Source organism: Halovivax asiaticus JCM 14624, assembly GCF_000337515.1.
Taxonomy (GTDB): Archaea; Halobacteriota; Halobacteria; order Halobacteriales; family Natrialbaceae; genus Halovivax; species Halovivax asiaticus.
In genome coordinates, this window is the sequence record NZ_AOIQ01000021.1 from 168,381 (window position 1) to 223,381 (window position 55,001).

A 55,001-nucleotide genomic window follows, 5' to 3' on the forward strand; every position below is an offset into this window, starting at 1 on the left:
GCCCGAGGTCGACGATCACCTGTTCGTGGTGGCCGACGTCGTCGGGGCCGAGGACCGGCTCGTCGCTCCCCGTCGCGGTCACGATGAGCGTCGCCTCGCACGCGTGTTCCGAAAGTGCCGAGAGCGGGACGGCCGTCCCCGGCGTCTCGATCGTTTCGCGCACTGACTCCGCGCGTTCGACCGTCCGGTTGGCGATCGTGAGACGGCCGACGGTACTCGATTCGAGCGCCCGGGCGGCGAGCTGTCCCATCTCGCCGGCGCCGACCACGAGCGCGTCGACGCCGTCGACGTCGATCGTCTCGCCGGCGAGTTCGACGGCAGCGGAGCCGAGCGAGACGATCCCCTCGTTGATCGTCGTTTCGGTCCGGGCCCGTTCGCCGACGTGGATCGCCTTCGTCACGGCCGGTTCGAGCAGGTCGCCAACGCCACCGACGGCAGCCGCGTCCTCGTAGGCCGTGCGTACCTGGCCGATGATCTGGTCCTCGCCGAGGACCACCGACTCCAGCCCGCTCGCGACGCGGAGCAGGTGGGTGAGGCTATCCTCGTGGGCGGCCGTTTCGACAACTCGTTCGGGGACGTCGTCGAAGAAGGTCGCGAGAATATCCCAGCCGTCGCGTGCCGTCTCGGTGACGACGTAGGCCTCGACGCGATTGCAGGTCGCGAGAACGTACGCTTCCCGACATTCCGGCGCCGACAGCAGCTGTGAGACGGCAGCGGGTTGGCTCTCGGGGGTCGCCGCTGCCAGCTCGTCGACGGCTGCCGTGTCGTGGGTCACGCGAGCACTGGAGACGACGCCGCTGATCGTCACGGCGACACCCCTCCATCGAGCACGGTTCCGTCGGGTCCGTCCGCGTTCACGTCGACTGATTTGGGCTCGCCGCTACGTAAAGGTGTCCAAACCGGCGCACCGTCGACAGCCGTTCTGCGCCGACTGCCGGCAGTTTCGGCCGAACCCGTTCGGATCGTTTCCAACCCAGCAGTCGGTTGAGCTATCGATGACCCGGCGCCCGCCCGAGCCACCCCTGGTCGTCGACGCCGAACGGTCGAGTGCCCACAGGCCAGGGCCACTCGACTCATTCCTCGGTGGTGGTGCCGTCGACACTCGTCACGCCGAATCCGAGGTCGCGAACGCCGTCTTCGATCGCCTGCTGGTCTGCGCTCGCCTCGTAGTAGAAGACGAGATCGAAACTGCCCTTTCGAAGGAGCTGTTGGCACTCCCAGACGAACTCGTCGCCGTCGATGGTCTTGCCCTGGTGTTGGTTCGAGGAGAAGTCCGTGTCGTCGTTCCCCGAGTAGACGTAACAGTCCGCGGGGTCGTAGCCGGCCGCCTCGGCGATGACGTCGCCGCTATCGATCGTCGCCTGCATCATCTGGACGTCTTCCTGGCCGTCGTACTCGGTGTGGACGATTGCGCCGTTCAACTCGATCTCGCCGGGTTCGAGCAGGGCCTTCGTCCGCCGGTAGAGATCCTCGTCGATAACGCCATCCATTTGCTCGCCTTTCGGGGTCACCACGGATAGCGGTCACGATTTCGTTGGCGAGACGCGCCCGTGAGTGCGCTCGATCGCCCCACTGCGGTGGCTCGCTTCGTTTTTCACAAATCCAATCACCTCGAAAGACACATGGACGTGGGTCTCGTTGGTTCGACCGATGCGTGGCTGGTTGCGCCGACAACTGGGTGAGAGTTACGAACGGCTCCTCCGTCGTGAACTTGGTGACGACGAGCGAGCGCCGGCCCACGTCGCGGTTATTCAGGACGGGAACCGTCGGTACGCACGTGAGGCCGGGGCGGACACCGCGACGGGCTACGAAGCCGGTGCCGACACCACCGAACGCGTCCTCGAGTGGTGCCAGGAAGTCGGCGTCGAGGAACTCACCCTGTACACGTTCTCGACGGAGAACTTCGATCGCCCGACCGACCAGCAGGAGGTGATCTTCGACCTCCTCTGTGAGAAGTTACGAGAGTTCGCCGACGCGGAGCGCGTCCACGAGGAAGGCGTCTGTATCCGGGCCATCGGCGACGTCGAACGACTGCCCGACCGCGTTCAGACGGCCATCGCGTACGCGGAGGACCGAACCGGTGACTACGACGATTTCGTCCTCAATATCGCACTCGCGTACGGTGGTCGGAACGAACTCCTCTCCGCAGCCCGTAGCGTCGCCAGGGAGGTCGAAGACGGTGACCTGACGCCCGACGACATCGACGTGGAGACGATCGAGGCGCGCCTGTACGGCCGCACCGTTCGTGACGTCGACCTCATCATCCGGACCGGCGGTGACGAACGCACCTCGAACTTCCTCCCCTGGCACGCGAACGGCAACGAAGCCGCCGTCTACTTCTGTACGCCGTACTGGCCAGCGTTCTCCCGCGCGGACTTCCTCCGGGCGGTCAGAACCTACGAACACCGCGAGCGCTCGTGGCGACGGACGCGCGCCAGGCGAGCCCTCGCCCTCTTGCGCGCGATGGGTGAGACCGAACTCGCGGATGCCCGTTCGATCCTCGGCCGATTTCGTGACTCACTCCCCTCGACCGAACGCGAATCGCTCGAGGAACTCGAGGTGGACTCACAGGAGACCGCCCCGGAATGAGCGGTCGCAGTCGCTCCCCGGTCGCGCCCGTTCCCGATCGATCTCGCAGGAATACGGAACGAGGATCGCCACACGGTGATCGGTTCCGATGAGTCACGATCCCCTCGCGAGTCACCGATCCGTCGGTGTCGGGCTGGTTGTGGCCGGTTGTACGGCGTTTCTGGCCCTCGTCGCGGTCGGCTCGATACGACACCCTCTCGCGGCAGCGGCACGGACGACGCCCGCCGAGTTCGTCGCGATCGGGGCGTCGTTCACTCTCGTCGTGCTGGGTCTGATCGTCTGGCTGGCAGCGTCGCTACCGGAGTAAGTACGTTGGAGAGCGTCGCTGCCAGCCTGACGCAGGTTACCGCCCGTAGCGCCTGGAGCGATTGCAGTACTCGAGGACGGCCCGGAGGAAGTCCCGTTTGCGGAAATCGCGCCAGTTGACGTCGGTGAAGTAGAGTTCGGAGTACACCGACTGCCAGATCATGAAATCGGAGAGCCGCTCGGCGCCGGTCTTGATGACCAGATCCGGTTCGCTCGGGAACACGAGATGTGATTCGACGTGTCGATCTTCGATCTCGTCGGCGGCGAGCTCCCCGGCGTCGACGGCCGTGGCGAGCGTCGTGACGGCGTTCGTGAACTCGTGTTTGCCGCCGAGGCCGATCCCGATCTGGACGGGTGCGTCGGCCGGCTGTCGGTCGTCGGGCCCGCGGACGGCGACGTCGACTGGCACCTCGAGAGCTGCGAGTTCCCGTCTGAGCGTCGGGATCGCCTCCTCGTCCAGGACGCTGACGTAGATGGTCACTCGCTCGGCCGGTCGCAGTGCCCATTCGACGAACGCGGAGAGCGTCTCGTAGGCACCCTGTTCCAGCAGATCGCGTTCGGTGATGACGAGCGCGACGTGATCGGGGACGTCGCACTCGTGACGGCCGATCCGAGCGGCGAGGTATCGTTCGTAAAGCCCCACACTCCACCGAACGGGTCGGTGGGGCCTTACAATTTCGGTCCCGTCGCACGCGAAGCAAACGACTCGATAGTAACCGAATCGTCTCAGTACGTGAGGGAGTTGGCAAATCGGTCAAGAACCGTTAAGTAACCCCCACAGAAAGGATCGGCCATCGTGTCATCGACCGTTCGGCGAGCGAGCGTCGTCGCGGCACTCGGCACGCTCTCGCTCGCGGTTCCGCTGTTCGGGCCACTCGTCGCGAGCGGATTCGCAACGCTCGTGGCTGTCGCCGGGTTCACCGTTCGTCGCGGACGCGTGTTCGACGTCCTGGCGCTCCCGGCCGATCGGGAGGACGGTCGACTCAATTCGCTGTTGGCCTTCGTCCTGGCGGTCGTCGTTCTCGGCTCGCTGGTCGGGGCCACGTCACTCCCCTGGTCCATCGTGATCGGCGTCGTCGTCCTCGTTGGGTACGGCGACCTTTCGGAAGCCGTCGCCGGGATCTACACGGCCGATCGGGCGGTCACGGCGGCGGCGTTTTGCGTTGGCGGGGGTGTCGCAGCGAGCGTCGGGCAACTCCTCACGCACGCTCTGAACGGCGGTCCGATCTCGACTGTCGCCCCGACCGCCGTGTTTCTGGGGGCCAGCGGTGCCCTCGCGGCAGCGATCCTCCGGGCCAGACTCCCGCGATACGACGATCCGCTGGTCGTCGTCGTGACCGGCGGGCTCTGCTGGCTCCTCTGGCGGCTCGACCCGTCGATTTCCGCGCCCGAACTCGCCCTCGCCCTCGGCGTGATGATCGCCCTCGGCTACCTGTCCTACGCGCTCGATACCGCGTCTGTCGCTGGCATGCTCGCCGGCATCCTCCTCGGCCTGTTGACGATCGTCCTCGGCGGCTGGAGCTGGTTCGCCGTGTTGATCTCGTTTTTCGGCATCGGCGGCCTCTCGACGAAGTTTCGCTATCAGGAGAAACGGGCACGCGGTGTCGCCGAGGGGAACGACGGCGCCCGGGGCAGCGCGAACGTCTTCAGCAACTCCGCGATCGCGCTCGTCGCGGTGCTTGGCTACGCAGCGAGCGACGCCGGACTCCTCGCCGTCGACTCACTACTCTTTCAGTACGCGTTCGCGGGGGCGGTCGCCACCGCACTTGGGGACACGCTGTCGAGTGAAATTGGTGGCGTCTTTCCGTCGCCACGCCTGATCACGACGCTCGAACCCGTGGCGCCGGGGACCGACGGCGCCGTCACCTGGCAGGGCCAGGTCGCCGGTATCGCCGGCATCACCGTCGTCGGTGCGATCTCGCTCTGGCTCGCCGCCCCGATCGGCCCGCTAGGCTTCGGCGTCATCGTCGTTGCCGGCACCGTCGGCATCCTCGCCGACAGCCTCTTCGGGGCGACGCTCGAAGGTAATACGCTCGATAACGGGAGCGTAAATTTCTGTGCGACGCTTACCGGGGCCGTCGTCGCGGCACTCCTGCTGGCGCCGCTGGGCATCGTCTAATTCGGTGTCAAAAGTGGCTCTCGTGGTCCACTCACTCCGCTGGCGGCTCGCTCGCGACCGAATCGGCCGCGAAGATCCGTACCGACGTCGGTCGTTTGACGAACTGGCCCAGTGACGTGGCGATAATCGTCGAGACGCCGCTTTTGGCCGCCCGATCGACCAGTTCCTGACTCAGAACGCCGTCGAGGAGTATCACCGATGGCGCCGCGTCGGTCTCGAGCCTGTCGGGGATCTCGTTCACGGGGTAGTCGTCGATGACCGTTCGGTCCTCGTCGAGGAACCGGGCCGTTCCGCTCTCTCCAGTGCCAAGTTCGGCGACGTGTTCGTACAGTGAGTGTGACGACTCGTCCGGGTCGACAGCGGGTTCGTCGACAGTCGTCTCGTCGGTGGGATCGACCGACTCGATGCCCGTATTCGTCGAGGTGTCCTGCGTCTCCGTGGTGTCGGCGCCGGCTGTCGCTGGCTCGACCGACGATGTGGCGGTGTCCGCAGTCGTCGGTTCGGCGGACGACGTGGCAGTGTCGGCTGTTGTCGATCTGGTGGACGAACTGTCGGTGTCGTCGTCCGCGTCTGGGGACCGCTCGTCTGTCTCGATAGCACTCGGAGGGCTCGAACGTGCCGTCCGTGCCGCCGTCTCGCCTGTCGTACTCGCCCGTCCCGGTGACGTCGTCTCGTCGGTACTGTCGTCGTGATCGATCGCGGTCTGGTCGGCGGGTGGTGGGTCGCGAGTCGACGCCCCGCCGTCGGTACTGGAAGGGACCTTAGACGAGTCATCTCGTTGCCTGTCCGTCTCCGGACCGAACTGCTCGCCCGCTTGCACTGTGGGTGCGGCGTCGGCCGAAACGGTCGGCTCGATCGGTTCTTTCTTTCTGAGTGCGGTGAACACTTCGTGGTGGTCCAGGTCCTCGACGGAGGCTCCGTCTGGGGGCCGAGCGACGTAGTCGACGTCGCCGACCTGGCGGAGCTCTTCGAGGATCAACTCGCCGCCACGATCGGCGTCGAGAAACGCCGTGGTCGTCCGGTCGCGTGTCAGCGACGCGATCTCGTCGGGAACGTCCGTCCCCTCGACGCCGACGGCGTTCTTGATGCCGTAGCGCAGTAACGTGAGGACATCCGCCCGTCCTTCGACGACGATGATCGCGTCACTCTCGCTGACGCGCGGTCCGGCCGGCAGTCCTTCGTACGTGTCGATATCTGCCACGCGGACGTGCTCTCTGACGGACGAGAGGATCTCCGCCGAGGACATCACGCTGTCGTCGAAGCCGGTCTGGAGCAACTCGGCGGCGCGATCGACCACCTCGCGGCGCTTGGCTGCCCGTACGTCTTCGATCTCGTCGACCTCGAACGCGGCGCGACAGGGGCCGACCCGATCGATCGTTTCGAGCGAGGCGGCAAGCGTCGCGGTCTCGACCTTGTCGAGGCTCGTCGAAATCGTCACCGTGCCGCGCGATTCGCCCCCCGAACTCGACACCGAGACGTCGATGTGTCCGAGCTTTCCCGTTCGTCGGAGCTCCGGGAGGTCGAGTTCGTCCCCCAGTAGCCCTTCGGTTTGGCCGAAAATTGCACCGACGACGTCGCTTCGCTCGACGACGCCAGCTGCCGTGACGGCCGCGTGAATCAGGTACTTCTCGGTTTCGTCCATAGGTGGGCTCTGTCGGGGACTGTCTGTGTCGTCCCTCCCTAGGGCTAGCACGACCTAATACCTGTTGACTGATGGGTTTTCAGCCACTGGATTGCCCCTGCGTCTGACAGCAGTGGATCGAGCGGTCCCCGTTCGATGCTGGTATCGGATTACTGGCGACCGATCCGCTGCGGTCGCTGGTAATTCTCGACGTACCACCAGGCGACGAGGGCGGTGAGAACGACGAGTCCACCGAGGAAGAACAGGAGTCCCGGCGAGTCGAGCGACGCGAACGCCTCGATCGTCGAGATAAAGCCGTCGATGGTACCGTCGAGGATACCATCTGACTCGCCTCCGCCACCATTTGCCCCGTCGCCGGCAGTTGTCGTGTTGTTTTGATCCGATGCGATCGAGATTGTGTCGTCTCCCCCGTCACTCCCGCCATCCGTATACTGTGTATCGAATTCGGGGCTGTCTCCGTCAGCTCCGGATTCCGTCGCGTCACCTCCTGCCGTGGACCCGGCGGCGCCGGTCGAACTGCCAAAGCGCATCGCGACGGCCTGGAGGGCGAAACTCCCGATCGCGAGGGCGCCGATCCCGCCGATGTAGCGGGAGACAGCCTGTTTCAGCTGCGTGGCACGCGATTCGTCGCTGGCGACGATGAGGGGTCCGTTGGCCGTCGCGTACACGCTCATCTCGTTCCCGCGTGAGGAGTACCAGGTGTCGACGACTTCGACCAGCCCGGCGTCTTCCAGCTTCTCCAGGTGGTATCTGACGTTCTGGATGGAGGAGTCGATCGCGTCGGCGACGTCGCTCGGCGTTCCGGGCTCCGCATCGAGCGTCGCGTAGATCTGTCGGGCGGTCGTCGAGGAGAGTGCACCGAAGACGTCGTCCGCATCCTCTCCGTCGAGGTCGACGACCCGGGGGGTACCGTCGGTCGTCGGCGTTTCTGAGCGCAGGGGGAACAACCGAGCCATTGGTCACTCGGCAGTACGGACTCGTCTGCCTATACACTTTCTATACCTGAAGCACGCATTTTACCTTTCGATTTATCCGGTATAGGAGGCTATATCGGCTATCTTCCTTGAAATGAAATACTGCTTAGTGGATAGGGGCCGTCGTATTTCGCCGGATAATCTCACCGGTTCTGGGGGTGCTTTCTTACCAATTACTCAACTAAAACGGTCGTTGTTCCATCCTTGCTGTCACTGGGAGTTGCTGATGGACATCGATTTCACCGTTCGGTCCGATGCACTGAGTATGAACAGGCTCGTTCGAGCGGGTGAGCAGCGCTGGCACTTGCCAAGACACGCCCACATCGTCGTCTACGACCGTGACGACGACGGACTGTTGACGATCTACGACTGTGGCGCCGCCCAGAAGCCGCCGTCGGCGCAGTTGCTGGGAACGCTGGGGCGGATCGAAGCGCGTCACGAGGTGATCGACAATCCGACCGGCCGCGTCGTCACGCTCCGTGAGGAGTCGACGCTCGTCGCCACCGGCGAGCGACGCTACCGGATCACGACCGGCGACACTCGCCGGGTTTGAGTAGCCCGACTTCGAAGGCCTCGTCATGCAAACGCACATCGTTCCGGTCGGGTTCGATTACGACCGGCTCATCGCGCCGCTCGTCCGCGACCAGCGCGACGTGGATCGCGTCGTCATGCTCGAAGGCGCGGTCGGGAGCCAGGCGAACGTCGAGTACTCTCGCAACCTAGCGCGAAAGCTCGAGACCGACTTCGAGAACCTCCTCGGGGCGACGACCGAGCGGGTCGTGCTGGCGGACGTCTACGACTACGACGGTGCGTTCGAACAGGGGTACGAACTCATCACGGACGAACTCGACCGCGGCAACGAGGTCTGGGTGAACGTCGCCGCGATGCCGCGAACCGTGAGCTTCGCCTTTGCCAACGCGGCGCACTCGTTGATGGTCGAACGCGAGGCCGACCGGGACGTGATCCACACCTACTACACCGCCCCCGAGAAGTACCTCGAGACGGAACTGGCCGAGGAACTCCGGGCCCAGCGCGATCTGCTGGACGACCTGACCACGACACTCGCAGACGATGACTCAGAGACGGCCGTGCGCGAGGATGAGAGGATGGATGCCGACGCGAGTGCGGATGCTGATTCTCAATCCGCCGAACCCGGAGTCACCGACGACCGCCACCGGACTTCGGGGACCGCCGCCACACCCGGCACCCGGATCGAGGTCGACCCAGCCCGGTTGCGAGAGCGACTGAACAACGCGACGGACCTCTTGGCGGAGTTCGACGAACGGGGCACGACCATCGGCGCGAAGGAAATCGGCGACAGCCACGTCGTCGAACTGCCCGTCGGCTCGTTCTCGCCCGTCAAACCCTTCGAGGAACTCATCCTCTTCAAACTCGGAGAAGACGGCGAATTCGACTCCGTCTCCGAGCTCGCGGAAGCGCTCGCACGCGAGCTAAACGAGGAGTACACCGACAGCTTCCGTTCGAAAGTCATCTACACCGTCGACCGGCTCGGCCCCGGCGGCAAGGGCTACGTCGAACGTGACGAACAGGGCAAGTCCTACCGAACCCGCCTCTCGCCGATCGGCGAACTCTGGGTCCGCACTCACGCGAACCAGGACCTCACGTGACCCTGTCTGCTCGCGTGGGCGCGTGACGTATTCGAGGTCGATGGGGACGATATCAGCCCGTTTTTGCAATCCCGACCGAGCGCCTTTAGGCAATCCGCCGAAGCATTCGCTCGCGGACGACAAGCAGGCTCGGCAACACCAGGATGCACGCCAGGAAGGCGAAGACGATCGCCAGCCCGGTCACGATCCCGAACCGTTGGAGGGGCGGTGCGAGTGCGAGCGCCAGGACCCCGAACCCTGCGGCCGTGGTCAGCGCACTGCCGAGTAACGCGCCGCCGGTGCCCGTCACGGTCGCCGACAGCACGTCCTCGATGTTCGTCAGATCCGGATTCGCTTCGCTCCCCGCTCGATTATTCGAGGCTCCTTCGGAGTCCCGCTTCTCACGGCTCACTTCGTTCGCCGTTCGACTTTCCGAGATTCCTCCGGAATCTCGCTTCTCACTCACAAACCGTTCTCCTAAATGGATGCTGTAGTCGACACCGAGCCCGATCGCGAGGCTCGTGATGACGGCCGTTTCGCTGTTGAACGGCAGGTCGAGCAGGGCCATCGCGCCGAGCAAACAGGCCAGGGCGGCGACGACGGGGGCCATCGTAATCGGGCCGAGGGAGGGGGCGCCGTGGCGGATCCAGTACAGCGCGGTGAGGAAGACGAGGATGACGACCAGGGTGATCGCGAGCGCCTGTACGAGCGTCTCCAGGAGGGCGTCCTGGACGACCGCGGTCTGGACCGGGCCGCCGGTCGGCGTCGCCGAGACGGGCGCGCTGGCTTCGATTGCCGCGGCAAACGCCTCGACGTCGGTCGCGACGTCCTGGGCGCTGGCGTCGCCGCGAACGCTCAGGACGAGTCGGATCGAGTCGTACTCGCCGTCGGTGCGTTCTACGACCGTCGCGGTCTGCTCCGCGTCGGTCTCGTAGAGTACGTCGTACAGCCCGGCAAGGTCTTCGTCGGGGACGTCGTCACCGTTGGTATCCCGCTCGTCGATCGCCTGGGCGACGGATTCGTTCGTCGCGGCGAGATCGCGGGCGAGCGTGAGCGGTCCGTCGACGGCGGCGCTCCCGTCCGGTCCGGCGTCGATCGTTCCCCACTCGCCACCACTCGTCCTCGTCTCCTCGATCGCGGCCAGGATGGCCGGATCCGTGAGGGCTCCCTCCGAATCGGACGGTCGTATCAGTATCTCTGCCTGCGATCCCTCACCACCCGCGCGGAAGTTCTCGCCCAGATACGTGGCGTCGTCGGCGATCGTATACGTCCCCGCGGCCAGCGGACCCGGGAGGGATTTCGCCCAGTCGGGCGCGTCACGCGGGAGGAAATCCGTCTGGTTGAACTCGGTGTCGATCGTCGTCGCCCCGTACGCGCCCGTCGAGGCGAGTACCACCGTGACGAGCACGACGGCGATGGGGGCGCGTCGGGCTAGCGTGACACCTGCCGACAGGAGTCGGTTCACCGGGCCGGGGGTCGACCCGAACGCCGGCTTCGCTCGATCCCGGCCGAATCGGTTCTCGAGCAGTCCGTCGACGACAATCTTCAGCGCGGGGACGAAGACGCCGAACGCGATCAGCGTCGCGAAGATGCCGCCGCCGGAGAGAATCGCGAAGTCCCTGACCGCGGCAAGCGGACTGACGACGTTCGAGAGGAACCCGACGCCGGTCGAGAACGTGGCCGCCGCGAGCGCGAGGATCACGCCCCCGAGGCCGATCGCCATGCCGGTTCGAACGTCGACGTCCGAATCGACGCCGGTGAGTTCACCCGTTCTGGCCTCCCGATAGCGCATGATGACGTGCAACGAGTAGTCGATCGCCAGCCCGATCAATAAGAACGGGACCGCGATCAGGAGCTGACTCGACGGGATCTGCAGCCAGCCCATGAGACCCGCGAGCCACGCCATCACGACTGCGATTCCGGCGATCGAGAGGAGGACGTCGACGACGTCCCGGTAGGTAACTCCGAGCGCGAATAACACGAGGACGAGCGCGACCGGCGTGATGATCGCGAAGCTGTCTCCGACGGCGTTCGTCGAGGCTTCGTCGGTGATCCCCTGGCCGAAGACGAAGCCGTCGTCGAAGCGCTCGTCGAACAGCGTCTCGAGTTCGACCTGCGCGTCGTAGGCCGCCTGGGGCTCCTCGTCGTCGGCCGTGCCGTCGCTCTGGAACGTGAGGATCAGTCGCGACTCGGCGTCCGTACTTCCGGGTTCGTAGTCGTTCGGCAGAAACGCGGTGGCGTCGGCGCCGGTGGCGCCTCCCGGGTGGCCTGTCTCCCCGGAGAGGACGTCGCCCACAAGCGACTCGACTTCTTCTGGTGAGCGCGCTTCGAGGGCCGCGATCTGCTCGTCGAGAGTTGGCTGGCTGGTGTCGGGTTGTCCGTTCGCCGTGGCGGCGCGATCCTCGAAGACGGCCGCGGTGGCGACGATGTTCTCGATGCCCCGGAAGCCGGGTTCGGCGAGCGTCGACTCGACCGACGCCCGCTCCCGTGCGTCAGCCTGCAATCGGAGTCCGTCGAGGAGCGATTCCTTCGTGAGCACGTCACCGCCCTCGTCGCGTACGACAAGTTGGGTGACGATGCGGTCGTCGGTCTCGTAGTTCGTGGCGACGTAGTCGCCGGCGCGAGTCTCTGGGGTGTCCACGTCGAATTCGCCGATACCAGCACTTCCGGCGTCACCCACTGCGGCGCCCGCTGCGACGACGGCCGTGAGCACGACGACCGCGATCAGCACGGCTCGGCTGTGTTCGGCGATCCACGCGGCGTAGCGGTCGGCCAGATCGGCCATCTTATCGCCGCCTCCGTTCGTACCAGTGCGTCCAATTCGGTCGTTCTCGCCCGGTCATTGCTCGCCTTTCGCTGCCGATCGGTCATATAGGTTGGTTCGTGTCCAACGGCGTGGGATTGGCCCCTGACGCGAAACACCTAACAGGAATGAAGGTGAGGTGCCCGTATGGACGAATCCGTCACCGAGCGCCGGTTCGGCGGGTCCTGCGGAACCGTCTTCGTAGGGGCCGTCTAGGCCCACCTTTCCTCCCCGTTTCGACGGATGTATTGTCGCCGACTGAAATACGACGAACAACGACCAGTACTACCGATGTTTGACGCTCAGACTGACACTTGGCTGCAACCGATGTATCGACGGCGCCCGATCCGGGCGGTGAGACTATGACCCGCGAGGGCGACCGAAGTGAGCGCTCGGACGAAGCGAGCGGTGAAACCGCGAGCCGCGAGGCCGAAGCGCACACGCCCGAACTCGCCGGGGAGTACGACGCCGAGGCCATCGAATCCCACTGGCAGCGCCGGTGGGTCGAGACCGACACTTACGCCTACGAGGGCGATCCCGAACAGGATCCCAACACCGTCTACTCGATCGACACGCCGCCGCCGACGGTCTCGGGAAGTCTGCACATGGGCCACCTCTACGGGCAGACACTGCAGGACTTCGCGGCCCGTTTCCAGCGGATGGTCGACGGCGACGTCCTCTTCCCGTTCGGCTACGACGACAACGGCATCGCGAGCGAGCGCCTCACGGAGGACGAACTCGATATCCGCCACCAGGACTACGAGCGCCAGGAATTCCAGGATCTCTGTCGTGACGTCTGTCAGACGTACGAGGCCGAGTTCACCGAGAAGATGCAGGGGCTCGGCACCTCGATCGACTGGAATCGTACCTACAAGACGATCGAGCCGCGCGTCCAGCGCATCTCCCAGCTCTCCTTTCTCGACCTCTACGAGAAGGGACGCGAGTACCGCAAGAAGGCGCCCGCGATCTGGTGTCCCGAGTGCGAGACGGCGATCTCTCAGGTCGAAGTCGAGGACGACGAGCGTGGCTCGCACTTCAACGACATCGCGTTCGGTATCGCCTCGGAGGGAACCAACCGCGAGGAGTTCGTCATCTCCACGACGCGTCCGGAACTCATCCCGGCCTGCGTCGCGGTCTTCGTCCATCCCGAAGACGACGACAACCAGGACCTGATCGGCGAGACAGCTCGCGTCCCCATCTTCGGCCACGAGGTGCCGATCATCGAAGACGAGCGCGTCGACATGGAGAAGGGCAGCGGGGTCGTCATGTGCTGTACCTTCGGCGACCAGAACGACATCGAGTGGTACCAGGCCCACGACCTCCCGCTGCGCGTCGCCATCGACGAGACCGCGACGATGACCGACCTCGCCGGGGAGTACGAGGGCCTCTCGACCGAGGAAGCGCGCAAGGCCATCGTCGAGGATCTGGACGAGGAGGGCGCACTCCGCGACCGGTGGGAGATCACGCACGCCGTCGGCGTCCACGAACGCTGTGAGACGCCCGTCGAGTACCGCGTCTCCAAGCAGTGGTACGTCGAGATCCTGGACCACAAGGAGGAGTACCTGGATGCCGGCCGGGAGATGGACTGGTACCCCGAGAAGATGTTCACCCGGTACAAGCACTGGATCGAGGGGCTGGAATGGGACTGGCTCATCTCCCGCCAGCGCGATTCGGGGATCCCGTTCCCGGTCTGGTACTGTGAAGAGTGCGACCACCCAATTATGGCCGACAAGGCGGACCTGCCGGTCGACCCGCTGAGCGACGAGCCACCGGTCGAGGCCTGTCCGGAGTGCGGCCACGCGGAATTCGAGGCCGAGGAGGACGTCTTCGATACGTGGGCAACGTCCTCGCTGACGCCGCTGATCAACGCCGGCTGGGACTGGGACGGCGAGGGCGCAAGCGAAGCGAGCGACCTCGGAGCGGAGAGCGGGGAGCGTCAGCGACCCGCGAACGGCGGAGACGGCGGGTTCACCATGGAGCACCCGGAACTCTATCCGTTCGATCTCCGCCCGCAGGGCCACGACATCATCTCCTTCTGGCTGTTCCACACGGTCATCAAGTGCTACGAGCACACCGGCGAGGTGCCGTTCGACGCGACGTTGATCAACGGTCACGTTCTGGACGAGAACCGCGAGAAGATGTCCAAGTCGCGGGGCAACGTCGTCGCCCCCGACGAAGTGATCGCGGAGTACCCCGTCGACGCGATCCGCTTCTGGGCGGCCAGCGCCGCGGTCGGCGACGACTTCCCGTATCAGGAGCAAGATCTTCGGGCCGGTGAGAAGCTGTTGCGAAAGCTCTGGAACGCCTCCAAGCTGGTCGACAGCCTCGCCCCGGCCGATCCGGCCGAACCCGACGAGCTCGCGCCGATCGACCGCTGGCTGCTGGCCGAGCTCGACGACGCCATCGCGGATCTGACGGCCCACTTCGAAGCTCACGAGTACGCGAAGGCACGCGACCGGCTTCGGACGTTCTTCTGGAACACCTTCTGCGACGACTACCTTGAGATCGCGAAGGAACGCGAGGGTGATCCGTCGACTGCCTACGCGCTGCGGACGGCCCATCGCACCTTCCTCGAACTGTGGGCCCCGTTCCTCCCGCACGTCACGGAGGAACTCTGGCAGGCGGTGTACGCTGAGAGCGAGACACAGGACGCGGGCGATGACGCTCTCGAGTCTGCGAGCATCCACGTTCGCGATTGGCCCGCTCCGGAGGGCTACGAGGCCGATCTCGATGCCGGTGAGACCACGATGGACGTCATCTCGGCGCTCCGGCGGTACAAGAGCGAGAACCAGCTCCCGCTGAACAGCGAACTCGACGCCGTCACCGTCTACGGTGCGATCGACGGATTCGAGGACGTCGTCCGAACCGTGATGCACGTCGAGGACCTCACGGTGAGCGACGACGACCCCGACGTGACGACCGAACTCTCCGATATCAGTCTCGACTACTCGACACTCGGACCCCGATACGGTGAAAAAGTGGGCGAGATCGACGACGCCATCGACGACGAGGCGTTCGAACTCGACGGGGACACACTGGTCGTCGCCGGCGAAGCACTCGAACCGGACCTGTTCGAGGTCTCCCACGAACGGACTTACTCGGGAGCCGGCGAGATGATCGAGACCGAGTCGGCGATCGTCGTCGTCGAGTGAGGCGATTCGGCCGTCGTCCTCGTCGGCTGTTTTCATGGTCTTCGTCGAGTGAATGTCCGCGTTGGTCGTTGTTGGCGTCGTTCGCTGCTGTCGGCCAACTACCGGACACGGCCGAAGAGAACATCCAATAGTAATAGTTATGTGCGTTCCGTGTATCTGCCCACCCGTGGCCGTGTGAGTGCAGGACACGGACGGCCAACGAGAGACCGACTCGATATGAACCCCCACATCACACACTCGCCCCGGAGATGCACCGACCCCAACCTTCCAGTGAGCGTCGTGCTCGAGACGCTCTCGAACGAGTGGCGACGTCGAACACTCTCCTTGCTGTCGGGGCACGAGACGATGACGGTCGACGACTTGGCCGAGACGCTCGCCGTCGAGGCAGGCGACCGTCCGGCCGACACGCTCCGCCTCGAACTACACCACTGTCACCTTCCGAAATTGGCCGACGCCGGACTGGTACGCTACGACGCGGAACGCGACCGCGTCCGCGTCCGGACAGACCTCGGCGAACTCGATCCGCTGCTCGAGGCCGTTCGAGCGAGTGATCGCGTCGCCTAACCGGCCGGACTTGCGTCACTTGTCTCTCGTTACGTAGACGTGTGTCGAGAACGCGAGAAAGAGCGCGAGCAGTGTGAGGACGGTCGCCCCCGCCCCGGCAACGCCCAGCGCGTCGGCACCGAGGGCGATCGGTTCGTCGGGGGCGACGGGAAGCGTCGTGTGGTGGGGCTCCCCGACCACCGGCACGAAGTAATCGACGACGAGATCGACCGTGTACCAGCCGAGCGCGACGGCGATCGCCCAGGGCGGAAAGTCACTGATCCGATAGAGGACCAGCGCCTGGAGCGCCATCGCCAGGTGGCTGCCGAAGAGGAAGGCGTACATGGCCGGCGCGATTCCCTGCGCGGCGAACTGGTCGGCGAAGACGACGAGCGTAAACGGCGTCCACAGCCCCAGTATCAGGTTTCCGAAGAAGGCCAGCGCGGTGAGCCAGGGTTGTTCGTACCCGAGCTTCCAGGCCGCGATCGCGAGTGCGATCAACAGCGTGGCGAGCGGGCTGTCGGGGACGAACGGCCACATGACGGTCGCCGTCTCGACGAACTGGTAGCGATAGTACCAGAAGCCGAAGGCGGTCCCCGCGAGGTTCACGGCGACGACGAGCCAGGCCAGCCGCAGACCCAGCTCCTCGAGTCGGTTCGGCACGGGTGCGAGCCATCGGGGAAGGGTGGGTCGGCGAGTCTCTTCGACGGCTACTGCCATCGGTCCGATACACTCAGTGAACCCGCAAAGAGGTAGCGGTTCGATTCACACAACCTCGATTACGGGAGTTCGTACCGACTCACCCCCGACCAATGGGCGACCAGAACGTGTTCGCCCACGATGGCGTGTGAACGCGGCGTGTTCGTGCCGGTCGAGCGCGCGAGTCGTGTTCTATCCCGGTCAAAGACGACGATCGCGTGCCCAGTCGACCCGGCGATGATTCGGTCGTCGACGAGTTGGGGGGACGTGTAGGTTGGCCCCCCGAACCCCGGCTCGTCGAACCGCCAGAGCCGATCGCCAGTCGTCCGATCGAACGCGTACAGGTTTCGTTCCCCTGCCACGTAAATTCGGTCGCCGTCTACGAGCGGTCGTGTCCAGCACGGAAACGCTTCCGTCTTCCACTCGATTCGACCCGAGGAGCGGTCGATCGCCCGGACACCGCGATCCGCGACGGGTGCATACACCAGTTCGTCACCGACTGCCGGTGTCGCGGTGATCGGGTCGTCGAGCGTGTGCCACTGTTCGGTCCCATCCTCGCGGTCGAAACAGCGAAGCCCGTCCTTGCACGGGACGAAGACTCGATCGTCCGTCATCGCCGGAGATCGGTCCGTCGCGTCTTCCGTCCGGGTGTCCGGTGCGAGGACCGACTTCGACCATCGGATGCGCCCATCGTTTCGACCGAGCACACTGATGGCATCTGTCGTCTGGATGGCGAGCCCGGCTCCGTCGATAGTGGGGGTGAACGCCAGGCCTCCGGACAGGGACTGCGTCCACTCGATGTCGTCGTCCGGGGTAACGGCGCAGAGGATGGCGGTCCCGTCGATCGCCAGTGGGACGACGAGTCGGGCCGCCCGTTCGTCGACAGCCGGTGTCGCGGCGATGGATGGCACTCGGCCAAATTGGGCCCGATCGTCCAACGGTCGCGTGCGGCCGTCTGATCCGTCGAGTGCAAGTCCCACCACGAACGTGTCCGTGCCGACGTACACCATGTCGTCGAGTACGCGCGGCGCCGTCGTCGGAACGGGCATCCCGAGATCGACGGTCCAGTCGGGACTGATTTCGGTGGGAGTGCTGTCAACCGTCGATTTGTTTGCGAACATAGAACATCCAGGTAGCAGACTCGCCCCGGCTACTGCAATCACGTTCCGACGCGTCTTGGGTATATTTTTCATCATCACTCCAAAAATCTGGGTAGTATTAGTGTGTACGATCGTTTTGCTCGTCAACTACGGGAGGTCGTACCGACTCACCGCCGTTCGCTCGGCGGCGACGATGCCATCGTCCGTCACAGCGTGGGCGAACTTCGTGTTCGTCCCTGTCGAGCGGGCGCGGAGCGTCCCTTCACGATCGAGAATCAGGACGGCGTATCCCGACGAGCCCACGACGATCCGGTCGTCGACGAGCGTCGGGTCCGTGTAGACGGCCCCGCCGAAGTCGCCACCGTCGGTGTGCCAGACGAGATCGCCGCTCGTCCGCTCGAACGCGTACATATCACGTACCGCCGCGACGTAGACCCGATCGTCGCCGACGACTGGCGTCGTCCAGGATTCGAACGGGTCGGTCTCCCAGTCGACTCGACCCGTTTCGAGGTCGAGAGCTTTGACACCGTGGCGAGAGACGGGAACGTACGCCCGGTCGCCGTCGACCGCGGGGCGCTCGGTGACGGCTCTGTCGAGGGAATTCCACAGTTCAGACCCATCTTCGCGGCTGAAACACTGGAGTCCGTCTTTGGTGGGGACGAGTACCCGGTCTTCGATCAGGGCTGGTGAGAGGTCCGCGTGCCGCTCGTGCCCGCTCAATCCGGCGGTCCGGATCGATTTCGACCACAGTATCTCCCCGATTTCGCGGTCGAGGAGGCTGACGGCTTCGTCCGTCTGAATCGCGATTTCGTCGCCGTCGACGATCGGCGCGAACCCGGAGCCGCCGGGGAGCTTCGTCTCCCATTCGATGCCCGTCTCGGGGTCGATGCTGTAGAGCGTTCCCGTGTTCGCGAGTTCTGTCGGCACGAGGAGGCGGCCGGCCGTTTCGTCGACGGCCGGATTCGCGGTGACGTCTCTCACGGCTGGTGAACCGAGGAAGGTGTCCAGTAGCTTCCGCCGATTTCCCGGACGCTCGAGGGGAATTTCGATGAAATCGAACCCGTTATCGACGTACACTGAACCATCGAGGACGCGGGGTGCCGCTTTTGGTGACTGCGCGTCTAAATCGGCGGTCCAACCGGGTTGGAGTTCGGTGACGTCGATCGATTCGCGGTCGCTCATCGAGCAGCCAGCGATCATCGACGATCCGATCGCGGTCAGCACGGCCCGCCGCGAGCGTTCGATCATCGTCGGCGAGGCGGTTGCTGTGTGCTGTACCGCACGATCGAAACCGGTATGGACGGTCGCTTGGTTCCGTCGACGGAGGGCATATACTCTGCCTATAATTTAAAAATTAAATATACTTTTCGATAGCTGGTTACCGACGCGAATCACCGTTCTCGCCGCCTGTTCGCCTGTGGTAGCACTGAACGTTCCTCCTGGCTGGGCAGCTACAGATCGAATTGACGGAAAGGATACGCGTAAGTAAGGCGGGGGCAAAGCCGGCAGTATGACCGAGACTGCGACCGATCTGGAGGATCTCCGACGGGGGACCGACCTCGTCAAGCGAGGCTTCGCACAGATGCAGAAGGGTGGCGTCATCATGGACGTCGTGAATCGCGAACAGGCGCGCATCGCCGAGGACGCGGGTGCCGTGGCCGTCATGTCTCTGGAGGCCGTCCCCGCGGACATTCGCAAGCGCGGCGGCGTCGCGCGGATGGCCGATCCTGCGGACGTTGCCGAGATCATCGACGAGGTCTCGATCCCGGTGATGGGGAAAGCCCGGATCGGCCACACGAAAGAGGCCCAGATCCTGGAGGCCACGGGCGTCGACATGATCGACGAGTCGGAGGTACTCACACCGGCCGACGACGCCTACCACATCGACAAGCGTGGCTTCACCGCGCCGTTCGTCTGCGGAGCGCGCGACCTCGGCGAGGCACTCCGTCGGATCGAGGAAGGTGCAGCGATGATCCGTACGAAGGGTGAGGCGGGGACCGGTGACGTCAACCAGGCCGTCCACCACCAACGCACGATCAAGGGCGCGATCCGCGAACTCGCGGGGATGACTCACGAGGAACGCGAAGCATACGCCCGCGAGATCGAGGCACCCGCCGAGCTCGTCCACGAGACCGCCGAGATGGGTCGCTTGCCGGTCGTCAACTTCGCCGCCGGCGGCATCGCGACGCCCGCCGACGCGGCGCTCATGATGCACCACGAGTGCGACGGGATCTTCGTCGGCAGCGGCATCTTCGGCGCGGAGAATCCGCGAGCCATGGGCGAAGCCATCGTCGAAGCCGTCAACAACTGGGACGACCCCGAGCGCCTCGCCGAGATCGCGACGAACGTTGGCAAGGGAATGAAAGGCGACGCGAACGTCGACCTGTCGGACGAAGAGAAACTGCAAGGTCGCGGCGTCTGAGACGAGGACGAGGGACGCGACCGGGACGAACGCACCTACACGAACACTTCTGCGCCCCGCCCGACGCTCGTCTGGTAGGCGCGGCTGTCGACACCGTGCTCGGCGAATGCGTCGATCATTGCCGACGCGACGGCCTCGCGCGTCCCGTCCTGACAGACGGCGAGGACGGTCGGGCCGGCGCCGCTCACTGTGACGCCCGTCGCCCCCGCCGCGGTCGCAGCCTTGCTGACCGCGTCGTAGCCGTCGATCAGGGCCGCTCGTGTCGGGGTGACGACGCCGTCGGCCATCCCGCGTCCGACGAGTTCGGGATCGTTCCGTGCGACTCCGGCGGTGAGCGTCGCCGCCGCACCGACAGTACCGACGAGATCATCGAGCGAGAGTTCCGACGGGACCACCGCCCGTGCGTCCCTGGTCGAGACGACGATGTCGGGCAGGCAGGCGACCAGCGACAGCGAGGTCTCCATCGACGTGATTCCCTCCGGTGTGGCGATGGTAAAGCCACCGAGGATCGCGGGCGCGACGTTGTCGGCGTGTGCCTCGCCGGAGACGACAGCTTCGCCTTTCGCCGCGATGCGAACGAGCTCCTCCGGATCTGTCTCGCGGCCGTAGAGCGCGTCCAGTGCGACGGCGGCGCCGGCTGCACTCGCCGCCGACGAGCCGAGCCCCGAGGACGGTCTGACACCTTTGTCGATCGTGATCGACGCCGGTGCGTCGAGCGCCTCGGCGACGGCTCCAACGGTGTTCTTTCGCGGATCCTCCGGGACGTACTGGCTGCCGATTCCCTCGACCGTGATCGTCGTCTCGGCGGCTTTCTCTACGTGAATGACGTCGGCCGGGCGAGCCAGCGCGAGGCCGAACACGTCGAACCCGCTCCCCAGATTCGCGCTCGTCGCCGGCGCCCGGACCGTGACCATGGTGACTCTCGTGCCAGCCTGCTCAAAAATGTAGCGGGCCGTTCGGTCGGGGTCGACGGGCCGACTGGGACGGCTCTCCGGACTGCTTGGTCCCAAGTAGCCAGTTACCCGAGCTGCGTTCGATACTGATTGAGCCCGGCGACGATGGCAACGGCGACGATCGCGTAGACGAGCACCACCGTAATCATCGCCAGTGCAGTTCCGACACGCCGCTCGATTCGGCCCGCCGACCCGCGTTGGTAGGTTCCAAATGCCGTTTGCCGAAACCGGAGACAGAGTGTGGTGTATCGCCGTCTGAGCGACTGATAGAATCCCGCGTGGGTGGCCGCGATGACACCGTAACAGTAGACGATCAACTGTGCGATCTCCCAGAGGGGATCGTACTCGTCGGGTTCGTCCAATGGCGCCTGCCGGCGTCGAGACACCGACCCACCGTCGGTCGTGCCACTCGCCTGTACCGAGGCGTCGGGTTGGGGCTCGCCGGCTTGCCCGTGGCTCGCCGGGGGTGTCCCCGCACCAGAATGCCCCTGGTCGGCTTGCGCCGGCGGTTTCGGTGTGGCAGTGCTCGGTTCGGCGGTCGCCGGTTCCGTCCTCGGGCCGCTACCTGCCTGTCGTCCGTCGACACTACCGGCCGGCGACGGTTGTTCGGCTGACGCTTCCTGGAGCGACGGCTGTGTGGGTTCGATGTCCACGTCGCTCAGGTCCCAGTTGCTCGTCCGATCCTGGGCCGAGCCGCCGTCGTCTTCGGGCCGTGGCTCCTCCGTGGCCGGCTCCGGGTCCTCGGTCGAACCGGTCGTGTCGCCGCTATCACCGTCGCCGTCGTCGGCCGTGTTCTCGGTCGCCTCGTCGTCCGCTTCCGCCGTTCCAGTGACGTGGTCTTCGCGGGCCGATGGCGGCCCGTAGGCGTCCTCGAGCGTCGGCGTCGATCCTCGATCGATCGTCTTCTTCCGGCGAAACTGGACGCGGGAGAGTTTCTCGTCCCAGTCGGTCATGACGAGCGCCTCCCCGTCGTCGAGCGACTGGACGCTCTCGGCCGCGTCCCCGCCGAGAATTCGACCCGCGACCTTCGTGTCATTCTCCCAGGTGAGGCGGTGCCAGACGAGCCAGTCACACTGCGTGATGTAGTCCTTCGCGACTGCGGCCGGTCGCTGGGACATCGCGACGACGCCGAGTCCGCGCTTTCGGCCACGTTTTGCCACGCGGACCAGCATCTTGTGGACGTCGTCGCCACCACCGCGTTCGGGAATGAATTCGTGGGCCTCCTCGACGAACAGCAAGAACGGTTTCTGGTGTTGTTTCTCCGCGACGAAGAGTTCGCGGACGACCGCGTGTATGACGTCGTCGGCCACCTCCTCGTCCATGTAGCCGGAGACGTCCAGGATGATCGGCACGTTCTCCTCCAGCGCGAGGTCGGCGATCAGCGGCGCGTCTTCGGCCGTAATCTCCCGATCACAAGCGTCGTCGCCGCCGACCTGGAGTAGTTCGTAGCGATCTTTCAGGGCGCTGTACTCGCCGTCCGTGTCGATGATCAACAGCCCCAGGCCTCGATCGAGCAGTTCCTCCGCGACGACGCTCGCCGTGTTGGACTTGCCACTGCCGGACTTGCCGGTGATGAACCCGCGTCCCGTAAGGACGTCGTTGATTGGCAGCGAGTAGCCCTTCTCCGAGACGGGGAAGCGCTCGATCGATTCGGCCATACCTTTCGGGTCTCGCTATGTAGTCCCCCCATATATGCTTCCCGTCCGATCCCCGACTGGTCACCTCGCCCGATGGTCACCAGTTCCTCAACGTTTTTGAGGGAGCACCCACGTGAGTAGGGCATGAATACGGATCGCATCGTCGATTTCCTGACTAGTCGGGTCGTCCTCACCGTCGTCCCGTCGACGATTCTCCTCACGCTGGCGTTCGTCGGCATCGCCGTCGTCGTCGAGGGCCTGGTCGTCACCAACCTCGTGACCCGACTTCCCGTCTACGTCCTCGTCTTCGCACTCGCCTTCATCGTCTCCCTGCTCAAACTCGACAACCGCAACCGCGACGGCATGCAGATCCTGATCGCCACCGCCGGCATCGGGTTGGCCGCCGCCCTACTCTTCGGCCTGGCTACCGAAGGCGCGTTCTACCTCGCCTACAATCCGACGGCGCTCCTCAGGCGCGGCCTGATCGTCGTGTTCCTCGCCGCCGGCATCATCTGCACCGGCCTCGGCATCTGGGGCATCCGCCACTGGCGCGAGTTCGTCACGGCGACTACTGCCTCCCCCTCGACGACCGCCAGCGACGGCGGCATGAACGACGCGTACAAGTGACGCTGTACCGGTTGCAACGGCCGGTCCTCGCTTTTCTTGCTCTGGCCCCGCTACTCGCGGGTCGCTGCGCTCACCGTTCGTCGGTCCGAGGATTCCGCTCACTACGTTCGCTCAATCCTCGCTACTCGCGGGTCACTCCGTTCCCCGCTCGTAAAACCGCGGTTTTCGGGCTGCCGCCCTCAAACCGCGCTACTCCTCCACGGCTCACTTCGTTCGCCGTTCCGGTACGAGGCCTTCGCTCCCGTTGGTCGCTCAGCCCTCGCTACTCTTGCGCATCGACGACCGCAACCCCGGCCAGGTTGACGATATCCTTGACCTCGTCACCCCGCTGCAACACGTGAACAGGCTCGTCCATCCCGACGAGCATCGGGCCGATCGCGTCGGCGCCGCCGAGACGCTGGAGGAGCTTGTAGCCGATGTTGCTCGCCTCCAGGTTGGGGAAGACGAGGACGTTCGCGGGCTCGTCCAGGTCCGAGAAGCCGTAGGTCCCTTCGAGGATGTCCTCGACGACGGCCGTGTCGGCCTGCATCTCGCCGTCGACGGGGAAGTCGACGTCGGGGTCGTTTCGGAGCATGTTGGCTGCGCGGCGGGGCTTTCGCGTTCCCTCGTTGTCCACGCTCCCGAAGTTGGAGTACGACAGCAGGGCGGCTCGCGGTTCGACGTTGAACCGGCGAGCGAGGTTCGCGGTCTGCTGGGTGACCTCGGCGAGCACTTCCTCGTCGGGGTCCATGTTCACCGTCGCGTCCGCGATGAAGATGACGCGGTTCTTGAACGCGAGGAGGTAGACGCCCGCGACGTGGTCGACGTCGTCGGCGGTCCCGATCACCTGCAGTGGCGGACGGAGTGCGGAGGGATAGTTGTGCATCAGCCCGGTGAGGAGCGCGTCGGCGTCACCCTCTTCGACCATCACGCTGCCGAAGTAGTTGGTGTCGCGGCGGATTCGATCTTTGGCTTCCGACTGTGAGAGTCCCTTGCGTTTTCTCAGTTCATAGAGCCGGTCGGCGTACGCGTCGTAATCGCCCGCCATCGGATCGGCGACGGTCGGCTCGAAGTCGAGACCGAGGTCGGCTGCCGTCTCGGTGATTCCCGCCTCTTCGCCGATCAGTATCGGCTCGGCGATCCCCTGTTCGGCGAGTTGGTAGGCCGCCCGGATCATCTTCTCGTCGTCGCCCTCCGCGAGCGCGACGCGTTTTGGATCGCTCTTGGCCTTGTTGAGGACGACCCGCATCATCTCGCGGGATTTGCCGAGGCGGGCCTCGAGTTCGGCTTCGTACTCGTCGAGATCGAGTTCGACGCGAGCGGCACCGGAGTCGATCGCGGCCTTCGCGACCGCCGGCGCGACGCGGAAGAGGACCCGCGGGTCGACGGGTTTCGGGATGATGTACTCGGGGCCGAACTGGAGGGGCTCGTCGCCGTAGGCCTTGACCACCGCGTCGGGGACGTCCTCGCGCGCCAGGTCGGCCAGCGCGCGGGCGGCGGCGACCTTCATCTTCTCGTTGATGTCCGTCGCGCGCACGTCGAGCGCGCCGCGGAAGATAAAGGGGAACCCGAGGACGTTGTTGACCTGATTGGGGTAATCGGAGCGCCCGGTCGCCATGATGACCGAGTCGTCGCGCGCCGCTTTCGCGTCGGGGTAGGTGATCTCCGGGTCTGGATTGGCCATCGCGAAGATGATCGGGTTCGTTCCCATCGAGCGGACCATCTCCTGGCTGACGATACCGCCGACCGAGAGGCCGACGAAGACGTCAGCGCCCTCCATGGCATCCGCGAGGTCGCCCTCCGGGATGTCGCGAGCGAACTGACGCTTGTACCCGTTGGCATCGCCGCTCTCTGCCCGTGCGGCGGTGATGATCCCCGAGGAATCACACATCGTGATGTTCTCTTTCTGACAGCCGAGCGAGACGTAGAAGCGGGCCGTCGCGATCGCACTCGCGCCGGCGCCGGAGAAGACGATCTCGAGATCTTCGAGATCCTTCCCGGCGACCTCGGCCGCGTTGAGCAACGCCGCGCCGGAGATGATCGCCGTCCCGTGCTGGTCGTCGTGGAAGACGGGGACGTCCATCTCCTCGCGGAGGCGTTCCTCGATCGTGAAACACTCGGGAGCGGCGATGTCTTCTAAGTTGATTCCGCCGAAGGTCGGTCCCATCATCGAGACGGCCTCGACGAACCGCTCGGGATCGTCGGTGTCGAGTTCGATGTCGAAGACGTCGATGTCGGCGAAGCGCTTGAAGAGCACGCCTTTCCCTTCCATCACGGGTTTGGATGCTCGAGCGCCGATATCGCCGAGTCCGAGCACTGCGGAGCCGTTCGAGACGACGCCGACGAGATTCCCCTTCGCGGTGTACGTGTAGGCGTCGGTTTCGTCGTCGTGGATCTCCATACACGGTGCCGCGACACCCGGTGAGTACGCGAGTGAGAGATCGCGCTGGGTGTTCGTCGGCTTCGTCGTCGAAATCTCGAGTTTTCCCGGGGGGTCCAGTCGGTGATAGTCGAGTGCGTCCTCGTCGAGTCCCATACCCCGACACTGACGTGCCCAGATACAAATGTTGTGAGGATCACGCGGGCCGAGCGGTCGCCGCCACACAGAGAGGGGGCGGCGATTGCCGGTACCGCCGCCCGTGGAACGGCAGTTTCGACTCTTTTATACTCGCGGGGTCGAAGAAGCGGGTATGCAGGTCGCGCTCGGTGGCACGTTCGACCCGGTTCACGACGGCCACCGTCGACTCTTCGAACGCGCGTTCGAACTCGGCGACGTCACCGTGGGGCTGACGAGTGACGAACTCGCGCCCGCGACACGCCACGTCGACCGCTACGTCCGCCCCTACAGCGAACGCGAACGCGATCTCCGTGCGGAACTCGAACGCCTCGCCGATCCGCGCGGACGAGACTTTGATATCCGCGAACTCGAGGAGTCGACCGGTATCGCGACCGAACCGCAGTTCGACGCCCTCGTCGTCTCGCCGGAGACGGTCGCCGGCGGCAAGCAGATCAACGAACTCCGTCGCGAGCGCGGTCACGACGCGCTCGAACTGATCGTCGTTCCCCACGCCCGCGCCGAAGACGGCGACATCATCTCGAGTACGCGCATCGTCAACGGCGAAATCGACGAGCACGGCGCGCTGACGCCGGATCGGGACGGACGCGACCGGAATTCCGATTCGCAATCGACCGAATAGGGCCAAGCGATCGCAGTCGTGCGTGTTGTCGTCGCGATCGTGCGTCTGCGTTTTTGCCCGTCTGTTTGAGCGTGTATGTGTCTGTGTCCGTTACCAGCCCGGTGCGTCCAGCCCGGCCGCTTCGAGCTGGTCCTTCCATCGTGACTGAATCGAGAGTCGCGAGACGTCCACGGCGTCGGCGACCGCACCCTGGGTTCGCCCATCACTGCCGATCAGCGCGGCGGCGTACAGACTCGAGGCCACGACGGCCCGTTTCGACCGATCGGTCTCCGGAACGTCCGAGAGAAAGAGGTCGACGGCCGTCGACCGGATGTCGTCCGACAGTTCGAGTTCGTCAGCTGCTCGCTCTAGCTCTTCGATCCACTTCTTCTGGGCGAGTCGTTCGCGCGCGCTGTACACACCGTTGGATTGCGCCCGGTGGGGCATAAATCCGCCCCCGGTGTCCGTCTCGCTCGATGAGTATCATGGAACCCTCGGTGTCCAAGAACTCGCTACTGATACCCGCTCGACCCGGTGAGTCACGAGTTCGTTGGCTACGAGGCTCTTACTTAGGAGGGTGGACCACGCACTCTTGCTGACGCGTCGCGGCCCCGGTGTCTCATGACCGAACCCACGTGTAAACTCGTCTGTACCGGCTGCGGCCTCGAGATGGGCTATCGAGAACGATCGCTGGCCGAACAGGCCGCCGAGCACCACCAGCGCCGCGACGACGAACACGTGACCTTCATCGTCCCCCCGGACTGGACGCCCGAAGAGCCGGTCACGCACCGATGATCGACAGGTTCCCATCTGGTGGCTAGAACGGAGCGTAGCCACATTCCGATCAACTCACTAGTGGAGCGATGATCGATGACCCAAAACACGAAGTAGCGTCAACGCGAATGTCAACGCACGATGGGTGCTGCGAACGAACAGATTCGGGTTAGTGAAACGGTAAAGCGGAAGATCGAACGCCGGCGACGAGGAAACGAGAGTTATAACGACGTTCTAGAGCGAGTCCTCGGCGAGCAGGATAGCGGCGACTTCGAGGACGGTTTCGGCCGATGGTCGTCTGACGAAGCCGATCGCGTCCGTGAGGAACGTCGGAAATCGAAGGCAAAGCGCAAACGACGGATGCGCGATCGGCCAACTGATTCGGCATGAAGGTTCTTGACGCGACGTTCTTGATCGACTATCTGAGCGGTGTCGAAGCAACCCGTGAGTTTTACAGTGCGAACGGCGGATCCGATACCCGTTGGATCGCTCCGGCCCCGGCACTTGCAGAGGTTCTCGTCGGCGAAGGGAACCTTCCGGACGGAGATGTCGACGCTGCTCGCGCCGATCTCGGCTGGGTCGATGTCCAACCCATCGACGAGCGGACCGTCGCCACTGCGGGTGACATTGCGGACGAGGTTGCACCCGGTGGGCCGTATCTCGATGGGCCAGACGCATTGATCGCGGCTGTGGGTCGCGAGTTAGATGCGCCGGTCGTCTCTGCGGATTGCGATCTGACTCACGAGGAAACCCGGTCGGTCGTCACCGTCGAAGCGTATCGCTAATAGGGTCGTCACACGCTGAGTCGCTCCCCCGTTCGAATCGGTTACCACGACACTAGAATTACGGACGCAGTCACCTGTTCTGCCGCGGGAAGTCAGGTTTTTATAGATCCCACGAGCATCTTCGATCAGACGTTCCCGTTCACTCCCGCTGTGGAGTAATTGGGATGTTGCGCGCGGGTAGCCAAGTGGCCAATGGCGCAGCGCTTAGGACGCTGTGGTGTAGACCTCCGCAGGTTCGAATCCTGTCCCGCGCATACCGCCGCGAACAACCGTGAGCGGCGTGTATGCGCGACAAGGGATTCGAAGTAGACGAGTCGCAGCGCGAGCGAAGCGAGCGACCGTCTCGGCGTGGTTCGAATCCTGTCCCGCGCAGCAACCTTTTGCGCTGTCGTTCGGAAGACGCGGAGCGTCTTCCGTGATGACGAGAGGCGCATTGCGCCTCTCGAACCACGGTCTATCGCGCTGGCGGCGTTGCCGCACAGCGCGATGTCCTTCGGCAAAAGGTTGATCAAAAGCACTCCTCCTTCCGTTTCAGCCGCGCTCTGCGCGGCTTCCACATCGGTCGTCGGCCCGAGCGCTTCGCGCTCGGTGAACGGCTTCCTTCGGGTTCTTCGAACCGCTCACTCGCCGACAATTCCTGTGAGACAACGAAGGAAGGCCTACGACATTGTCGTCTGATGTAATCGCAGTCACTACGGTAGTTATGGAGCTGTCGTCCCAACATCCCCGTTCTGCCGAGCAACTGGGATATCGATCTCGAGGCCGTCGTAGGCCAGTTTCGGCGTTTTCGCTTGCCCCGCTTCGCCGCTGCCGAACGTGATGACGCCGATATTTTCGAGATCTGAGAGGTTTCGGTGAACTTGCTTGTAGTCGCGTCCTACCAGTTTAGCGGCGTCGCGGATACTCTTGGGCTGCTGTTTGGTATCGTCTCCGAGCATTTCCGATTGTTCGAACTGAGCAGGCGACTAGCAAGCCGTTCGAGTCAGAACCAATATCGCCGACGGCGACTTTGAGCGTTGGGCTGGTGTGCCTCTCCTGATAGTGTTTGAGGCTGGAGGGTCTCCTGAGACGGGCAGACCTCTTCCGTGCCTGTGCGGAACAGCCAATGGTCGTCTTCCTAAATGGTTGGCTGCGGGAACCGATATGGAAGTGTGGGATGAACAACCTTTCTTGAATGCCTATCCCTCAGTGGGCTGGGCGATAGGTCTTTGAGTACCACGCTCGTACCACGAGGTATGAGCACGGACGCGGACGACAGCAACGGGGAAATGGTGAAACTCAACGTCAAGGTCCCGAAACAGCTCTTAGAGGAGCTAGACGAGCTCTCTGCGGAATTGCACTACTCGAACCGGTCGGAGTTCATCAGGGAGGTTCTGCGAGATACCACGGAACCGATCCTTACTCCAGGCGCACAGGAGGGAATTTCGCAGGGGTACGCGGATATTGCGGCTGGTCGAACGACCAGCCACGAGGAGATGAAGGAACGGTTCGGGATCGAGGACGAGTGAGGGCTGATCTGTGGCTCACAATCTCGAATACGCCGAGACGATTCAGGAGACGCTGGAACAACTCGAAACAGCGGATGCACGCCGCATCATCACGAAACTGGATTCGATTCTCGAGTTTCCCGAGCACTTCCTCGACCGCCTGAAGAACCATCCAGGGTACAAGCTCCGTGTCGGTGACTTCCGCGTCCTGATCGACTGGGACAAAGACAATGGGGTCCTCTACGCCATCGATGTGTTCGAGCGCAAGCGCGAGTACCGAGAACTCGGGAAGTATCGTGAGGTGTGGGGGTCGTGGCGCGATACGGAGTAGGGCCGCAATCAGGGTAATGGGGCCAGACGAAGACACGAACTTCGCGAGCAGATGGAGGACGTTAGCAGTGGACTGGAGAGTTCGCTTCGAATTATGGGGGTGCGTTTCGTCGAGTGGGACGACAACGATGCTTCGTTTACGGACTACGCGGTCGCGTGTCACATGGACGAACTCGGAATCGACTATCTCGTGACTCCCGACCACCACTCCCAGCTGTTCGACGTCGTCACGGTCCCGAACGTGCACTCCTCTGAGCCGAGCGACGATTTGAACGACTGGCACCGGCGTCTGCTACGCTATCGTAGCTAAGAAACGGGCCATCGTTCATCTATCGTGCACACGTCCAGTAATTATATATTCTCTCACGTATTCTGTCAGAACGGAAACCGCGCTCCGTCACTGACGCGGGGACATGCAGGTGAAATGTCCCGGGTGGACCTAGCACCCGAGACGCGGTTTCCAAACCCATGAGCGGATTTGCAAACCATGCTTAGAGAGATACTACCGAGTCAAAAAGGAATCGCCCGCCTTTCGGATAGCCAGCGCCAGCTTCTCGCACCGTTCGGTTTAGAATCCAAAACCCAGCCGGTTCTGCTCGCCAGTTCGTCGGAGGTGCCCTGATGGGACGTTACGAATACGACGAGCAGCGATCGGGCCCCGCGTGCGAGCGGTGCAACGTCGAACTCACGGCGGATCACTGGGTTCGACTTGAAGCGCTCCACCAGGGGACGCGCTCGGATCGATACGAGGACGGTGTCCGGCTGGTCTGCGTCGATTGCGTGGCAGCCCTCGGACTCCTCGAATTCGCCGGTCACGATGAGCCGAATCCGGTGGAGCCGCCGGACGCTAACCGAGTCCCATCGGATCCCGCGCAGGGGAACGAGTAAGATCTGGCTAGGTGATTGATACGCTGTGTCGTGCCCCACTGCAGATTGGAAGCATTTGTTTCACGCACACGCGAGCGAGTGTAGTTGTTGGTGACAACACCCGGCTGTTCCGTTCGATTGTTGGTCCCGTGAGTGCGTCATTCTTGAATAGATCCCGTCGTCAGTGCTGTTCGGCCGCTCGACCCCGCCACATAAACCCCGTCTTACCTGTGACTCTCTTCGTGGGTGATATCTGGCGGTACGAGCCCCGATAGGTCTGTATTTCGCCATTACTTCGCCGGCGCTCACTCAATCTGAAACTAGAAGACTTATTACGGATACCTTGTAATATCGCAGACACCCCTACCCGGGAGGCAGATAGCCATACCGTTCGCGCCGGGCGGACGGGAGGTGAACGATCCCGGCGCATGGATCGCTACCGAAGCGAAACGACACAACACGATACAACATGACACAAGACACGACATCAGTGCGCGAGAAAGGACGTGCAGTCGTCCTGGCCGCGCTTATGGTGCTTTCTGTTGTCGCGATGGGCGCAGCGTTCGCTGCACCTGCCGCCGCAGATTCACCGGACGACGTGAACCTGAACGGCAACAGTTTCTGGGAAGGCGAAGAGGTAACGTTCAATGCAATTGAAGGCAGCTCCCTGTCGGGTGACAAAGTAATTGTCACCGCCGACAATGGCGACGGATCCGTTGTCAAGGAACTGCCAGTGAATAATGGTAACGCCACTCTCGACACCGGTGCCATCGGAACCGGCACCTTCGAAGTGGCAGATGGGAGTAATACGACGTCGATCACTGTCAGCGATCAGGATCTGACTCTTGAACCGGAGTTCGACTCCGTCTCACAGGGCGACTCCCTTGAGATTTCTGTCGATTCCGCACGAACAGGGTACAACCTTACTCTGACCGCTGATGGACTCTCGACTTCGGATCTTGCTAACGCGCTTGGCGCTGAAGCAAGTGACGAAGACGACTACGTTCTGATCCAGGACGTCAGTAGTACTGACTCCATCACCATTGACTCTTCCTCACTTAACCAGGAAGAGTACAACGTCAGTGCCGGCGTTGAGGATACTGACGCAGAGGATTCGTTCTCCTTTGAGGTCACCGAGCAGTCCGACACAAACATCGAATTCGGTAACGATGGCACCGCAACGGGTGTCCTCGGCGACCACAACACGATCACGGTCAACACGGACGACGCGTCCAGTGTTAACCTGAGCGTCACGTGGACCCCGGATAACGAGGAAATCACGATCTTCAACGGAACTGTCACTGCTAACAGTAACTCCGACCAGGTCAAGATTCCCGTCAACACTCACGAACTTCTGAAGGGCGCGACCCAGGACGAGCTCATCGGTGAGGAGTCCGGTGGTTCCTTCGCCCTCGATTACGCGATGAACGCGTCCGCCGATTACGACTCCTCGCCGGCCGAGGTCTGGAGCATGACCTCGTCCTTCGACATGGAGCTGACCCAGGGTGGGAGCAACGAGGACCGCGGTCTCTTCCGCGTCACTGACCGCTCCACCGAGAGTCTCAGCACCTACGCGATCTCGCAGGACGCCTACGACGAGATCTCGGGCGGAAATAACATTGCTGCAGTCGCAGAACACGGTACGGCAACCGACGGTACGATCGCCGAAGGTGACGTTCTCGTCACCGTCGTCGAAGGTACCGGCTTCTTCGGCTACGCTGAGAACCTCAGCGAAAACGGTGTCGAGCTCGGCATCACGCACACTAACCCCGGCTTCGGCGGTGACGAAGTGACCCTTGACCAGCTCAACAATGGTCTCGTCACCAACGAAAGCGCCGGCCAGATGGCCGCCTTCTACCAGATTCCGGAGGACAACGAGTCCAACGAGTTCAACGTGACCTTCGACGTCTACTCGGAGGACGACGTTGATGAAGGCGAGGCTTTCAACCCGTACACTGACACGACCGAATCGTTCAGTGAATCCTTCACTGTCGAAGAGCCGACCCTCTCGTTCGACTCCGACAAGTACGAGGTCGCTCCTGAAGAAGGCCAGGAGATTACCGGCACGACCAACATCGCGCCTGGAAACGAGATCCGCGTCGAAGCAGGCGCCTACGGTGACAACGGCTTCGTCGAGGACGGCACCGGTGTCGTTCAGGATGACGGATCCTGGGCCGCTGCAATCGACTTCTCCGGTGAGGTCCAGGACACCGAGTTCGACCTGGAAGCTACGAACCGGGCCTACGATGACTACGCCGACGACGGCAAACTCGTCGACGAAGCAGAGGGTGTCATCGGAGAGGACGTCGGTGCAACGCCGTCTCTCAGCATCTCGACTGACGTTCCGTCTGAGGTTGCTGTCGACGAAGACGCAACCCTGACGGTGACGGTCGAGAACAAGGCTGATTCCGGCACGGCAGCGGGTAACATCTCCATCACCGTCGACGGTGAGGAGGTTACGTCCGAGGAACTCGAACTCGAAGCCGGTGGCTCGCAGGAGTTCACCGCTGACTTCGACACCAGCTCCGCTGGTGACATCGAGTACTCCGTCACCACGACCGGTGACGACGGCGATCAGGACGACTCCACGTCCGGTACGCTCACCGTTGCTGAGGAAGACCCCGGAACCGGTGACGAGTCTGAAGGCTCTGGCGACGACGACGAAGGCGACGACGAAGGCGGTGACTCCGACGACGGCGAAGGGTCCCCCGGCTTCGGCGTTGCTGTCGCACTGGTCGCCCTGCTGAGCGCGGCGATGCTGGCGCTCCGCCGTCAGGACTAACGACCACTAACCACTCGGAACGCTCCGAGTTCGCGATTTCATTTTTATCGACGCTATGTCCGAGAGCGGTTGCACTGGCGCGCGGTTTGACCGACGGCGTCCGTTCGACGCGGGTCAGTCGCACGTCAGACGCGCTCCCAAACGCTTATTCGAGCGCACACGGGTTGTACGCATAATGGACGGGCTCGACGACGTGTTTGGCGAGATCTACGACGACGTCGACGCACTCGTACTCTTCTCCCCGAGTGGGTCGTACTACGAACGAGTGGCGCCGCTCGAAGACGACGGCCTCGACGTCATCGTCGTGGGAACCGAGAACACCGTCGGCGCCGACCCCTTTGTCGAGTTGCCGCTCGAATTTTCGGCGGTGGCCGAGCGAGTCCGCTTCGGTCTCGAAGGCGCGTTAGAACAGGGAATCATCGAGGGTGGGGATGTCCTCGCCTGCGCGACGAGCGTGTTCGACGGCGGGATCGATACCGTCTCTCGGGTGCGTGCCAACGCGGAAGACCAGCTCGGGCTGTACGACCTCTTCTCGAAGTCCCGGGCCGACGCCGACGTCATCAAGGCCGTCTTCGAGGTGGCGATCAACCTCGGGAAGAAAGGCCAGAAGGGAAAGCCGGTCGGGGCGCTGTTCGTCGTCGGCGACGCGGGCAACGTGATGAACAAGTCCCGGCCGCTGTCGTACAACCCCTTCGAGAAATCACACGTCCACGTCGGCGACCCCATCGTCACCGTCATGCTGAAGGAATTCTCCCGTCTGGACGGGGCCTTCGTCATCTCGGATTCGGGGAAGATCGTCTCCGCCTACCGGTATCTGGAACCCGCCGCGGAGGGCGTCGACATCCCGAAGGGACTCGGCGCGCGTCACATGGCCGCCGGGGCGATCACGCGCGACACGAACTCGATCGCCGTCGTCCTCTCCGAGAGCGACGGCATGGTGCGAGCGTTCAAGGCCGGTGAATTGATCCTGGAGGTCGACCCGGAGGCGTACTGACATGGAAGTACAGGCGTTTTTGGAGGAGCCGGCAGTCATCGCCGTGGCGGTGCTGGCACTGGGAGTCGTGGTCGGCTACCTCGTCGGCCGATTGAACGAGGAACTGCTCACGGCCGCGGGCGTCCCCGACGCCGTCGAGGGGACCCCTTTCGAGCGGAGCGCCCAGAGTCTGGGCACCTCGACCGTCCAGATCGTCGCCCGATTGAGTTCCTGGTTCGTCTACGGGATCGCGGCGCTGACAGCGATCCACATCGCCCAGCTGATCGACACCGATCGGTTCTGGGCCGACGTGACGCTCTTTCTCCCGCAACTGTTCGTCGCCATCCTGGTGCTCGTCGTCGGGTTCATCGTCGCCGACAAGGCGGAGCTGATGGTCGGTGAGTACCTCCGGAGCGTGAAACTGCCGGAGGCGTCGCTCATCCCGCGGGTGGTGAAGTACTCCATCCTCTACGTCGTGATCCTCATCGCGCTCGCGCAGGTCGGCGTCAACGTCCTCGCGCTGCTCGTCTTGCTCATCGTCTACTCTGCGGGCATCGTCATCGTGGGCGCCTTCGCGTTCAAGGACTTCCTCGTCTCCAGTGCGGTCGGCATCTACCTTCTGCTCAATCAGCCCTACGGCATCGGCGATCGCATCCGAATCGGCGATCGCTCGGGGATCGTCCAGGAGGTCGATATCTTCGTGACGATCGTCGAAAGCGAGGACGAGCAGTACGTCATCCCCAATCGGCAGGTGTTCGACGCGGGGATCGTAAAACTGCGCGAGTGAGCAGCGGCTGGCTCGGCCGACGCTTACCGGTCGGTCCATTGGCCACTTACTCGATCGAGAGCCCGGCGTGCCAGCGTTCGACACCCGCCTCCGCTTTCCGTTCGTCCATCTTCGCGAGGAGGGCGGCCGCCAACGATGCCGTCTCGGCCGCGCGTGATTCGCCCGTCACACTGAACTCGCCGCCGTCACGGTCCGCGTAGACGGTGCAGACGGCGCCGCCGCGCAGTCCGTAGATGGATGCGAGCGTCAGGATCGCACTCGCTTCCATCTCGACGTTCGTGACGTTGGCCTCGCTGAGTTCGTCGATGAGCCTCTCGGCGCCGGCGGCTTCGAACCCCTCGAACCCGGGTCGACCCTGACCCGCGTAGAACGAGTCGGTACTCGCGGTGAGTCCGGTGTGATAGTCGTAGCCGAGCCGCTCCGCGGCGGCGACGAGCGCACTCACGACCTCGTGATCGGCGACCGCCGGGTAGTCCTCGCGGACGTACTCGTCGCTGGTCCCCTCTTGACGGACGGCGCCGGTCGTGATGACGAGGTCGCCGACGGAAACGTCCGGTTGGATCGCACCACAGGAGCCGACGCGAATGAACGTCTCGCAGCCGACGCGCGCGAGTTCTTCGACGGCGATGGCGGCCGACGGGCTACCGATACCGGTCGAGGTGACCGAGATGGGCGCCCCGTCGTACCGACCCGTCGCGGTCCGGTACTCGCGGTGGTGGGCGACGTCGTCGTACTCGTTCCAGCACTCGACGATCCGGTCGATCCGCTCGGGATTCCCCGGTAGAAGCACCGTCTCGGCCACGTCTGCCGGGCCGACGTCGACGTGGTACTGCGTCTCGGCGTTCGGATCTTCGCTGTCCGGTCGGTCTGTCATCGGTCGCACGATTGGCGGGCCCGGAGTATATACCTGATCCGACCTTAGTGTTGGCGATGACGGATTCGGGCTCGACTCCCGGCTCGCTCAGCGATACGTACGTCGCGGCGATCCAGCACGACCTGGCCTCGCTGCCGCCGGAGTCGACGCTGGTCGGCGTGGTACGCCGCCCGACCGGCTGGTTCCACGGGGCCGTCGACGAGAACGTCCCGCAGCTGGCCCCGCCGGCGGATCTACTGGAGGAGACGAAACGAGCGGAGACGGATCTGAAGCGCCGCGGGATCTGCGACGAGGAAGCGCACAACGCCGCCTGGGACCAGGTCGGATTCGAGTCCCGCTACGAAGCCCACCTCGACTCGTCTGCCGACACACAGGAGGCGATCGACGCTCTCGCGGACCGACTCCGTGACGGTGAGTCGATCACCCTGGTCTGTTTCGAGAACACGGCGAAGAAACGCTGTCACCGGACGACGCTCCGTGAACGTCTCGAAGACCATCTGGAGCGAACTGAGTAACCTGCGAGAGCTCACAGCGTCGGTGCGCGAATCGGCCAGATTTCGGCCTAGTCGAGGTCGGATTCACTCATCGCGGCCGGGAGCAACTCGCCGAGCGTGTACGTCGTGACGATCGGCGTTCCCGACTCGTCGTCGCCTTCGTCGCAGGCGATCACGAGGTCGTCGTCACAGAATTCAGCGAGGGTCTGGCGACACATTCCGCACGGAGTCACGCCGTCACGACGACTCGAACTGACCGCCAGCCGAGCGAACTCGTGGGAGCCGTTCTTGACGGCCTCGGCGATCGCCACCTCCTCGGCGTGGAGACTGTTCGAGAAGTTCACGTTCTCGAGGTTGCACCCCGTGAAGACGGTCCCGTCGGCGGTCTCGAGGGCGGCACCCACGCGATACTCGGAGTAGGGGACGTGTGAGGCAGCCTGGACCTCCCTGGCGGCTTTGATTAGGTCGTCCATGCCTTTCGGTAGTTCGAGAGTGGACAAGAAACCGCCGACCGAAGCGGAGTCGATTCGCTGGAACGGTAAGAGACGTACGGGTAACGGAGGGGAATTGGATCGTGGACAAAAAAGAAGACTCCGGGATCGGGGTGGTCTCAGTCGGACTCGACGTACGCCCGTAGGTCCGTGGGGTCGTGGTCGATGACCTCGGGCCGGACCGAGTGATTTTCCAGCAGTGCGGCCGCAGCCGCCGATCGCACGGTCTCGTCCTCATCGTCGAGGAGCTCCCCCAACAACTCCGCGTCCGTCTGATTGAGTCTCGAGTGAGCGGCGTACACCGTCCCGTAGGCTTCGGCAGCCGCGGCACGGACGGCGGGACTGTCGTCCTCGAAGTAGCTTTCCAGATCCTCGATCAGGAGCCAGGCGACGTCACCGTCGACGGGTCCGATGGTGCCGACCGCCGACGCGAGGGCCAGCCGCTCGTCCGCCGACTCGGCGTCTTCGAAGCGAGCGCGTGACTCGGCGGCCACGAGCGCTACCACGGCAGTCTCCGCTGCCTCGAACCGGTCGACTGCGTCAGCAGTTTCAGACTCGTCCCCGCCGGCGAGTAGCAGACTACAAATTTCATCGGCCTCAGTCGCCAGGCCGGGATCGACTGCGTCGATAGTCTGCAGCGCGCCGACGGCCTCGGTACGTGCCCGCATGTGTTCGTCTTCGAGGAGATCCGTCAGTTCGTTCACGGCGGGGCGAACCGCTTCGGGATGCTCTCGCCCAATCGCTGTGAGTGCTTTCCCAGCCTGAACGCGGCCGACCTCGCTGGGGCTGGCGAGTCCGGACTGGAGTTCCTCGACGGCGGGGACGACCGCGTCGGGACGGGCCGTCGCGATCGTTGCCAGTTCGGTGATCGTCCAGGTGTATTCGGGTGGAAACTCGCCGTCTCCGCCTTTCTCCTCGAGGATGCCCCGCAGTGCCGCGACGATGCGGGGTGCGTCGCCTTCGTACACCTCCGCCAGCGTCCTGAGCGTACTCAAAATAGTCATCCATACCTGTCCACTGATATCGTAGTCCGCCGGCAGGAGTTCGAGGACGTCGTCGACGACGGGGTGCACCGCATCCGGATGCGTTTTCGCGACGCTCCTGAGCGTACTGGCCGCACGGGTACGTACTCGCCAGCGGTCGTCGTTCAGGCACGCCCGCAGGTCGTCGATCGGTAACTCGATGGCCTCGGGCTGCTCGGATGAGATCGTGTCCAGAAGCGACGTCGCGTGTTCCCGGATCGTCCCGTTATCGTCGTCCAGACAGTTCCTGTAATCGTCCGCGAGGGGAACCAACAGCTCGGGGTGTTCCCATTCCAACTCCGTGAGTGCGAACGCAGCGGCTTCGCGAACCGACTCGTCGCTGTCGCCGAGGCGGTCCTGGAGGGTATCGACGGCGGGCCGGATCGTCGTCGGGTTCAGCTCGCGACCGACATCCGCTAGCCCTTCTGCGGCGGCTTCGCGGACCGGTCTGGGCTGGTCCAAACAGTACCATAGCAACACGTCGACGACTTCCTCGGTCCGATCCTCGTCGATGATTCCGACGGAAGCGAGCCCGTGGAGGACGTGTTCTCGATCCCGGGTATCCTCGACCGCGAGCAGCTCACGGAACTCCTCGAATTCGGCGTCGCCGGCCGTCCCGTCCTCGAACTCCGCCTTCAATTCGAGTGCGCTGTCTACCGTGTCTGAGGCCGAGAATGGGTACTCGTCGGACATGACCTTGGCTAATACAATCTGCCGGCAGTGATATATCTCTGGATGTGACTGTGTACGTGTCGATGCATGAATCCGACTACTTTGGCGTCGCTATCGCCATTTCGCGACGGGCCCACCGACTTCCCGCCGGTCGAGATCGATCTCGTGTTGCCAGAGACTTTCGCCGCGGTGCGGTGGGTCGTGGGCCAGCACCATCGTCACATCGAGGTCGCCCACGATACTCGAGACCAGGGTGTAGAGGTCGACTCCGTCGGGCGTGGTGTACTCGAAGGTGTCCCGCCCAGATCCAGCGGCCCCCAGCACCCGGATCGTTCCCTCGACACTCGCGGTGACGACTACGTCCTTCGCCGCGGAATATTCGGCGTGGACCAGCCCGGGAAGCGTCACGGACACCGATTCCCCTTCGTATTCCCACGTTAGCGTCGTCGATTCGTCGTCGGTTATCTCTTCGATGTGCATCCAATCAGTCTCGATACTTTCTTCTTCCACGTTCGGATAGGCTGATGATACCGACGCCGGTCGACAGCTATCACCATCGAGGGCCTCATCGGGGTCGATGTGATGCCGGCGAGAAAACGTATCGCGCCGGAAGTCATTCACGTCACTGCCAGTCGACGGGACAGTCACAGATACGCCCTGGTAATTCCAGCCGAGAGGGAGCCACTGACCTTGATTCTGTGGCCGAAGAACAGGTCGTTATCGTAATGCCAGAACGTGAAACCATCGTCGCGTTCGATGCTGACGGTTTTCAGTTCCATTCTGTGCTTGAACTCCTCGGCGGTCACTGTGTCCTCGTCCGATTCGGTCCAGGCGACGTTCTTCAGTTCGAGCAACTCGTCGATGGCGTACTCCTGAATCTTTTTTGTCCACAATGACTGGTCATCCCACAGCTCTTTCGCCACGGCGAGGCCGGACAGCCCGTCGCTGGTCTCGGAGCGCGGGAGGATCAACTCTACCTCGTTGCTGTTCCACTCGGCGGCCGTGGAATACCTGTTCCCTGTCGACGTTGTTTCGAACGTCCCGAACCGCTCGTCCTCGACGGTTTTGAGGTCCTGCGATTGTGCGGATTCGGGGGACTCGTCGACCATCACCGTTCGAGACGGCCCAGTGAGATATAATTCCACTGGTGCCTGCCAACAGTCAACTCCGTCTAACCCATCGTTTCCTAGGTGAGGAAACCGACCCAACTCTGTCTGTGTTCTGGGTGCTGCGAGCGGTCGCGTTCGTTGTACACGACGTACAGCCCGTTCCGTGTCGAAACGAGGCGATCGATGTCGGCGTGGTGACTTTCGATGGGGGTATCCTGTGGGACCATCGGGGGTAGCAGAGACGAGTTCCGGTGCCGAATCGGGAGCGCGGACGACGAACCGATAGTCCGTCAGCGTTCCGTCGGTGTCGAACCAGGCGAGCCACGGGAGCGACCCGCCACCATAGAGCGCAGTTCCCGAAAGTAGATATCCGTCGTCGAGTGCGATTGCATCCCGTCCGAAATTGCTTGTCGCTGCGAATCCAGTGGCTCGATCGAGCAGGATCTCGCCGTCGGCATCGATGACGAGCAATCTGGCGTCGTTCGCATCCGATCGTTCCCACGCCTTCCCGGCGATGACGCTCGCGCCAGCACGGGGCTGGTCACTGTCCATGGGGCCGTTGGTGGCTGAGCCGTGCTCGTGCGGGGCGATGCTGTCGAGCGTGTCGGAACTTCCAGTCTCGGCGTAGTAGTACTCGCTGTGTTCGGTGGCTCCATTGGGTGAAACCCACGTAACGGCTGAGCCGCTGACGTATCTGAGTGTGCCCGGTTCGTCGGCGACGAGCGACTTGCAGTCGGTGCCGGCGCACCGTTCGCGCCAGCGTTCGGAGCCATCGTCGACGTCAGCGGCGAGCAGCCAATTGCTGGATCCGTACACTCGCTCCCAGGAATCCGGCGACCGTCGGGAGTAGCTGCCGGTCTGGCCGCCGGCGACGACGCCGTCCGGGGCCGTAACCACCGTCTCGAAGCTGTCTCCGGAACCGGACGGGTACTCCTGTTCCCACCGACGGACGCCAGCGGTCGTCATCGACGCCAGCCAGGATGGCGGATCCTCCTCGGGCTGATCCGTGTCGGTCGACAGACTCTTTCCAGCGACGACCGGGCCACTCGGGGTTACCGTGACGGCCTTCGGCCGTCGATTTCGGCCCCAAGGGTACTCCCAGTCGACGGTCCCGCCCGGACCGAGCCGCTGCAGGAAGCCACCGAATCCATCGCCAGTGCGGTCCCCCACATCGTACCAGCCGACGGCGTACAGCCCATCGTCACCGGCCAGCGCTGCGTCTGTCCCGAACCGTTCACGCTCAGACCCGAGGCGAGTCCACCACTGCACTGTCGGCTTGTCCATCATCGCACACCGCCGCGGACTGTCCCACCGAACTGGGGGAGAAACATGTCCAAAGAGGCGAATAGCGAGCGCAAAAGCCTTCGCTTCTGTCGGAACTGTTTACTCCGTGTCGGCTCTCGACCGACCAATGCGGGTGCTCGACCGGAAACGATACGCCTACGTCTTGCTGGCTCGCGATGGGGAGTGGATTCTCACGTTCTTGCTCGGCGGGCCCGTCGAGCTCGATGTCTCCGTCCGATTGACGACCGCGGAGGTCACCGCGATCGAAGCCGGCGACACGTCGGCCGCCGACCTGGTCGAGCGATTCAAGGCCGATCGTTCGGCCTACGAAGGCAGACGGATCACGCCGGCGGTCCGGCCCGGAACGGACGACGCGTCCGGGGTGTAACCTGCCTGCCGTGTCGTCAGCGTTCTTCCGTCTCGAGCGTCGTATGCCTGTTCATCGTTCGGACGAAGTCCGTCTCCTCGATCGCAGTCAATGACTCGTGGCTCGAGAGTTCCGCGAGCAGCCACTCGCCGGCACAGTCCTCGATGAATTCGGTCCACTCCGCGACCCGGAACTCCTCGAAGTCGTAGAAGGAACCACCGAGTCCGTGGCCCTTGCCCTGCAAGAGGCTGATCTCTTCGTCCTCGAAGGAGAGCCTGAGTTCTTTCGGCCACTCGGAACTGTGGGGGCTGTCGGCATCGTGATCCGGACTGGAGATGACGTAGTAGGTTGCCATGGGGGGTATGTGGGTCGGATAGCAGTGTGTGGGTCAGATAGCAGTGTGGCGATTCGAGACTGTGTGTCGGTGCTGTCGGGCCTTCCTCCAGAGTAATCAATATAGACTGGGTGACCGGTCGTCGTCCTCAGTTGCCGACCGCCGTTTCGATCGCGTCTCGGACCTCGGCCACGACCTCGTCAACCTCGTCGCTCTCGGCGTACAGCCGCACGTAGGGTTCCGTCCCGCTCGGTCTGACGAGTACCCACGAAGCGTCGGGCAACTCGATCCTGATGCCGTACTCCGTTTCGACCGTGCCCGCTGGGAATCGCTCCGGTAGGCTCGTTTCGAGCTGCGACATGGCTGCTTCTTTCCGCTCGTCCGGACAGGGAACGCTCACCTTCCGGTAGGGTCGTTCGGTGGCCGGATCCCGGAGCGTCGCGACGTCGCCGGCCGCGGCGACGAGTGCGGCGACGACGGCGGCGCTCGCGACGCCGTCGATCCAGCCGCCGAACGCCGGGTGGATGTGCTTCCAGGGTTCGGCCGCGAAGACGACGGCCGTCTCCGCATCCGCCCCGGCACGGACGCGAGCGATCCCCTCGTGGAGCGCACCCAGGTGCACGCGTTCGACGCGGCCGCCGGCGGCGCCCACCAGTTCGTCGATCCGTGCCGAGGCGTTCGGTGTCGTCACGACGACGGGGTCGCCGGCGCTCGACGACTCGACGTAGTGGGCTGCGACGACGGCGAGGATCGTATCCTCGTGGACGACGTCGCCGTCCGGGCCGCAGACGACGAGGCGGTCCGCGTCCCCGTCGTGAGCGAGGCCGAGGTCGAAGTCGCCGTCGGCGAGGAACGCCCGCAGGTCGGACAGGGTTTCCGGCGTCGGTTTACTCTCTCTGGCCGGGAAGTGGCCGTCGACGTTCGCGTTGAGCGCGGTCACGGCGGCACCGAGGCGATCGAGCACCTGTGGGGTAGCCTCCCCGCCGACGCCGCTTCCACAATCGATCGCGATCGACAGGTCGGCGAGCGGCCGTGCGCCGGTCTGTTCTGCCCCGGTCTCCCCCGGTGGTTGCCCGTCGAACTGTTCGCGGACGTAGGTACAGACGGCCTCACGGTAGGACGTGAGGACGTCGGCGCGTTCGATCGTCCCCCACCGATCCCAGGCTGCCGTCTCAGCGGTCTCCACGGTGGCCTCGATCTCACGTTCGGCGTCGCGATCGAACTCGACGCCGTCGTCGAAGAGCTTGATCCCGTTGTCGGCTGGCGGATTGTGGCTCGCGGTGATCATCACGCCGAATCGGCCCTGTGACGCGGACGCAAGTGCTGGCGTTGGAACCTGGCCGACTCGCCGAACCCTCGCTCCGGCGCTCGCAAGTCCTGCGGCCATCGCTGCGGCAAGGGGCTCGCTCGTCTCCCGACCGTCGTACCCGAGCACGACGGTCGGCGAGTCGGGTCCTCCTCCCGAGTCGGCCGTTCCGTCGACCGTCCGTCCGACGGCCTGGCCGACCGAGAGGGCGAGTGCGGGCGTGACCTCGGTTGCGACCGGTCCGCGGATTCCCGCGGTCCCGAACAGCGTCATGCGACTGGGTTGCGCGAGCACGTACTTAGACCCACTGACCCTCGTACGTCGGGGCGTCGGACGCTACTCCCACGGGACGGCTCGCCACGATCGTTCGTTCCTGCCGCCGGCTAAAATATATTTTAGCTAACACATAATGGGCGCGGGGTCTTCCTGCAGGTATGATCGAACGATCGGGTGAAAATCCCGCAGGAACAGCGCACGAGTCGGCGAACGAGTTCTCCACGGGGACGACGATCGTCGCTCTCGGCGGCGACGACGGGGTCGTTCTTGGTGCGGACGCTCGCGTGAGTCTGGGCGGACGCTTCGTGACCAATCGGTCGGCGCGGAAGGTCGAACCGATCGGAGAGCGCGCGGCCGTCGCCTTTTCCGGCGGCGTCAGCGATGCGCAGTCGGTGGTCGATCAGTTGCGGACTGAACGCCAGCTCTACAAACTCGATCACGGGCGTCCGATGCCGACTGATGCGCTCGCGACGACGGCAGGTCGACTGATCCGCAACGGACAGTTCCGCTCGATCGGGCTGTTACTCGGCGGGGTCGACGAGTCGGCCGTCTACTGGATCGACGGCGGTGGCGGTGTCATGCGAGACGCGTACGCGGCCAATGGCAGCGGGATGCAACTGGCCTACGGTGCCCTCGAAGGCGCGTACGAACCGGCCCGGCCGGTGTCCGACCTGCGACCGATCGCCGCCGACGCCCTGGCGGCCGCCGCCGAACGGGACGTCGCCAGCGGGGACGGGATGACGATCACGACGATCACCGGCGAGGGCCTCTCCGAGCGACGGACGAACGGCCTCGGTCGGGAGGCGCTTGCCGGAGCGGATGGAGCGAGCTCGGCTCCCGACACCGCGGACGAGGAGGTGGCCTGAGATGGACGACACTCGCAGGCAGGCCTACGACCGCGGTCAGACGATTTTCTCGCCGGATGGTCGCCTCTACCAGGTGGAGTACGCCCGGGAGGCGGTCGAACGCGGATCACCCGCCGTCGGCGTTCGCGCGGCCGACGGCGTCGTCCTCGCAGCCAGAAAGCGACGCGCCTCGCCGCTGCTCGAGGCGGACTCGGTGGCGAAACTTCACCGGATCGACGATCATATCGCGATCGCGTCGGCGGGCCACGCTGCCGATGCCCGCCAGCTCGTCGATCGCGCCCGGGTCGCCGCCCAGCGCCACCGTCTCCGATACGGGGAGCCGGCGCCCGTCGAATCGGTGACCACGTCGCTCGCGGATCACATCCAGGAGTCCACCCAGACCGGCGGGACGCGTCCCTACGGAACGGCGCTCCTGATCGCGGGCATCGACCAGAACGGTGCTGGGGGTTCGACGGCACAGTCTGGCGCCGGCTCGGCCGGTCAGCTCTTCGAACTCGATCCGAGCGGGACGCCGTACGGCTGGCGTGCCGTCGGGATCGGCGAAGGCTCGACGACGATCAGAGAGTCCTTCGAGTCCTCACTCGACCCGGCGGCCGCGGACATCGAAACCACGGTCGATGATGCCGTGACCACGGCGCTCGACGGACTCGCTGCGGATGACGACGAGCCCGACCCGGATGCCTACGAGTGCCTGACGATCGAACCGGGCCCGAAAGTGACGACCCGATCGACGGACGAAATCGCGACGGTTCTCGAAGAGACGGCGTCGTAGCGGTTCTCGCGACGAACGCAGGCTGCGGGTTCGTCGCAGTGTTTGACACGACGTTGGGTTCCTTACGCGACGTCGGCTTCCGGTGCCACGTCCGACCCGGCCGTCGTCGTATCGCACTCGTTCCGTTCGGTGTCGGCCGCCTCCGCACGGATCCGGCGAGAGGCGACGACGGTGCACTCGCCGTCTACGTAGCACTCCACGGTTTCGTCGTCCAGCGTGACCGCCACGCGGACGGCCATCGGGTCGTGCGACAGCGGCGTCTCGGTCCACTCGCGCCCGATGTTCCAGATCGGGCGCTGGTCGATCGACTCGTCGTGCTCGTGGTAGAACGCCACGAATTCGGGGTGATCGAGCAGCGTCAGCGCGACGGGACACCGGAGCCCGTATCCACACGCCGTACAGGTGAACGACGCCTGCACCGGGTCCGGGACGGACTCGCGGGCTGGTTCGTCGCCGGGGTCTGGGCGAACCACGTCGAGACGCGACTCGACGGGGCCGCCACACTCGGGACAGACGCCGTCACCGAGGTGGGCGATGCGGTGTCGGTGGTGGCGATCGAAGGCGGTGGGGAGGTCGTCGCCGTGGGCGTCGAGCCCGGCCGGCGGAAAGTCCATCCGGAGGATCGACCGCTCACACGCCTCGCAGGTAATGGCCACTTCGTTGTCGTCGATAGCGGCGACGAGTTCCTGGTCCCGACAGAACGGGCACGGATCGTCGACGGTGACTGACTGGCGGTCGACCTGGTGCGTGTACGTGCCGGATTCGATGGCGCGGGCGGCGCGTCTGCCGGTCGCGGTCAGCGCGTACCCCTCCTCAGTCTTCGAGAGGTACGGCCCGACCAGTTCGTCGATGTGGTAGGCGAAGCCGGCCGTCGTATCGACGGCCGAGGTTTCGAAGAGCGTCGAGAACGAGACGCGACCCGCGTTGGCTTCGTCGTCGGTCCGATCGCGAATCGCCCGGAGAATTCCCGTGCGGACGTCGTTTCCCAGCGCCTGGAACGCCTCGCTCGGGTCGGTGACGTGGACGGATTCCTCGACCGTGCCGGCCGTTGTTGGCAGCGCTTCGTCGCCACCCGCTCCCGTGTCGGCGTCCGGATCCACGTCTGTCATGCCCGTCGTTACGTGTGGGCGAAAAAGTACCTTCTGCCCGTGGGCGTGCAAGCGCCACCATGGTCAGGACGCGCCGTCGCACAATCACTGCTGCTGGCCGGCCGGAAGTGAGTCGATTGCGGCCGCCGTCTCCGTGACGAGTTCGGTGACGATATCGCCAGCCGGTTGGCATCGATCGACGAGACCGGTACTCTGTCCGGCGTACAGTGCCATTTCGTCGATGGTCCCATCGACCGCTGGTGTCGCAAGCGCCTCGTCGTACCGTTCGATCGGTTCGTCCTCGTCGCTCGTCGCGATCACGTCGGATTCGCCCGGACGCTCGCCAGGGGGTGGCCGACCCGCCGCCTCCCACCGCTCGATCGTTTCGGACTGCAGCACCCGGTGGCTCGTTCCGGGCCAGCCTTTGTCGTAGAGTGTCGTCAGTCGCGTCTCGGTTTCGTTGGCATCGAACACCCGCCTTCGATACCGGTCGTGAACGTTCGCCTCCGTCGCGCCGAGAAATCGGGTCCCCAGCCAGGCCCCGTCGGCACCGAGCGCCAGCACGCCGGCGATTCCACGGCCGTCTGCGATACCGCCGGCCGCGACGATCGGGGCGTCGACGGCGTCGGCCACCCGTGGGACGAGCGCGGTCGTCGCGACCTCGCTCTGGACGTGGCCGCCTGCCTCGATCCCCTGCGTTGCGACGACGTCGACGCCGGAGTCGACAGCCCGTCGTGCTGCCTCCTGACTCCCGACGGTCTGGATCGCCAGCGCACCGGCGTCGTGGACCTGCTCGACGAACGGTGCCGCGTCGCCGAAGGAGAACGAGACGATGGGTGCACCGGCGGCGAGTGCCGTTTCCACGTGCGCGGCGGTCGGCCGTTCGGTTGCTGCGTCGTCGAGAACGAGGTTGACCGCGAACGGCGCGTCCGTCCGGGTTGCGGTTTCCTCGATGACTCGTCGCGTTTCGTCGTGGTCGCGCCACGTGACGGCGAGGTGACCGAGACCGCCCGCGTTCGAGACGGCGGCAGCGAGTGCCGGCGTGGTTGCACTGCCGATCGGGGCCTGGACGATCGGCGCTTCGATGCCGAGTTCCTCGGTGAGCGCGGTCTCCATGTCCTGTCAGATTCCGCCGTCGATACGAAGGTTTCGCTCTCGCGGTTCGACGCCCGTCAGTCCCGGTCGACTCGCACTTTCCGTTTCTCGACGACGCGGACGTCCTCGATCCGCGCCTCCGGGTACTGTCCGTCTTCGTCTTTCTCGGCCGCCTTGACCATGTCCCAGACGACGGTCAGTCCGGTCGTCACGCCCTGGAGGGCCTCCATCTCGCAGCCGGTCGTGCCGGTCGTCTCCACGGTGACGGTGAGCGTAACGGCGTCGTCGTCCAAATCGACGTCCGTCTCCACGTTCGTGATCGGTATCTGGTGACACATGGGGACCGTCTCCCAGGTGTGCTTGACGGCCTGGATCGCCCCGACGCGTGCGGTCGAGAGCACGTCCCCTTTGCCGACCTCGTCCGCCCGAATTGCCTCGACCGTGGACGGTTGAATTCGGATCTTCCCGGTGGCGACCGCCCGCCGCTTCGATTCGGGTTTCTCACCCACGTCGACCATCTGGACGTCTCCGCCCTCCGTCGTGTGCGTGAGGTCCGTCGATGCGGGCTCGTCTGCAGTGTGACGGGCCTGGTCCGGTTCCTCGTCAGTCATCACTCTCACCCCACAGGACGCCGGGGATCTCGGTCAGCAGGTCCGAGGCCGTTATTCCGAGTCCGCCGCTGCCGCCCCACCGGTCGGCGAGCACTTCGCCGGCGCGGCCGTTGACGTACGCCGCGGCGCAGGCGGCCTCGAACGGGTCGGCGTGTTCGAGCAGCCCCGCTGTGATCCCGGCGAGTAGATCTCCGGTGCCGCCGACAGCCATGCCGGGGACGCCGACGCGCGCGATCCGGGTCCGTTCGCCGTCCGAAACCACGTCGTCGGCCCCTTTCACGAGCACGACGTGGCCGAGGTCCGCGGCGAACGCCTCGATCTCGTCGGTGATGGCCGCCATTTCGTCGCGGCCGCTACGAGGCTCGTCGAAAGCCGGGCCGCCCATCCGTTCGAGTTCGCGGGCGTTCGGCGTACAGACCAGCGTCGCCTCCGTCTCGAGATCGGGCACGATCGAGAGCGCTTCCGCGTCGACGATTGCGGGGCCGGTGTAGGCTTCGAGGAACTGCCGGGCCGCCGCGAGGCTCTCGTCGGCGCTGCCGAGGCCGGGGCCGAGGACGACCACGTCGTCGTACCGTTCGGCCGTTTCGACGAGTTCGTCGACGTGGTCGGGTGTCAGTCGGTCGCCGTCGTAGGGCTGGACGATGAGGTCCGCGGCGTAGCCCTGAATCTCGTCTGCGACCCCGGTGGGGGCTGCGACGAACGAGAGTTCCATCCCGGCTCGCAGGGCCGCCTGGGCGGCGAGCGCCGGAGCGCCGGTGTACGGCCCGCCACCGACGACGTAGGCCCGACCGGTTCGCGACGTCGGCTGTGCGAGGCCGACGTCGCCGGGACCGACCAACCGCTCGGCTGCGGCCGGAATGCCGATGTCCGCGACCCGACAGTCGGCGTCGAGTTCGGGGAGGCCCGGCTTTATGTCGTGAAACGTGACGACGTAGTCGGCCCCGACCGGGTTCGCGTTTGCGTCCGGGTCGGTCGCGTCGAAGCCCGAGGGAACGTCGACCGAGACGACCGTCGCGTTCGATGCGGCCATCGCTTCGGCGGCCGTCGCTGCGGGTTCTCGCATGGCCCCGCTGATACCGGTCCCGAGCATGGCGTCGACGACGACGTCGGCCGGAGGGAGCGAGAACGCGGTCGAGTCTCGTACCTCGCGGACGTCTGCATCGGCTGCGACGAGCGCGTCCCAGTTTCGTCGGGCCACATCGGTCCCGATCCGGTCGGCTCGTCCCAGGAGGTGCGTTTCGACGTGCTCGATGTTCGACTCGCCCATTGGCTCGCCGCCGTCGAGAAACCGGGCGGTGACGAACCCGTCTCCGCCGTTGTTCCCGCGACCGGCGACCACCACGACCGTCGAGTCCGGTGGGGCGACCTCGCGAACGAGCCGGGCGACCGCGTTTCCGCTGGATTCCATCAACTGGGCCTGCGAAACGCCCAGGGCCGCGGCGTTTTCGTCGACGGCGGCCATCCGTCTGCCGGTGAGCATACCCGCCGATTCGGCCGACGTGGCGAAAAACGTGTGGGACGGTGGCGGTCGATTCGACTGGCGGTCCGGACGAAACCCTTTCGACCGCAGATCGGCTAGGTTGGAACGTGAACGTCTTCTGGCTGGACGAGTCGCCCGAACTGGCCGCCCGGTATCACTGCGACCAGCACGTCAACAAGATGCTCCTCGAAGCGGCGCAGGTCCTCTGCACTGCGGCTCGCCAGAACGGGTACGAACGGGACTTTCTGTATCAGGCCACCCACACGGACCACCCGGTCACCAGCTGGGCGACCGAGTCGCGGGCCAACTGGCTGGAATTGCGCGACCACGCGAGCGCCCTCAACGCGGAGTTCAAAGCGCGATACGATCACGACGACGATCACAAAAGCTGGACGGTGATCGACCGGATCGACCCCGACGCGATCGACTTTCCGGGGTCAGCGCCGACGCCGAAACCGCAGGCCATGCCGGCGGAGTACCGAGACCCGGACGATCCGGTCGCGGCCTATCGGGCGTACTACGCCGGCGAGAAGGCCGAGTGGGCGGAGTGGGATCACACAGACGAACCGCCGTGGCTCGACCGGTATCGGACCGCGGACGATTGATCACGGTGACGACTTCGCATCGACGCCCGTCCGTCACTGCTGGTTGCGCTTAATATTCGATCTCGAACCCATCCTCGCCCTGCGGCTCCCCGTACTCGACCGTTACGTCGTCGACGTCGGCGGCGGGGCTGCCCTCGTGGCACCACTCGACAATTCCCTCGACGGCGTCCTCGGGACCCTCGAAGATGGCCTCGACGCGGCCGTCGTCCAGATTTGTCACCCAGCCGTCGACACCCCGCTCCCTGGCGGTGTCACGGGTAGTCGCCCGGTAGTAGACGCCCTGGACCGTGCCGCTGACGAACATGTGTGCGCGAGTCCGATCGCTCATACGGGCCGATTCGCGTGCCGGTGCAAAAAATCCACGTCGGGACCGGACCGTCGTTCCCCCTCGTCGGCTGACACGTCTCTCATTGGAGGACCGACAGGCCGACAACGATCCAGTCCCTACGCTGGCCAGTGTCACGCCGCGTCACGCACCGGGACGGGATCCACTTCGACCTCGATCGCCACGTCGTCGCCGACGCTCGCAGTACCGCAGGCGACGTCAACGTCGTGAGCCACGCCCACGCCGACCACACGTTCAGTTCCAGTCCCGGGACGGTCGTTTGCTCGGCCGAGACGGCGGCGATCGCGACCGCCCGGACGGGCGTCGAGTTCGACTCGGTTTCCGCTGCGCCGGGCGTCGAGCTGGTTCCGGCAGGGCACGTCGTCGGGTCGCGAGCGGCCGTCATCGAGGCCGCAGACGGGACCCGGTACTGTTACACCGGTGACTTCTCGACCCGGGACCGGGCCTACCTCGAGGGATTCGATCCGGCGGCCCTCGACGTCGACGTCCTGGTGATGGAGACCACCTACGGTCATCCTCGCTACCGGCTTCCCGACCAGGCCGACCTCGAAGCGTCGATCCATCACTGGATCCGGGACCACCCCGATCGGCCGCTGTTTCTCTTTGGTTATTCGCTCGGCCGCGCCCAGAAATTGCAGTGGCTCGCCGCCGAGGCGACGGAACGGCGAATCCTCGTCTCGCGGACGATCGACGAGGTCAACCGGGCGATCGAGTCCTCGACGGACATTGCGTTCGCCGGCGAGCCTGTCGACGGCGGTTCGATATCGGAGCTGCAACCGGAGGCCCTCACCGACGAGATCGTCGTCGTCCCGTCGAACCAGTCTCGTCGCGACTGGATCGATGCGATCGCCGACGAGACGGGAGCGCTGAAGGCGGGCTTCTCCGGGTGGGCGGTCGAAGACTCGTTCCTGTATCGCGGCGACTACGACGTCACCTTCCCGCTGACCGATCACTGTGATTTCGACGAACTGATAGAGACGGTGCGGTCGACCGATCCGGAGCTCGTGTACACGCAGCACGGGTTCGACGAGCAGTTCGCCGACGTGCTCGCAACAGAATACGGGTACACCGCCCGGCCGCTGAAGCGGGATCAGACGGCGCTTGCTGATTTCGGGTGAGTTGGGCAGCCGATCCTGACTGTCATTCGACCGGTAATCTACTCCTGTCGACTGATCAGTTCGATGTCTTCGTGTCGTCCCGCCGTGCCCCGCGGATCGCACGGACCGCAAAGAAGACGGTCCCGAGGGTGAAGACGAGCCAGCCGACAGAGGAGGCTGTCGGTTCGAGCACCAGTACGGCTGCACACCCGAGGCCGAGTACGCCGACGGCGATGACGTTCGTCCCGACGACGTTCGCGAGTGCTTCGTCGTCGGTGACCGTGTCTGGGTCGTAGCCGGCGACGAGTTCGACCATCCCGGCGTATTTGATTAGCGCACCGAGGATGAAGACGAGCAGGCCGGCCCCAGCGAGCCCGAACGCCGCACTGTCCATACGTGTCAGCACGCCGTCCGGTCAAAAATGCCTGTCGCTCGCGAAGCCGCGTACCCCCGACCGCTGGGCTGTCCCGACCGATCAGTCCACGGTCGCTTCACCTGTGCGGAGGTGGTGAAAAACGTACGTCTGGGCGTACCCCGCGTACGTACCACCGAAGCGCTCCCGGATCGCTCGCGAGGTCTTGGCGTAGGAGCCGTGATCGCAGTCGGGGTAGTACGTGGCGATGGCCTTGCGGATCCAGGTGTCGAGCGGCACCGCCTCGTCGAACTCGAGGGCGAAGAGGCAAATGCAGTCGGCGACCTTCTCGCCGACGCCGACGAATCGGGTGAGGTATTCGCGGGCCTCCTCGTACGGGAGGTCGCGAGCGTCCGCGGGGTGGCCCTCACCGTCGGCGACCATCCGTGCCGTTTCGACCACGTAGGGTGCGCGGTAGCCCAGTCCGAGGTCGCGCAACTCGGATTCGGTCGCCGCGGCGAGTTGGTCCGGCGTCGGGAAGTCGTGGTAGGTCCGGCCGTCGAACTCGATCTGGGTCCCGTACTCCGTCGCGAGCGTCGTCACCATCTCGTTGATCCGTTCGACGCGCATCTGTGCCGAACAGATGAACGCGATCAGTGTGTCGAACGGTGGATCCGTGACGAGTCGCAATCCGCGATGGGTCGCGTAGGCATCTTCGACGAGCGTGTCGTCGGGCGCATCCGCGACGATCGCTGGAAGGTCGTCGTCGAGCCGAAGTCGGCGTCGCAGTATCGGTTCGGCGTCGGTCGTCGACTCCCACTCGAGACCGTCATCGGTCGATCTGACGCGGACGACTTCGCCGTCGATCGCGAGTTCGTACCAGGCCTCCGGCGCCCGGCTGCCGGCGTACAGTTCGCCGTCGCTACGCGTCCAGCGGTACGTCTGGCCGCTCTCGATCGTGAGATAACAGTTGATCCCGCCGTCGAGTTCTGTGTGCGGAATCGTCCCGGTTTCCATCGACTGCTCCGAGCGCCGCGACCGGCTTTTGCCTTTCGAGACGCCGACGACTCGATCGCGATGGGTACCGCGGAGTGGCGGTCCGTAGCGACAGTCGACAATCAGGCGAACCTTCATACTGCATGCGACCGAATACCGAGGTATGGATTGCAGGGTCGTCGTCGAGGCTGCCGTGCCGGTGTTCGACGTGGAAACACCGGATGAAGCGATTCGGATCGCGATTTCGAAGACGGGAGAACTGTTGAACCCTGACCTGAACTACGTCGAAATCTCCATGGGCGAGCGAACCACCCCCTCGGGGGAGGAGTTGCCCCCGGCGTTCATCGCTGCCGACGAAGCCCTCGTCGCACTCGAACTCGAGATGACCGTGTTCAACGTCGAACGCGACGAACACGCCGCTCGCATTGCCCGCAAGGAGATCGGCCAACGACTCGAGAATATTCCGTTAGAGGTGCTCGTCGTCGAAGAACTCCCCGACGAATCCGAGTCGGACGAGTCGTCGGCGGAAGCTGAGTCGACGGCGTCTGAACAGACGACGAACGCGAGTGAGAGCGAGTCGTCGACCTCGTCGGACGACGACGATGACGACGTGCTTCCGGAGTTCGACGAGTTGCTCGACTGACTACCGTCGGCCGACCACTTCGGTAGCTGGCCCCTACTGCGTTCGATACCCCTCGAACGAAGCCCCCAATCCGCTGGTTGTACAACAGAACGCGACCGTGTGCGCACCCGGCAATGTCGCCACTGCGCTGTCTGGCCGAGACGCCGCAGGAAGTGCTTAATCCGCAGTCGCAGCGACCGTTTCGGTCTCTTCCGATTCGGTCATATTTTCCGTAATTCCGTTCGCAATCGCAAAAACAGCATCCTTGTGGTCGGTTTTTGATTTGTGGATCGATGTCGGCCGAATCCCGAGTGACTCGTATGTCGAGAGATCGATCGTGCAGTCGTCCCAGGCTCGGCACTGGTTCGATACCTCGGCAAGAAGCCCGTGAAGGTGAATGAGTTCCTGCTTCTTCATAACCATCCCAGTCTACCAACTGCAGGGTTATATTATTATCCTGAGGCTCGTTACCACGCTTCTCTATCTCTCGCGAGTCACTGTCACGACTATCTGCTGTTTTTCGGCACTCCCTACCGCCCTCGTATCACCGGACGACGACGTGGTAATACGGAATTTATTGCCGGTCACGACGGATTTCTCCACACTTCACTCGTCTCGATCCGCTCGAACGGTGCCGTGCTCGTAACTCACACGCTCCAAATAGTGTCTATCACCGCGTCCGTCGCCCGCTCATCTCTGGCACCGGTGTGAGTCCTCATTGGTCGCCGTCGTCCGGCCCTCGTCTCGTCGTCCGATCCTCGTCTGTCACTGTCGCTGTGTCCTCGTCCGGTGCCGTCGTCCAGCCTGCAGTGGTATCTCCGTCTGTCGGTGTCGTTTCCTGCGTGTCGAGATGGGCGGGCCGGATGTGGTGATGCGCGTTAGCCGAGGGTCTTCAGCGTTCGGAGGTCTCGATCCGTGCGAGTAAATTCGGCTGTTCGCCTGCTCGCGTGACAGTTCGGACAGTGAAAGAGGTCTGCGGGGGCGGGGAGATCCGTCGGCGCTTGCTGCCAGTCTTTGGTACACTCCGGACAGAGTAATTGCACGCTCGTCTCGTCCATGTCACGCTAGTACACACCACTACCCAAAAACGTTGTCGTCACCTAACTGGTTCGTCCCCGATCGGCGTGTGCTCTCAAGCGGCCGTGATCAGGCCGGTGCGGCCATCTCCGAGGCTTCGAGGAGTTCCTTGTACCGGTTACGGATCGTCACTTCGGAGATGTTCGCCACTTCGCTGACCTCGTTCTGGGTTACCTTCTCGTTCGTGAGCAAGGCCGCGGCGTAGACCGCTGCCGCGGCGAGTCCGACCGGACTCTTGCCCGAGTGGACGCCGTCACCGCGGGCCGACTCGAGGAGCTCACGCGAGGTCCGTTCGGTCTCTTCCGAGAGGTCCAGATCGCTGATGAACCGGGGCACGTAGTGTTCCGGATCGGCGGGCTTGACCTCGAGGGAGAGCTCGCGGACGATGTACCGGTAGGTTCGCGTGAGTTCCATGCGGTCGACGCGGCTGACCTGCGAGATCTCGTCGAGGCTGCGCGGCGTGCCGGCCTGTCGGGCGGCGGCGTACAGCGACGACGTGGCGACACCCTCGATGGAGCGGCCGGGGAGGAGGTCCTCCTCGAGCGCGCGGCGGTAGATGACCGATGCGGTCTCGCGAACGTTCTCCGGCAGGCCGAGCGCGCTGGCCATCCGGTCGATCTCACCGAGGGCCTGCTTCAGGTTGCGCTCCTTG

General features: G+C 64.4%; 58 protein-coding genes and 1 tRNA gene (2 of these 59 cut by a window edge). 28 read left to right on the plus strand and 31 right to left on the minus strand.

Features of this window, described 5'->3' with window-relative positions; genetic code table 11:
* Both hemA and C479_RS13370 read right to left on the minus strand, forming a co-directional pair.
* Positions 1 to 808, minus strand: partial view of a glutamyl-tRNA reductase gene (gene hemA / locus C479_RS13365; protein ID WP_007703582.1) — the 5' portion only. 503 nt of this gene lie to the left of the window's left edge; 808 of the gene's 1,311 nt are visible here — the first part of the coding sequence; its start codon is at positions 806 to 808; its stop codon lies beyond the left edge, outside the window.
* A 265-nt stretch (positions 809 to 1,073) separates the two neighbouring features.
* The gene (locus C479_RS13370; RefSeq protein ID WP_007703583.1) at positions 1,074 to 1,490 is read right to left on the minus strand and encodes a DUF5778 family protein; all 417 of its coding nucleotides are present in this window, start codon (positions 1,488 to 1,490) and stop codon (positions 1,074 to 1,076) included.
* Between the two features lie 160 nt (positions 1,491 to 1,650).
* Here C479_RS13370 and uppS point away from each other — a divergent pair, with 160 nt between their 5' ends.
* Positions 1,651 to 2,589: a polyprenyl diphosphate synthase gene (gene uppS / locus C479_RS13375; protein ID WP_007703584.1), complete on the plus strand. Its 939-nt coding sequence runs from the start codon at positions 1,651 to 1,653 to the stop codon at positions 2,587 to 2,589.
* An 88-nt stretch (positions 2,590 to 2,677) separates the two neighbouring features.
* Positions 2,678 to 2,896: a hypothetical protein gene (locus C479_RS13380; protein ID WP_007703590.1), complete on the plus strand. Its 219-nt coding sequence runs from the start codon at positions 2,678 to 2,680 to the stop codon at positions 2,894 to 2,896.
* 36 nt (positions 2,897 to 2,932) lie between these two features.
* Here the strand turns inward: C479_RS13380 and C479_RS13385 are convergent, their stop codons facing one another.
* Positions 2,933 to 3,538, minus strand: coding sequence for an undecaprenyl diphosphate synthase family protein (locus C479_RS13385; protein ID WP_007703592.1), 606 nt, complete (start codon positions 3,536 to 3,538; stop codon positions 2,933 to 2,935).
* A 153-nt stretch (positions 3,539 to 3,691) separates the two neighbouring features.
* On the opposite strand from C479_RS13385, the gene C479_RS13390 reads away from it, so the two are divergent.
* Positions 3,692 to 5,014 (plus strand): DUF92 domain-containing protein, encoded by a 1,323-nt coding sequence (locus tag C479_RS13390; protein ID WP_007703595.1) that lies wholly within the window; start codon positions 3,692 to 3,694, stop codon positions 5,012 to 5,014.
* A 31-nt stretch (positions 5,015 to 5,045) separates the two neighbouring features.
* On the opposite strand, the gene dnaG is transcribed toward C479_RS13390, so the two are convergent.
* Together dnaG and C479_RS13400 are read right to left on the minus strand one after the other, a co-directional pair.
* Positions 5,046 to 6,656: a DNA primase DnaG gene (dnaG, locus tag C479_RS13395; RefSeq protein WP_007703597.1), complete on the minus strand. Its 1,611-nt coding sequence runs from the start codon at positions 6,654 to 6,656 to the stop codon at positions 5,046 to 5,048.
* A 149-nt stretch (positions 6,657 to 6,805) separates the two neighbouring features.
* A complete protein-coding gene (locus C479_RS13400; RefSeq protein ID WP_007703598.1) occupies positions 6,806 to 7,612 on the minus strand; it encodes an ArsR/SmtB family transcription factor in 807 nt (268 codons plus the stop codon).
* 283 nt (positions 7,613 to 7,895) lie between these two features.
* Here C479_RS13400 and C479_RS13405 point away from each other — a divergent pair, with 283 nt between their 5' ends.
* Positions 7,896 to 8,183 (plus strand): hypothetical protein, encoded by a 288-nt coding sequence (locus C479_RS13405; RefSeq protein WP_049907400.1) that lies wholly within the window; start codon positions 7,896 to 7,898, stop codon positions 8,181 to 8,183.
* Between the two features lie 25 nt (positions 8,184 to 8,208).
* Entirely contained in the window at positions 8,209 to 9,258 is a 1,050-nt protein-coding gene (locus C479_RS13410) for an HFX_2341 family transcriptional regulator domain-containing protein (RefSeq protein ID WP_007703600.1), read from the plus strand.
* Positions 9,259 to 9,343: 85 nt separating this feature from the next.
* Here the strand turns inward: C479_RS13410 and C479_RS13415 are convergent, their stop codons facing one another.
* Entirely contained in the window at positions 9,344 to 12,022 is a 2,679-nt protein-coding gene (locus tag C479_RS13415; protein ID WP_007703601.1) for an efflux RND transporter permease subunit, read from the minus strand.
* Positions 12,023 to 12,402: 380 nt separating this feature from the next.
* Between C479_RS13415 and C479_RS13420 the strand changes: the two genes are divergently transcribed.
* Positions 12,403 to 15,192: a valine--tRNA ligase gene (locus C479_RS13420; protein ID WP_007703602.1), complete on the plus strand. Its 2,790-nt coding sequence runs from the start codon at positions 12,403 to 12,405 to the stop codon at positions 15,190 to 15,192.
* 270 nt (positions 15,193 to 15,462) lie between these two features.
* Positions 15,463 to 15,756, plus strand: a complete 294-nt coding sequence (locus C479_RS13425) for a DUF7344 domain-containing protein (protein ID WP_007703603.1) — start codon at positions 15,463 to 15,465, stop codon at positions 15,754 to 15,756.
* A gap of 15 nt (positions 15,757 to 15,771) precedes the next feature.
* On the opposite strand, the gene C479_RS13430 is transcribed toward C479_RS13425, so the two are convergent.
* The 3 genes from C479_RS13430 to C479_RS13440 all read right to left on the minus strand — a co-directional run bounded on the left by C479_RS13430 (position 15,772) and on the right by C479_RS13440 (position 18,782).
* Positions 15,772 to 16,455 (minus strand): DUF1405 domain-containing protein, encoded by a 684-nt coding sequence (locus C479_RS13430; protein WP_007703604.1) that lies wholly within the window; start codon positions 16,453 to 16,455, stop codon positions 15,772 to 15,774.
* A 59-nt stretch (positions 16,456 to 16,514) separates the two neighbouring features.
* Entirely contained in the window at positions 16,515 to 17,555 is a 1,041-nt protein-coding gene (locus C479_RS13435) for an outer membrane protein assembly factor BamB family protein (protein WP_007703606.1), read from the minus strand.
* 126 nt (positions 17,556 to 17,681) lie between these two features.
* The gene (locus C479_RS13440) at positions 17,682 to 18,782 is read right to left on the minus strand and encodes an outer membrane protein assembly factor BamB family protein (RefSeq protein ID WP_007703608.1); all 1,101 of its coding nucleotides are present in this window, start codon (positions 18,780 to 18,782) and stop codon (positions 17,682 to 17,684) included.
* 262 nt (positions 18,783 to 19,044) lie between these two features.
* On the opposite strand from C479_RS13440, the gene pdxS reads away from it, so the two are divergent.
* Positions 19,045 to 19,956, plus strand: a complete 912-nt coding sequence (gene pdxS / locus C479_RS13445) for a pyridoxal 5'-phosphate synthase lyase subunit PdxS (protein ID WP_007703610.1) — start codon at positions 19,045 to 19,047, stop codon at positions 19,954 to 19,956.
* Between the two features lie 35 nt (positions 19,957 to 19,991).
* On the opposite strand, the gene C479_RS13450 is transcribed toward pdxS, so the two are convergent.
* On the minus strand, positions 19,992 to 20,870 hold the full coding sequence (locus C479_RS13450) for a homoserine kinase (RefSeq protein ID WP_007703612.1): 879 nt from the start codon (positions 20,868 to 20,870) through the stop codon (positions 19,992 to 19,994).
* Positions 20,871 to 20,974: 104 nt separating this feature from the next.
* Positions 20,975 to 22,567 carry an ATP-binding protein gene (locus C479_RS13455; protein ID WP_007703615.1) on the minus strand — a complete coding sequence of 531 codons (1,593 nt, stop codon included), beginning with the start codon at positions 22,565 to 22,567 and terminating at the stop codon, positions 20,975 to 20,977.
* A gap of 123 nt (positions 22,568 to 22,690) precedes the next feature.
* Between C479_RS13455 and C479_RS13460 the strand changes: the two genes are divergently transcribed.
* A complete protein-coding gene (locus C479_RS13460; protein WP_007703616.1) occupies positions 22,691 to 23,173 on the plus strand; it encodes a hypothetical protein in 483 nt (160 codons plus the stop codon).
* Between the two features lie 262 nt (positions 23,174 to 23,435).
* Here the strand turns inward: C479_RS13460 and C479_RS13465 are convergent, their stop codons facing one another.
* Entirely contained in the window at positions 23,436 to 25,688 is a 2,253-nt protein-coding gene (locus C479_RS13465; protein WP_007703619.1) for an NADP-dependent malic enzyme, read from the minus strand.
* Positions 25,689 to 25,842: 154 nt separating this feature from the next.
* Between C479_RS13465 and C479_RS13470 the strand changes: the two genes are divergently transcribed.
* Positions 25,843 to 26,349, plus strand: coding sequence for a phosphopantetheine adenylyltransferase (locus tag C479_RS13470; protein WP_007703621.1), 507 nt, complete (start codon positions 25,843 to 25,845; stop codon positions 26,347 to 26,349).
* 90 nt (positions 26,350 to 26,439) lie between these two features.
* Here C479_RS13470 and C479_RS13475 read toward each other — a convergent pair whose 3' ends face one another.
* The gene (locus C479_RS13475) at positions 26,440 to 26,748 is read right to left on the minus strand and encodes a transcription factor TFIIB cyclin-related protein (protein ID WP_007703624.1); all 309 of its coding nucleotides are present in this window, start codon (positions 26,746 to 26,748) and stop codon (positions 26,440 to 26,442) included.
* A 201-nt stretch (positions 26,749 to 26,949) separates the two neighbouring features.
* On the opposite strand from C479_RS13475, the gene C479_RS16585 reads away from it, so the two are divergent.
* The 4 genes from C479_RS16585 to C479_RS13490 all read left to right on the plus strand — a co-directional run bounded on the left by C479_RS16585 (position 26,950) and on the right by C479_RS13490 (position 28,141).
* A complete protein-coding gene (locus C479_RS16585; RefSeq protein WP_007703626.1) occupies positions 26,950 to 27,123 on the plus strand; it encodes a hypothetical protein in 174 nt (57 codons plus the stop codon).
* Between the two features lie 120 nt (positions 27,124 to 27,243).
* Complete coding sequence (locus tag C479_RS13480; protein WP_007703627.1) at positions 27,244 to 27,492, plus strand: antitoxin VapB family protein; 249 nt, start codon at positions 27,244 to 27,246, stop codon at positions 27,490 to 27,492.
* Positions 27,489 to 27,887, plus strand: a complete 399-nt coding sequence (locus C479_RS13485; protein ID WP_007703629.1) for a PIN domain-containing protein — start codon at positions 27,489 to 27,491, stop codon at positions 27,885 to 27,887. Before C479_RS13480 ends, C479_RS13485 begins: the two co-directional genes overlap by 4 nt.
* A gap of 171 nt (positions 27,888 to 28,058) precedes the next feature.
* Positions 28,059 to 28,141 (plus strand) — tRNA-Leu (locus C479_RS13490).
* Between the two features lie 447 nt (positions 28,142 to 28,588).
* On the opposite strand, the gene C479_RS13495 is transcribed toward C479_RS13490, so the two are convergent.
* Positions 28,589 to 28,825: an HVO_A0114 family putative DNA-binding protein gene (locus tag C479_RS13495; RefSeq protein WP_007703630.1), complete on the minus strand. Its 237-nt coding sequence runs from the start codon at positions 28,823 to 28,825 to the stop codon at positions 28,589 to 28,591.
* Positions 28,826 to 29,122: 297 nt separating this feature from the next.
* On the opposite strand from C479_RS13495, the gene C479_RS13500 reads away from it, so the two are divergent.
* The 7 genes from C479_RS13500 (at position 29,123) to C479_RS13530 (ending at position 35,113) form a co-directional block, all read left to right on the plus strand.
* The gene (locus tag C479_RS13500) at positions 29,123 to 29,395 is read left to right on the plus strand and encodes a ribbon-helix-helix domain-containing protein (protein WP_007703632.1); all 273 of its coding nucleotides are present in this window, start codon (positions 29,123 to 29,125) and stop codon (positions 29,393 to 29,395) included.
* Between the two features lie 10 nt (positions 29,396 to 29,405).
* On the plus strand, positions 29,406 to 29,705 hold the full coding sequence (locus C479_RS13505; RefSeq protein WP_007703635.1) for a type II toxin-antitoxin system RelE family toxin: 300 nt from the start codon (positions 29,406 to 29,408) through the stop codon (positions 29,703 to 29,705).
* A gap of 51 nt (positions 29,706 to 29,756) precedes the next feature.
* Positions 29,757 to 30,014, plus strand: a complete 258-nt coding sequence (locus C479_RS13510) for a hypothetical protein (protein WP_152415910.1) — start codon at positions 29,757 to 29,759, stop codon at positions 30,012 to 30,014.
* Positions 30,015 to 30,325: 311 nt separating this feature from the next.
* Positions 30,326 to 30,592, plus strand: coding sequence for a hypothetical protein (locus C479_RS13515; protein WP_007703639.1), 267 nt, complete (start codon positions 30,326 to 30,328; stop codon positions 30,590 to 30,592).
* 448 nt (positions 30,593 to 31,040) lie between these two features.
* The gene (locus tag C479_RS16590; protein WP_083893868.1) at positions 31,041 to 33,353 is read left to right on the plus strand and encodes a BGTF surface domain-containing protein; all 2,313 of its coding nucleotides are present in this window, start codon (positions 31,041 to 31,043) and stop codon (positions 33,351 to 33,353) included.
* Between the two features lie 175 nt (positions 33,354 to 33,528).
* Positions 33,529 to 34,347: a diadenylate cyclase DacZ gene (gene dacZ, locus C479_RS13525; RefSeq protein WP_007703645.1), complete on the plus strand. Its 819-nt coding sequence runs from the start codon at positions 33,529 to 33,531 to the stop codon at positions 34,345 to 34,347.
* Position 34,348: 1 nt separating this feature from the next.
* Complete coding sequence (locus C479_RS13530; protein WP_007703648.1) at positions 34,349 to 35,113, plus strand: mechanosensitive ion channel domain-containing protein; 765 nt, start codon at positions 34,349 to 34,351, stop codon at positions 35,111 to 35,113.
* A gap of 46 nt (positions 35,114 to 35,159) precedes the next feature.
* Here C479_RS13530 and C479_RS13535 read toward each other — a convergent pair whose 3' ends face one another.
* Positions 35,160 to 35,987: a nucleoside phosphorylase gene (locus C479_RS13535; protein ID WP_007703651.1), complete on the minus strand. Its 828-nt coding sequence runs from the start codon at positions 35,985 to 35,987 to the stop codon at positions 35,160 to 35,162.
* Positions 35,988 to 36,043: 56 nt separating this feature from the next.
* Between C479_RS13535 and C479_RS13540 the strand changes: the two genes are divergently transcribed.
* A complete protein-coding gene (locus tag C479_RS13540) occupies positions 36,044 to 36,502 on the plus strand; it encodes a DUF488 family protein, N3 subclade (protein ID WP_007703654.1) in 459 nt (152 codons plus the stop codon).
* A 47-nt stretch (positions 36,503 to 36,549) separates the two neighbouring features.
* On the opposite strand, the gene cdd is transcribed toward C479_RS13540, so the two are convergent.
* The 4 genes from cdd to C479_RS16840 all read right to left on the minus strand — a co-directional run bounded on the left by cdd (position 36,550) and on the right by C479_RS16840 (position 41,059).
* Positions 36,550 to 36,954, minus strand: a complete 405-nt coding sequence (cdd, locus tag C479_RS13545; RefSeq protein ID WP_007703657.1) for a cytidine deaminase — start codon at positions 36,952 to 36,954, stop codon at positions 36,550 to 36,552.
* A gap of 137 nt (positions 36,955 to 37,091) precedes the next feature.
* Positions 37,092 to 38,687 (minus strand): HEAT repeat domain-containing protein, encoded by a 1,596-nt coding sequence (locus tag C479_RS13550; RefSeq protein WP_007703661.1) that lies wholly within the window; start codon positions 38,685 to 38,687, stop codon positions 37,092 to 37,094.
* A 90-nt stretch (positions 38,688 to 38,777) separates the two neighbouring features.
* Entirely contained in the window at positions 38,778 to 39,146 is a 369-nt protein-coding gene (locus C479_RS13555; RefSeq protein ID WP_007703664.1) for a hypothetical protein, read from the minus strand.
* Positions 39,147 to 39,310: 164 nt separating this feature from the next.
* Entirely contained in the window at positions 39,311 to 41,059 is a 1,749-nt protein-coding gene (locus C479_RS16840) for a DUF2262 domain-containing protein (RefSeq protein WP_007703667.1), read from the minus strand.
* Positions 41,060 to 41,186: 127 nt separating this feature from the next.
* Here C479_RS16840 and C479_RS13570 point away from each other — a divergent pair, with 127 nt between their 5' ends.
* Positions 41,187 to 41,447, plus strand: coding sequence for a hypothetical protein (locus C479_RS13570; protein ID WP_007703669.1), 261 nt, complete (start codon positions 41,187 to 41,189; stop codon positions 41,445 to 41,447).
* Positions 41,448 to 41,463: 16 nt separating this feature from the next.
* Here C479_RS13570 and C479_RS13575 read toward each other — a convergent pair whose 3' ends face one another.
* Both C479_RS13575 and C479_RS13580 read right to left on the minus strand, forming a co-directional pair.
* Entirely contained in the window at positions 41,464 to 41,781 is a 318-nt protein-coding gene (locus C479_RS13575) for a hypothetical protein (RefSeq protein WP_007703671.1), read from the minus strand.
* A 127-nt stretch (positions 41,782 to 41,908) separates the two neighbouring features.
* Positions 41,909 to 43,339, minus strand: a complete 1,431-nt coding sequence (locus C479_RS13580) for a phosphoglucosamine mutase (protein ID WP_007703674.1) — start codon at positions 43,337 to 43,339, stop codon at positions 41,909 to 41,911.
* A 161-nt stretch (positions 43,340 to 43,500) separates the two neighbouring features.
* Between C479_RS13580 and C479_RS13585 the strand changes: the two genes are divergently transcribed.
* Positions 43,501 to 44,208 (plus strand): 20S proteasome subunits A/B, encoded by a 708-nt coding sequence (locus C479_RS13585; RefSeq protein WP_007703677.1) that lies wholly within the window; start codon positions 43,501 to 43,503, stop codon positions 44,206 to 44,208.
* A 1-nt stretch (position 44,209) separates the two neighbouring features.
* Positions 44,210 to 44,980, plus strand: coding sequence for an archaeal proteasome endopeptidase complex subunit alpha (locus C479_RS13590; RefSeq protein WP_007703679.1), 771 nt, complete (start codon positions 44,210 to 44,212; stop codon positions 44,978 to 44,980).
* A 62-nt stretch (positions 44,981 to 45,042) separates the two neighbouring features.
* Here C479_RS13590 and C479_RS13595 read toward each other — a convergent pair whose 3' ends face one another.
* From C479_RS13595 to C479_RS13610, 4 genes are all read right to left on the minus strand, one after another.
* The gene (locus C479_RS13595; RefSeq protein ID WP_007703681.1) at positions 45,043 to 46,089 is read right to left on the minus strand and encodes a DUF7351 domain-containing protein; all 1,047 of its coding nucleotides are present in this window, start codon (positions 46,087 to 46,089) and stop codon (positions 45,043 to 45,045) included.
* Between the two features lie 84 nt (positions 46,090 to 46,173).
* The gene (locus C479_RS13600) at positions 46,174 to 47,184 is read right to left on the minus strand and encodes an NAD(P)H-dependent flavin oxidoreductase (RefSeq protein WP_007703683.1); all 1,011 of its coding nucleotides are present in this window, start codon (positions 47,182 to 47,184) and stop codon (positions 46,174 to 46,176) included.
* 56 nt (positions 47,185 to 47,240) lie between these two features.
* Entirely contained in the window at positions 47,241 to 47,774 is a 534-nt protein-coding gene (gene moaC, locus C479_RS13605) for a cyclic pyranopterin monophosphate synthase MoaC (RefSeq protein WP_007703685.1), read from the minus strand.
* Complete coding sequence (locus C479_RS13610) at positions 47,767 to 49,254, minus strand: bifunctional ADP-dependent NAD(P)H-hydrate dehydratase/NAD(P)H-hydrate epimerase (protein WP_007703687.1); 1,488 nt, start codon at positions 49,252 to 49,254, stop codon at positions 47,767 to 47,769. The genes moaC and C479_RS13610 overlap by 8 nt, the downstream gene beginning before the upstream one ends.
* 107 nt (positions 49,255 to 49,361) lie before the next feature.
* On the opposite strand from C479_RS13610, the gene C479_RS13615 reads away from it, so the two are divergent.
* Complete coding sequence (locus C479_RS13615) at positions 49,362 to 49,859, plus strand: hypothetical protein (RefSeq protein WP_049907406.1); 498 nt, start codon at positions 49,362 to 49,364, stop codon at positions 49,857 to 49,859.
* A 49-nt stretch (positions 49,860 to 49,908) separates the two neighbouring features.
* Here the strand turns inward: C479_RS13615 and C479_RS13620 are convergent, their stop codons facing one another.
* On the minus strand, positions 49,909 to 50,187 hold the full coding sequence (locus tag C479_RS13620) for an acylphosphatase (protein ID WP_007703691.1): 279 nt from the start codon (positions 50,185 to 50,187) through the stop codon (positions 49,909 to 49,911).
* 128 nt (positions 50,188 to 50,315) lie between these two features.
* On the opposite strand from C479_RS13620, the gene C479_RS13625 reads away from it, so the two are divergent.
* Positions 50,316 to 51,323: a hypothetical protein gene (locus C479_RS13625; RefSeq protein WP_007703693.1), complete on the plus strand. Its 1,008-nt coding sequence runs from the start codon at positions 50,316 to 50,318 to the stop codon at positions 51,321 to 51,323.
* A gap of 55 nt (positions 51,324 to 51,378) precedes the next feature.
* Here C479_RS13625 and C479_RS13630 read toward each other — a convergent pair whose 3' ends face one another.
* Together C479_RS13630 and C479_RS13635 are read right to left on the minus strand one after the other, a co-directional pair.
* The gene (locus tag C479_RS13630; protein WP_007703694.1) at positions 51,379 to 51,696 is read right to left on the minus strand and encodes a hypothetical protein; all 318 of its coding nucleotides are present in this window, start codon (positions 51,694 to 51,696) and stop codon (positions 51,379 to 51,381) included.
* An 81-nt stretch (positions 51,697 to 51,777) separates the two neighbouring features.
* Positions 51,778 to 52,671, minus strand: a complete 894-nt coding sequence (locus C479_RS13635) for a DNA-3-methyladenine glycosylase family protein (RefSeq protein ID WP_049907408.1) — start codon at positions 52,669 to 52,671, stop codon at positions 51,778 to 51,780.
* Positions 52,672 to 52,813: 142 nt separating this feature from the next.
* Here C479_RS13635 and C479_RS13640 point away from each other — a divergent pair, with 142 nt between their 5' ends.
* Complete coding sequence (locus C479_RS13640; protein ID WP_007703696.1) at positions 52,814 to 53,293, plus strand: DUF555 domain-containing protein; 480 nt, start codon at positions 52,814 to 52,816, stop codon at positions 53,291 to 53,293.
* 156 nt (positions 53,294 to 53,449) lie between these two features.
* On the opposite strand, the gene C479_RS13645 is transcribed toward C479_RS13640, so the two are convergent.
* The 3 genes from C479_RS13645 to C479_RS13655 form a co-directional block, all read right to left on the minus strand.
* The gene (locus tag C479_RS13645; RefSeq protein ID WP_007703697.1) at positions 53,450 to 53,689 is read right to left on the minus strand and encodes a UPF0058 family protein; all 240 of its coding nucleotides are present in this window, start codon (positions 53,687 to 53,689) and stop codon (positions 53,450 to 53,452) included.
* Positions 53,690 to 54,150: 461 nt separating this feature from the next.
* The gene (locus tag C479_RS13650; RefSeq protein WP_049907328.1) at positions 54,151 to 54,330 is read right to left on the minus strand and encodes a DUF7836 family putative zinc-binding protein; all 180 of its coding nucleotides are present in this window, start codon (positions 54,328 to 54,330) and stop codon (positions 54,151 to 54,153) included.
* A gap of 88 nt (positions 54,331 to 54,418) precedes the next feature.
* Positions 54,419 to 55,001: the 3' portion of a transcription initiation factor IIB gene (locus C479_RS13655; protein ID WP_007703700.1), read on the minus strand. The gene runs 389 nt beyond the window's last position; 583 of the gene's 972 nt are visible here — the last part of the coding sequence; its start codon lies off the right edge, out of view; it ends in the stop codon at positions 54,419 to 54,421.

What these genes read in the sequence shown, in the direction of transcription:
- C479_RS13480 (WP_007703627.1), top strand. Translation starts at nt 27,244, where the DNA reads ATGGGTGCTGCGAACGAACAGATTCGGGTTAGTGAAACGGTAAAGCGG.
- C479_RS13510 (WP_152415910.1), top strand. Translation starts at nt 29,757, where the DNA reads ATGGAGGACGTTAGCAGTGGACTGGAGAGTTCGCTTCGAATTATGGGG.
- C479_RS13630 (WP_007703694.1), bottom strand. Translation starts at nt 51,696, where the DNA reads ATGGACAGTGCGGCGTTCGGGCTCGCTGGGGCCGGCCTGCTCGTCTTC.
- C479_RS16590 (WP_083893868.1), top strand. Translation starts at nt 31,041, where the DNA reads ATGACACAAGACACGACATCAGTGCGCGAGAAAGGACGTGCAGTCGTC.
- C479_RS13535 (WP_007703651.1), bottom strand. Translation starts at nt 35,987, where the DNA reads ATGACAGACCGACCGGACAGCGAAGATCCGAACGCCGAGACGCAGTAC.
- C479_RS13515 (WP_007703639.1), top strand. Translation starts at nt 30,326, where the DNA reads ATGGGACGTTACGAATACGACGAGCAGCGATCGGGCCCCGCGTGCGAG.
- C479_RS13530 (WP_007703648.1), top strand. Translation starts at nt 34,349, where the DNA reads ATGGAAGTACAGGCGTTTTTGGAGGAGCCGGCAGTCATCGCCGTGGCG.
- C479_RS13585 (WP_007703677.1), top strand. Translation starts at nt 43,501, where the DNA reads ATGATCGAACGATCGGGTGAAAATCCCGCAGGAACAGCGCACGAGTCG.
- C479_RS13500 (WP_007703632.1), top strand. Translation starts at nt 29,123, where the DNA reads ATGAGCACGGACGCGGACGACAGCAACGGGGAAATGGTGAAACTCAAC.
- C479_RS13555 (WP_007703664.1), bottom strand. Translation starts at nt 39,146, where the DNA reads ATGCACATCGAAGAGATAACCGACGACGAATCGACGACGCTAACGTGG.
- C479_RS13435 (WP_007703606.1), bottom strand. Translation starts at nt 17,555, where the DNA reads ATGTTCGCAAACAAATCGACGGTTGACAGCACTCCCACCGAAATCAGT.
- C479_RS13640 (WP_007703696.1), top strand. Translation starts at nt 52,814, where the DNA reads ATGGATTGCAGGGTCGTCGTCGAGGCTGCCGTGCCGGTGTTCGACGTG.
- C479_RS13400 (WP_007703598.1), bottom strand. Translation starts at nt 7,612, where the DNA reads ATGGCTCGGTTGTTCCCCCTGCGCTCAGAAACGCCGACGACCGACGGT.
- C479_RS13430 (WP_007703604.1), bottom strand. Translation starts at nt 16,455, where the DNA reads ATGGCAGTAGCCGTCGAAGAGACTCGCCGACCCACCCTTCCCCGATGG.
- C479_RS13460 (WP_007703616.1), top strand. Translation starts at nt 22,691, where the DNA reads ATGAATACGGATCGCATCGTCGATTTCCTGACTAGTCGGGTCGTCCTC.
- C479_RS13550 (WP_007703661.1), bottom strand. Translation starts at nt 38,687, where the DNA reads ATGTCCGACGAGTACCCATTCTCGGCCTCAGACACGGTAGACAGCGCA.
- C479_RS13455 (WP_007703615.1), bottom strand. Translation starts at nt 22,567, where the DNA reads ATGGCCGAATCGATCGAGCGCTTCCCCGTCTCGGAGAAGGGCTACTCG.
- C479_RS13570 (WP_007703669.1), top strand. Translation starts at nt 41,187, where the DNA reads ATGCGGGTGCTCGACCGGAAACGATACGCCTACGTCTTGCTGGCTCGC.
- C479_RS13650 (WP_049907328.1), bottom strand. Translation starts at nt 54,330, where the DNA reads ATGGACGAGACGAGCGTGCAATTACTCTGTCCGGAGTGTACCAAAGAC.
- C479_RS13635 (WP_049907408.1), bottom strand. Translation starts at nt 52,671, where the DNA reads ATGGAAACCGGGACGATTCCGCACACAGAACTCGACGGCGGGATCAAC.
- C479_RS13610 (WP_007703687.1), bottom strand. Translation starts at nt 49,254, where the DNA reads ATGCTCACCGGCAGACGGATGGCCGCCGTCGACGAAAACGCCGCGGCC.
- dacZ (WP_007703645.1), top strand. Translation starts at nt 33,529, where the DNA reads ATGGACGGGCTCGACGACGTGTTTGGCGAGATCTACGACGACGTCGAC.
- C479_RS16585 (WP_007703626.1), top strand. Translation starts at nt 26,950, where the DNA reads ATGACCGAACCCACGTGTAAACTCGTCTGTACCGGCTGCGGCCTCGAG.
- C479_RS13380 (WP_007703590.1), top strand. Translation starts at nt 2,678, where the DNA reads ATGAGTCACGATCCCCTCGCGAGTCACCGATCCGTCGGTGTCGGGCTG.
- C479_RS16840 (WP_007703667.1), bottom strand. Translation starts at nt 41,059, where the DNA reads ATGGACAAGCCGACAGTGCAGTGGTGGACTCGCCTCGGGTCTGAGCGT.
- C479_RS13470 (WP_007703621.1), top strand. Translation starts at nt 25,843, where the DNA reads ATGCAGGTCGCGCTCGGTGGCACGTTCGACCCGGTTCACGACGGCCAC.
- C479_RS13575 (WP_007703671.1), bottom strand. Translation starts at nt 41,781, where the DNA reads ATGGCAACCTACTACGTCATCTCCAGTCCGGATCACGATGCCGACAGC.
- C479_RS13620 (WP_007703691.1), bottom strand. Translation starts at nt 50,187, where the DNA reads ATGAGCGATCGGACTCGCGCACACATGTTCGTCAGCGGCACGGTCCAG.
- C479_RS13415 (WP_007703601.1), bottom strand. Translation starts at nt 12,022, where the DNA reads ATGGCCGATCTGGCCGACCGCTACGCCGCGTGGATCGCCGAACACAGC.
- uppS (WP_007703584.1), top strand. Translation starts at nt 1,651, where the DNA reads ATGCGTGGCTGGTTGCGCCGACAACTGGGTGAGAGTTACGAACGGCTC.
- moaC (WP_007703685.1), bottom strand. Translation starts at nt 47,774, where the DNA reads ATGACTGACGAGGAACCGGACCAGGCCCGTCACACTGCAGACGAGCCC.
- C479_RS13465 (WP_007703619.1), bottom strand. Translation starts at nt 25,688, where the DNA reads ATGGGACTCGACGAGGACGCACTCGACTATCACCGACTGGACCCCCCG.
- dnaG (WP_007703597.1), bottom strand. Translation starts at nt 6,656, where the DNA reads ATGGACGAAACCGAGAAGTACCTGATTCACGCGGCCGTCACGGCAGCT.
- C479_RS13600 (WP_007703683.1), bottom strand. Translation starts at nt 47,184, where the DNA reads ATGGAGACCGCGCTCACCGAGGAACTCGGCATCGAAGCGCCGATCGTC.
- C479_RS13485 (WP_007703629.1), top strand. Translation starts at nt 27,489, where the DNA reads ATGAAGGTTCTTGACGCGACGTTCTTGATCGACTATCTGAGCGGTGTC.
- C479_RS13440 (WP_007703608.1), bottom strand. Translation starts at nt 18,782, where the DNA reads ATGATCGAACGCTCGCGGCGGGCCGTGCTGACCGCGATCGGATCGTCG.
- C479_RS13405 (WP_049907400.1), top strand. Translation starts at nt 7,896, where the DNA reads ATGAACAGGCTCGTTCGAGCGGGTGAGCAGCGCTGGCACTTGCCAAGA.
- C479_RS13595 (WP_007703681.1), bottom strand. Translation starts at nt 46,089, where the DNA reads ATGACAGACGTGGATCCGGACGCCGACACGGGAGCGGGTGGCGACGAA.
- C479_RS13420 (WP_007703602.1), top strand. Translation starts at nt 12,403, where the DNA reads ATGACCCGCGAGGGCGACCGAAGTGAGCGCTCGGACGAAGCGAGCGGT.
- C479_RS13580 (WP_007703674.1), bottom strand. Translation starts at nt 43,339, where the DNA reads ATGACGCTGTTCGGGACCGCGGGAATCCGCGGACCGGTCGCAACCGAG.
- C479_RS13370 (WP_007703583.1), bottom strand. Translation starts at nt 1,490, where the DNA reads ATGGATGGCGTTATCGACGAGGATCTCTACCGGCGGACGAAGGCCCTG.
- C479_RS13590 (WP_007703679.1), top strand. Translation starts at nt 44,210, where the DNA reads ATGGACGACACTCGCAGGCAGGCCTACGACCGCGGTCAGACGATTTTC.
- C479_RS13495 (WP_007703630.1), bottom strand. Translation starts at nt 28,825, where the DNA reads ATGCTCGGAGACGATACCAAACAGCAGCCCAAGAGTATCCGCGACGCC.
- C479_RS13645 (WP_007703697.1), bottom strand. Translation starts at nt 53,689, where the DNA reads ATGAAGAAGCAGGAACTCATTCACCTTCACGGGCTTCTTGCCGAGGTA.
- cdd (WP_007703657.1), bottom strand. Translation starts at nt 36,954, where the DNA reads ATGGACGACCTAATCAAAGCCGCCAGGGAGGTCCAGGCTGCCTCACAC.
- C479_RS13410 (WP_007703600.1), top strand. Translation starts at nt 8,209, where the DNA reads ATGCAAACGCACATCGTTCCGGTCGGGTTCGATTACGACCGGCTCATC.
- pdxS (WP_007703610.1), top strand. Translation starts at nt 19,045, where the DNA reads ATGACCGAGACTGCGACCGATCTGGAGGATCTCCGACGGGGGACCGAC.
- C479_RS13450 (WP_007703612.1), bottom strand. Translation starts at nt 20,870, where the DNA reads ATGGTCACGGTCCGGGCGCCGGCGACGAGCGCGAATCTGGGGAGCGGG.
- C479_RS13540 (WP_007703654.1), top strand. Translation starts at nt 36,044, where the DNA reads ATGACGGATTCGGGCTCGACTCCCGGCTCGCTCAGCGATACGTACGTC.